Origin of the sequence: Parafrigoribacterium soli (assembly GCF_040227235.1) — a bacterium.
Classification (GTDB): Bacteria; Actinomycetota; Actinomycetes; order Actinomycetales; family Microbacteriaceae; genus Parafrigoribacterium_A; species Parafrigoribacterium_A soli.
Genome location: NZ_JBELNZ010000002.1, coordinates 171,978 through 229,648, shown reverse-complemented (window position 1 = coordinate 229,648; position 57,671 = coordinate 171,978). Strand labels below are relative to the sequence as shown.

The window sequence follows — 57,671 nt, the reverse complement described above, 5'->3', positions numbered from 1 at the left end:
GCGATCGTCAACGGCATCGTGCTGCACGGCAAGACGCGTGCGTTTGGCGGTACGTTCCTGATCTTCAGCGACTACATGCGCCCGGCGGTCCGACTGGCCGCGCTCATGCGTGCGCCATCCATTTACGTCTGGACCCACGACTCGGTCGCCCTCGGCGAAGACGGACCGACCCACCAGCCGATCGAGCAGCTCGCGGCGCTTCGCGCCATCCCGCAGCTCGACGTGGTGCGTCCCGGTGACGCAAACGAGGTCGCCTGGGCCTGGAAGACCATGCTCGAGCGCCGCAACGGCCCGGCGGGCATCGCGCTGACGCGACAGAACATCCCCGTGTTCGAGCGTGGTGATGACCTCGCCAGCGGCGACACGCTCGCTTCCGCGAAGCACGTGGCACGTGGTGCATACGTGCTCGCCGAGGCGGCCAACGGCACGCCGGACGTGATCTTCATGGCTACCGGCTCCGAGGTGCAGATCGCACTCGATGCACGTGAGCAGCTCAAGGCCGATGGCGTGGGCGCCCGCGTGGTCTCGGTTCCGTGCCTCGAGTGGTTCGAGGAACAGGATGCCGACTACCGCGAGTCGGTGCTCCCGGCCTCGGTGAAGGCGCGCGTCTCGATCGAGGCGGGCACCGACCTCACCTGGCGCGGCTATCTCGGCGACGCCGGACGTAGCGTCTCGATCGAGCACTTCGGCGCATCCGCCGACTACAAGACGCTGTTCAAGGAGTTCGGAATGACGACGGAACACGCAGTCGCCGCAGCCAAGGACTCGCTGGCCGCCCTCTAGGCGCCGGCTACTTAGAGGAAAGAGACACCATGACAGGCACCACTTCATCCCTCGACGCTCTCACCGCAACCGGCGTGAGCATCTGGCTCGACGACCTTTCCCGTGATCGCATTGTCTCCGGAGGGCTGCAGAAGCTCATCGATGAGCGGCACGTCGTCGGCGTGACGACCAACCCGACGATCTTCGCCACCGCCCTCGCCAAGGGTGAGAGCTACGACGCGCAGGTCGCCGAGCTCGCCGCAGCGGGCACTTCGGTGACGGATGCTGTCTTCGAGATCACCACGCACGACGTGGCCACCGCGAGCGACATCTTCCGTCCGACCTGGGAGGCGAGCGGTCACGTCGACGGCCGTGTCTCGATCGAGGTCGAGCCGAGCCTCGCCTACGACACCGAGGGCACCGTTGCGCAGGCGAAGCAGCTCTGGGCCAAGGTCGATCGCCCGAACGCGATGATCAAGATCCCGGCCACTCAGGCGGGTCTCGAGGCCATCACGGAGGCGACTGCGGCGGGTATCAGCGTCAATGTGACGCTGATCTTCAGCCTCGAACGTCACCGCGAGGTGATCAACGCCTACCTCAGCGGTCTGGAGAAGGCGAAGGCCGCGGGCATCGACCTCTCGACCATCGAGTCCGTCGCATCCTTCTTCGTCTCCCGCGTCGACACAGAGGTCAACAAGCGCCTCGACGCGATCGGCACCGAGGAGGCCACCGCGCTCAAGAGCAAGGCGGGCATCGCGAACGCTCGACTCGCCTACCAGGTGTATGAGCAGGCGTTCTCGAGCGAGCGGGCGAAGCTGCTGCTCGAGGCCGGCGCCAATAAGCAGCGGCCGCTGTGGGCATCCACCGGCGTCAAGGATGCCTCGCTGCCGGACACGCTCTACGTGACCGAGCTCGCCGTGGCGGACGTCGTGAACACCATGCCGGAGAAGACGCTCGAGGCGACCTTCGATCACGGTGTGATCCAGGGTGACCGCGTCACCGGGTTCTACGACGACGCGAACGCGGTGCTCGACCAGCTCGCTGCCCAGGGCATCTCCTACGACGAGGTCACTCAACTGCTCGAGAAGGAGGGCGTCGACAAGTTCATCGTCTCCTGGAACGAGTTGCTCGATACGGTCACGGCCGCACTCGAGGCGGCGGGAGCTCAGAAATGAGCTTCGACATCACGGTCAGCGGCGCGGCGGCCGAGGCCGTAGAGCGGGTCGTGCCGCAGCTCGTGAGCGACCTCGTCGCCTCCCGTATCATCGGGCAGGACGCGACCCTGTGGGGTGCGGATGCCGAGGAAGAGTCGGCCAAGCGGCTCGGCTGGACCGAGGCCGTCGTGGTTTCGGAACCGCTCGTGGACGACATCATCGCCCTGCGTGACAAGCTGCACGCCGCCGGCGTCAACCACGTCGTGCTCGCGGGAATGGGCGGCTCATCGCTCGCGCCCGAGGTCATCACGCGCACCGCCGGCGTCGAACTGACCGTGCTCGACTCGACCGCCCCCGGCCAGGTTCTCGCGGCCCTCGGCGACCGGCTCGCCACGAGCGTGCTCGTCGTCTCCTCGAAGTCGGGGTCCACGGTCGAGACCGACAGCCAGCGCAGAGTATTCGAGGCGGCGTTCCGTGACGCGGGCGTAGATCCGCTCGAGCGCATCGTCATCGTGACTGATCCGGGCTCGCCACTCGACGTCTCGGCCCGCGAGGGCGGGTTCCGCGTGTTCAACGCGGATCCGAACGTCGGTGGTCGCTACTCCGCGCTCACCGCATTCGGACTCGTTCCGTCCGGGCTCGCCGGCGTCGACATCGCCGCGCTCCTCGACGAGGCCTCGGTCGTGTCCGGTCGCCTCGCGATCGACCGCGCAGACAACCCCGGACTCATTCTCGGCGCCGCCATCGCGGGCACTCGCCCGCTCAAGGACAAGCTCGGCATCGTCTCCGACGGAACGTACATCGTCGGATTCGCCGACTGGGCTGAGCAGCTCATCGCGGAGTCGACGGGCAAGCTCGGCAAGGGTATCCTGCCGGTCGTTCTCGACACCCACTCCCCCGAGCTTTCCGAGAATCTTCCAGACCTGCAGATCGTGCGCCTGGTCGAGAGCGCCAGGGCGACGGAAGACGTCGCGGACGGGGAGATCGAGATCAGCGGCACCCTCGGAGCCCAGATCCTGGTCTGGGAGTTCGCCATCGCGGTCGCAGGACGACTGCTCGGCATCAACCCCTTCGACCAGCCGGACGTGGAGTCGGCCAAGACGGCCACTCGCGGCCTGCTCGACTCCCGCCCGGAACCGGCAGCACCGGCCTTCGTCGAGAACGGCATCGAGGTGCGCGGCACCGCGGATGTCGTCGACGGCGTTGACAGCCTCGCTGCCGCGGTCGAGTCACTGCTCTCGAAGCTCGGAGACGACGGCTACGTGTCGATCCAGGCCTACGTTGATCGCGTCGCACATCCGCAACTCGCGCGCCTGCGCGACCTCGTGGCCGCGCGCTGTGGCCGGCCGGTCACCTTCGGCTGGGGTCCGCGATTCCTGCACTCGACCGGCCAGTTCCACAAGGGTGGACCCGCGGTCGGCGTGTTCCTGCAGATCACGGAGACCTCGGACGTCGATCTGACGATCCCGGATCGCCCCTTCAGCTTCGGTCAGCTCATCGAGGCCCAGGCGAACGGTGACGCGAGCGTGCTCGCTGATCACGGTCGGCCTGTGCTCACGCTGACCCTCACCGAGGCGTCGGGCAACATCGCCGCGCTGCAGGCACTCTTCAGCTGAGCACCCGCTCTCGCTGACAGCACTCCCCCTAACAGAATCCAAGGAGTCGAATGTCGCCGGTGGAAATCACCCCGGAATTCAACCCGCTGCGGTTGCCCTCCGATCGTCGACTCAACCGCATCGCTGGGCCGAGCAGTCTCATCATCTTCGGCGTCACGGGAGACCTGTCGCGCAAGAAGCTGATGCCGGCCGTGTACGACCTGGCGAACCGCGGGCTACTGCCCCCGGGCTTCGCGCTCGTCGGTTTCGCCAGGCGCGACTGGGAAGATCAGGACTTCGCGCAGGTCGTACACGACGCGGTCAAGCAGTACGCGCGCACGCCGTTCGATGAGGATGTCTGGGCCCAGCTGTCCCAGGGCATCCGCTTCGTGCAGGGCGAGTTCGACGACGATGCGGCGTTCGAGAACCTGAAGCGCACGCTCGACGAGCTGGACCACACCCGTGGAACGATGGGCAACCACGCGTTCTACCTCTCGATTCCGCCGAAGTCGTTCCCCCAGGTCACGGAGCAGCTGCGCCGCTCCGGCCTCGCCGAGCAGGTGGATGGTCAATGGCGCCGCGTCGTGATCGAGAAGCCGTTCGGCAGCGACCTGAAGACCGCTCGTGAGTTGAACGCGGTCGTCGAGTCGGTGTTCCCGCCGGATTCGGTGTTCCGCATCGACCACTACCTCGGCAAGGAGACGGTGCAGAACATCCTGGCTCTGCGCTTCGCGAACCAGCTGTACGAACCCATCTGGAATGCCAACTACGTCGACCACGTGCAGATCACCATGGCCGAGGACATCGGCGTCGGCGGTCGAGCGGGGTACTACGACGGCATCGGCGCGGCTCGGGACGTCATCCAGAACCACCTGCTGCAGTTGCTCGCCCTCACGGCGATGGAGGAGCCGGTCTCGTTCAACGCGGCGGACCTGCGAGCGGAGAAGGAGAAGGTGCTCTCGGCGGTGCGTCTTCCGAACGACCTCTCCACCGCCACGGCGAGGGGCCAGTACTCGAGCGGGTGGCAGGGCGGCGAACGCGTTGTGGGCTTCCTCGACGAAGACGGCATGAACCCCGAGTCGCTCACCGAGACCTTCGCGGCCATTCGCCTCGACATCGGTACGCGCCGCTGGGCCGGCGTTCCGTTCTACCTCCGCGCGGGCAAGCGACTCGGCCGCAGGGTGACCGAGATCGCCGTCGTGTTCAAGCGCGCGCCGCAGTACCTCTTCGCAGACAGCCAGACCTCGGCACTCGGCCAGAACGCGCTCGTGATCCGGGTGCAGCCCGACGAGGGCGTGACCATCCGCTTTGGTTCCAAGGTGCCGGGCACGAGCATGCAGGTACGCGACGTGACGATGGATTTCGGCTACGGTCACGCGTTCACCGAGGCGAGTCCTGAGGCGTATGAACGGCTCATTCTCGACGTGCTCCTCGGCGATCCGCCGCTCTTCCCGCGTCACCAGGAGGTCGAGCTCAGTTGGAAGATCCTCGATCCGATCGAGGAATACTGGGCGACGCTCGGACAACCGGAGCAGTACCGTCCCGGAACGTGGGGGCCGAGTTCCGCAGACGAACTCCTCGCTCGCGACGGCCGAAATTGGAGGCGCCCATGATCGTCGATCTGCCTGATACCACGAGCAGCCACATCTCCAAGGCTCTCGTCAAGATTCGCGAGGAGGGCGGCGCTGTCGCTCTGGGCCGCGTGCTCACGCTCGTCATCTCGACCGAGCTCGGCCACGAGGAAGAGGCCATCGAGGCGGCGAACGACGCGTCTCGCGAGCATCCGATGCGCGTCATCGTGATCTCGACCGCCCCGGAATCGCAGCGAGACCGTGACGCTGCCCGACTCGACGCCCAGATTCGCGTGGGCGGCGACGCCGGCGCGAGCGAGGTCATCGTGCTCAAGGCCTACGGAGACACCGCCTCGGACGAGGAGGGCCTCGTCACCGGCCTGCTGCTGCCGGATGCCCCCGTTGTGGCCTGGTGGCCCGGCGAGGCGCCGCCCGTGGCCTCCGAATCCCCGCTCGGTCGCATCTCCCAGCGCAGAATCACGGATGCCGCGGCTCAGAGCAATCCGCGCGAGTTCCTCGATCACCTGGCCTCGACCTATCGGCCCGGCGACACCGACTTCTCCTGGACCAGGCTGACACTGTGGCGCGCACAGCTCGCCGCGGTGCTGGACCAGCCGCCGTACGAGGCGATCACGCAGGCGGAGGTGCACGGCGCATCCGATTCGCCGTCGACCTCGCTTCTCGCGGCCTGGCTGCAACTGCAACTGCAGGTGCCGGTGCGCCACGAGTTGCTCACACCGTCTGCGGGATCGAGCGGCATCCAGGGTGTGAAGCTGCACCGCGCCTCCGGCGTGATCGAGCTCGAGCGCACCCACGTCAGCATTGTCACGCTGGTTCAACCGAACCAGCCCGTGCATGACATCTCTTTGCCGCGACGCAATTTGCGTGACTGCCTCGCCGAGGAACTGCGCCGCCTCGACCCCGATGACCTCTTCGGCGAGGTCATCCAGCGAGGACTCAATCAGCTCGACCAGCCCTCGACGATCTCACCCGACGAAATCACAGTCGGAGACGTTACGGTGACGCATACATGAGTAACGAACGCAGAGTCATTGTGCATCACGACCGTCAGGCGCTCACGGGCGCCGTGGCGGCACGGTTCATCACCAAGGTGGTCGACCTGCTCGACGAGAAGCCCGAGGTGAACATCGTGCTGACCGGCGGCACCGTCGGCATTGGTGTGCTCGAGGCGATCAACGCCTCGCCGGCGCGGGACACCATCGACTGGTCTCGCGTACACCTCTGGTGGGGCGACGAGCGCTGGCTTCCGAGCGGCGATGCCGAGCGCAATGATGAGCAGGCGCGCGGGGCGCTGCTTGAGCACGTCGCCCTGCGCGAGGAGAACATCCATCGCTTCGCCGCCGCCGATGGGGCTCTCGACCTTGACGCCGCTGCCGCAGCCTACGAGAGCGAACTCGCCTCGGCCGGCGGTGAGAACGGACTGCCGCTCTTCGACATCCTGTTTCTTGGCGTCGGGCCCGATGGCCACATCGCTTCGCTGTTTCCCGGCCTGGAGGGCATGCGGGTCACCGATCGTCCCGTGGTCAGCGTGCGCAACTCCCCCAAACCGCCTCCCGAGCGACTGAGCCTGACGATCGGCACCATCAATAGCGCCGATCGCATCTGGCTCGTGATGGCGGGCACGGACAAGGCATCCGCACTCGGCCTCGCGCTCGCCGGCGTCAGCGTATTCGAGGTGCCCGCGGCGGCGGCCGAGGGTCGCAAGCGCACGGTCTTCTTTGTCGATCAGGATGCTGCCGCGGAGGTTCCCGAAGACCTCATCGCCACGGACTACTGAGCCCGCACAGCACGCGCTGCCGCGCACTGAAGGTGTTGGCCCACCCGAAGGTGGAGTCCGCGCCCGCGTCGCCGCGGGGAACCGCTACTGGGCGGTCAGTTTGCCGCGCCGAGCGCGCAGCTGGTTGAGGGCTTCGTCGAGGAGCGTGACCGCTTCTTCCTCGGTGCGGCGCTCCTTCACGTAGGCCAGGTGCGTCTTGTAGGGCTCGAGCTTGGCGACGGACGGAGGATTCTCCTTGTCGCGACCGGCGGGAGTGCCGCAGTTCGGGCAGTCGATCTGCTCGGGGATCTCTTCGGCCTCGATGCTCGCCAGGAAGTAGGGGCTCAACTCGTGGCCATTGGCGCACCAGTAGAACACCTGCACGCGCTCAGCGTGAAACCCACGATCCTGCTCACCCATGGGGCCCGCACCTACGCGTGACCCACGGATAGCGCTACCACCCGATGCCATTGTTTCTCCTATCCGGCTGTGTCGAACTTAGTGATGAGTCCGAGCACAATAATGCACGCAATCCAGATGACGCCGAGCAGCACCGTGATGCGATTGAGGTTGCGCTCGGCCACACCCGACGCGCCCAGGTTGGAGGTGACTCCACCGCCGAACATGTCGGAGAGGCCGCCACCGTGACCACGGTGCAGCAGGATCAGGAGGGTCAGCAGGAGGCTCGTGATTCCGAGCACGACCTGCAGGATGACCTGGAGAATTTCCACAACGTGCCTTTCTGGGATGCGTCATCGCGATTCGGACGCACCAAGCGGCTCTGTGACAAGCCGCTGTTCAGTATAACCGGGATGTGATCAGGTTCCGACGTGCTTCTGGAAGCGCGCGATGCTGGAGAACTCCGCCTGATCGAGACTGGCTCCTCCGACGAGAGCGCCGTCGACGTTCGGCTGCCGCATGAATCCGGCGATGTTGCCCGACTTCACGGATCCGCCGTAGAGAATGCGAGTTGCCGCAGCGGCATCGGCACCGAGTGATTCGTCGACGACGGTACGCAGCTGGGCCGCGACCTGTTCGGCCTGCTCCGGCGTCGCGGGCTGGCCCGAGCCGATCGCCCACACCGGCTCGTATGCAACGACGATGTTCGAGCCCGCCTTCACACCGGCCAGTGCTGCGCGCAGTTGCGCGACGGGCACGGCGCTGGGTCCATGCGTCTCGAGGTCTTCTGCGGTTTCGCCGACACAGATGACGGGGACAAGCGAGTGAGACAGCGCCGCAGCGACCTTGGCAGCGACGACCTCGTCGGACTCACCGTGCAGGGTGCGTCGTTCCGAGTGGCCAATGATGACGTACTCGCACTCGAGCGCCTTGAGGAACGCCGCCGAGATCTCTCCCGTGTATGCGCCAGACTCGTGCGCCGAGACATCCTGTGCACCGAACTTGAGCGGCAACCGGTCGGCCGAGACCAGGGTCTGCACCGAGCGAAGATCGGTGAACGGCGGAAATACGGCTACCTCCACCGAAGCGAAGTCGTGGTGTGCGTCCTTCAGGCTCCAGGCGAGCTTCTGCACGAAGGCGATCGACTGCAGGTGATCGAGGTTCATCTTCCAGTTGCCGGCGATGAGGGGAACGCGCCCCTGCGCCGAGGAATTCACTGCCATCCAAGTACCTCCAGGCCTGGCAAGTGCTTGCCCTCGAGGAACTCGAGGCTTGCACCGCCACCGGTTGAAATGTGTCCGAACTGGTCATCCTCGAAGCCGAGTGCTCGCACTGCGGCGGCGGAATCGCCTCCGCCGACGACCGAGAGTCCCTTTACCTCGGTGAGCGCCTGCGCAACCGCGCGGGTGCCTGCCGCAAACGGGGCAAGTTCGAAGACGCCCATCGGGCCGTTCCAGAACACGGTGTGTGATCCGCGAACGACCTCCGCGAAAGCGGCAGCCGTGTCGGGGCCGATGTCCAGCCCGATCCCGGATTCTCCCCATGGGCTGCCCTCGATGGAGTCGGCCGGGCGGACCTGGTGCTCTGCGTCGGCGCCGAACTTCGAGGCGACCACGACATCCGTGGGCAAGACGATGTCGACGCCGAGCTTGCGAGCTTCGTCGAGGTAGCCTCGCACGGTCTCGATCTGATCCTGTTCGAGGAGGCTCGCGCCGACCTTATAACCGAGCGCGGCGAGGAAGGTGAAGAGCATGCCTCCGCCGATGAGCAGCGAGTCGACGCGCGGCAGCAGGTGCCCGATCACGCCGAGCTTGTCGGAGACCTTCGAGCCGCCGAGCACCACAGCATAGGGCTTCGCAGGATTTTCGGTCAGCTTATGGAGCACATCGAGCTCGGCGGCGATGAGCAGGCCCGCGGCACTCGGAAGCGCCTGGGCCAACTCGTACACGCTCGCCTGCTTACGGTGGACGACACCGAATCCGTCCGACACGAAGGCGTCTCCGAACGCGGCGAGGCGGCCAGCGAACGCCGCGCGCTCCTCGTCGTTCTTCGACGTCTCCCCCGCATTGAAGCGGAGGTTTTCGAGCAGTGCAACGTCGCCGTCGCCGAGGGCCTCGACGGCCTCCTTCGCCGCGGTACCCACGGTATCCGCGGCGAAGGTGACCGGCTTGCCGAGCAGTTCGCACAGCCGCTGCGCCACGGGGGCGAGGCTGTACTTCGCGTCGGGCGCGCCGTCTGGTCTTCCGAGGTGGGAGATCACGACGACTCGAGCGCCCGCATGGATCAACTCATTGAGGGTCGCAAGCGAGGCGCGAATCCGGCCGTCATCCGTGATCTCGCCGTCCTTCAAGGGGACGTTGAGGTCGCAACGGACGATGACCCTTTTGCCCTCGAGCGAGCCGAGGCTTTCGATGGTCCGAAGTGGCATAGCTGTGTCGTTCCGCCGAGGCAGTCCGGCTTAGGAGAGGCGCTCGGCGACGTATTCGGTGAAGTCCACGAGGCGGTTGGAGTATCCCCACTCGTTGTCGTACCAGCCCGCGACCTTGACCTGGTTGCCGATGACCTTGGTGAGGCCGGCATCGAAGATGCAGGAGTGCGGGTCGCCCTGGATGTCGCTCGAGACGATCGGGTCTTCGGTGTAGCTGAGGAAGCCGGCGAGCTGTCCGCTCTCGGCAGCCTTCTTGTACGCGGCATTGACCTCGGCGACGGTGACGTTGCGGCTGGCCTCGATCGTGAGGTCGGTGATCGAACCGGTGGGAACCGGAACGCGCAGCGCGTAACCGTCGAGCTTGCCGAGAACCTCGGGAACGACGAGGCCGAGGGCCTTCGCCGCGCCGGTGCTCGTCGGGATGATGTTGATCGCGGCGGCGCGGGCACGGCGGAGGTCGCTGTGCGGGCCATCCTGCAGGTTCTGGTCTGCGGTATAGGCGTGGACCGTGGTCATGAGACCGCGCTCGATACCGAACTCCTCAAGGAAGACCTTGACGAGCGGTGCGAGACAGTTCGTGGTGCAGGACGCGTTCGAGACGATGTTCTGGGTGGCGGGGTCGTAGTCGTGCTCGTTGACGCCCATAACGAATGTGCCGTCCTCGCCGGTGGCGGGCGCGGAGATGATGACCTTCTTCGCGCCGGCGTCGATGTGCTTCTGCGCATCCTTGGCGTTGGTGAAGCGGCCAGTGGACTCGATGACGATGTCGACGCCGAGGTCGCCCCAGCCGAGTGCCGCGGGGTCGCGCTCCGCGAGAACCTTGATGCGCTTGCTACCGACGACGATGTAGTCACCGTCGACCGAGACATCCTCCGACAGGCGTCCGGCTACGGAGTCGTACTTGAGCAGGTGTGCGAGCGACTTCGGGTCGGTGAGGTCGTTGACGGCGACGACCTCGAGGTCTGCGCCCTGTGCGAGTGCGGCGCGAAGGTAATTACGGCCGATGCGGCCGAAGCCGTTGATCCCGATCTTGACGGTCAAGAGAACTCCTGATGCTGAGGCGCAGTGAAGCGCGACTTGGGTTGGGGATGGTTGTGGGTCAACGCTGGCCCTGGTGCGGCGCCCGGAACGATCGGCTCCGGGCACGCCGCCGCTATGACAGTACCAGCAGGCCGTTCGTCTTTTCGCGCGCGGCTTCGAAGCGCTGCTGGACGTTGGCCCAGTTGGCGATGTTCCAGAAGGCCTTGATGTAGTCGGCCTTGACGTTCACGTAGTCGAGGTAGAACGCGTGCTCCCACATGTCGAGCAACAGCAGCGGCACCGTGCCGGTGGCAAAGTTGCCCTGGTGGTCGTAGTACTGCTGGATGAGGAGCTTCTGTCCGAGGGAGTCCCAGACGAGAGCGCCCCAACCGGAACCCTGGATGCCGGCCGCGGCCGCGCCGAAGTGCGCGACGAACTTGTCGAAGGAACCGAAGTTGTCGTCGATCGCAGCGGCGAGCTCACCGGTGGGCTTGTCTCCCCCGTCTGGCGACAGGTTGGTCCAGAAGATCGTGTGGTTGACGTGACCGGCGAGGTTGAAGGCCAGGTCTTTCTCGAGCTTGTTGACGTTCGTGAAGTCGCCGTTGTCGCGGGCGGCCGCAAGCTGCGTGAGTGCGGTATTGGCACCGGTGACGTACGCCTGGTGGTGCTTGTCGTGGTGCAACTGCATGATCTTGCCGCTGATGTGCGGCTCGAGTGCTGCGTAGTCGTAGCCCAGCTCTGGAAGAGTGTATTCAGCCATTGATGTTCTCCTTGCCTGATGTCCCGGCGCGCGAAACAGCGCGGATGGCGGGTATTTCCAGTCTAGTGGCGTCTCCGCGTGGGCCACCGAGAGGATGCGTAACGGAGGGTAAAGGCTCAGGCCTCGTCGTAGTCCGGCGGGAGATTCGCGTCGGTACCAGGAATCCCGAGGTCGCCCGCCCGCTTATCAGCCATCGCGAGAAGCCGGCGGATGCGGCCGGCGACGGCATCCTTGGTCATGGGCGGGTCGGCGTGGTGGCCGAGTTCGTCGAGGCTCGAGTCACGGAACCTCAGGCGCAACTCCCCCGCGTACTTCAGGTGGTCCGGCAGCTTGCCGTCGAGGATCTCGAGAGCTCGTTCCACGCGGGCGCAGGCTGCAACAGCTGCCTGCGCGGAGCGACGGAGATTCGCGTCATCGAAATTGACGAGGCGATTCGCGGTGGCGCGCACCTCGCGGCGCTGGCGAAGCTCCTCCCAGTTGAGCAGGGTGGCGTGGGCGCCCATGTGCACGAGCATGGCGCCGATGGCCTCGCCGTCGCGGATGACGACGCGGTGGACGCCGCGGACCTCGCGCGCCTTCGCCGAGATTTTGAGTCGGCCCGCCGCGCCGACGAGGGCCATGGCCGACTCGTTGCCTGGGCAGGTGATCTCGAGCGCGGCGGAGCGGCCAGGGTCGGTCAGGGAACCGTGGGCCAGGAAGGCCCCGCGCCAGACGGCGGCCAGTTCCTCGCGCGAACCGGTGGTGAGCTTATTGGGGAGGCCGCGGATGGGCCGGCGCCGGGCATCCAGAAGCCCGGTCTGGCGTGCCAGTGTCTCGCCACCGTCGAGAACGCGCACCAGGTAGTGACTGGTCCTGCGCAGGCCGGACGCCGAAATCACGGCGATCTCGCTTCGAACGCCGTAGAGCTCGGTCAGGTCCTTGCGCACGCGGCGAGCGAGTTGTGCGGTGTCGAGTTCGGACTCGACCGCGATGCGACCCGAGATCAGGTGCAGACCACCGGAAAACCGCAGGATTGTCGCGAGTTCGGCCGCGCGAACCGTGGTCTTGCTCACCTCGACTCGAGCGAGTTCGTCTTTGACATCGGCGGTGAGAGCCAATCGAATCTTCCTTCTGTTTGTGGGGTCGCGACGCTATTCGCGACCGAGGTCGCGGTGTTTGACACTGACGGCGACGCCGTCCTGCGCGCGAAGGATGCCAGCGAGTTGCTCCGCAACCGCCACTGAACGGTGCTTCCCCCCGGTGCATCCAATGGCGATCGTAGCGTGTCTCTTGTTCTCCCGCTGATAGCCGGCGAGAACCGGCTTGAGCGCCTGCGCATAGTCGTTGATGAAGTCCGTCGCGCCCTCCTGGGCGAGGACGAAATCGCGCACTTCGCGGTCGAGGCCGTTGAGCATCCGCAGTTCCGGAATCCAGAACGGGTTCGGCAGGAACCTCATGTCTGCAACGAGATCCGCGTCGGCGGGCAGGCCGTACTTGAAGCCGAAACTGAGCACGGTCAGCTGCAGACCCGGCGTCTCGTCGGAGGCGAAGATCTCGATGGTCTTCGTGGCCAGCTGGTGGATGTTCAGGTCGCTCGTGTCTATGACGATGTCGCTGTCTTCACGAATCGAGAGCATGGCCGCACGTTCCGCAGCGATTCCATCGAGGAGGGTCCCGTCGCCCTGCAGGGGGTGTGGACGCCGCACCTGCTCGAAGCGCCTGACCAGTTCCGCATCCGTCGCCTCGAGAAAGATCACCCGCACGGCTGTGGTGCCGCGGAGCGTGTGAACAGTCTCCTGCAGGTCGGCGAACAGGCGCCCCCCGCGCACATCGACGATCGCCGCGATCTTCGGCAGGGTGTCGCCGGCGCGACCGGCGAGTTCGACGAGCGGCCTCAGCATCTGCGGGGGAAGGTTATCGACGACGTACCAGCCGAGATCCTCGAGCGCATTCCCGACCGTCGACCGCCCCGCACCCGACATGCCGGTGACGATCAGCACTTCCTGCCTGTGACTATCGTCGATCATCCGAATGTCTGCCTTCGTTGGGTGCTGTCGGGCCTCAACCCAAGCCTAGCCAACGCGGGCGCCCGACTCACTCGCGAAGCTGCCGCGCGATCACCGCAGCGATCGTCGGGCCGATTCCGCTGACCTCGGCGATGGCCGACGGTTCCGCGGCACGCAGCCGCGTGACGGAACCGAAGTGGCGCAACAGTTCGCGCACTCTCGCCGGGCCGAGCCCGGGAACTTCGAGGAGCACGGAGGTGACGTCCTTCTTGCGACGTTGCCGCTGGTAGGTGATGGCGAAGCGGTGAGCCTCGTCCCTGATCCTTTGGAACAGGAACAGCGCATCGCTGTTGCGGGGAAGGATCACCGGGTAGTCGGCGTCGGGAAGCCAGATCTCCTCGAGGCGCTTGGCGATGCCGCAGAGCTGGATGCCCGTGACCCCGGCGTCGTCGAGCGCACGCTGTGCCGCCGCCACCTGGGGCTGTCCGCCGTCGACGATGAGCAGGTTCGGGCGATACGCGAATTTCTTCGAGCGGGCATCGTCCTCTTCGTCCGGCCGATCATCGTCGATGCGCGAGAGCCGACGGCTGAGCGTCTGATAGATCGACTCCGTGTCATCGGTGGACTCCGGAATGCTGAACCTGCGGTACTGGTCTTTGCGGGGCAGGCCGTCTTCGAACACGACCATGGATGCGACGATGTTGGTGCCGCTCAGGTGGGAGACGTCGTAGCACTCCATGCGCAGCGGCGCCTCGTCCATCCCGAGCGCCTCCTGGATGTCAGCAAGCGCCTGCGACCTGGCCACGAAGTCACCGCTGCGCCGCGTCTTGTACAGGATGAGCGCGTTCTTGGCGTTCGTGCTCACTGTCTGCACCAGCGCGGCGAGATCGCCACGGTGAGCGACACGCAGGGTCACCCTGCCCGCGCGCGCATTCTCGGCCGTTCTGAGTTCGCTGAGCCACTGCTCGAGCTGGCTGCCGTCGGCCGGGAGCTCGGGAACCACGATCTGTCGCGGCGGTACGGCATCCGCATACGCGTTCTGCAGCACGGTCTCGACCAGTTCGGCGAGCTCAAGGTCGAGTTCCTTGTCGACGACCCACGCGCGCACACCCCTGATGCGCCCGCCGCGCACGATGAACTGCTGTACCGCCGCCGCGAGCTCGTCGTGGGCGATGCCGAAGATGTCCGCATCCACGTCCTCCGCGAGTACCACTGTGCTCTTCGAGAGCGCGGTCTCGAGTGCGACGATGCGGTCGCGCACCTTGGCGGCATGCTCATAGTCCTGCGACTCGGCAGCGGCCTTCATCTCGCGTGAGAGTTCGCCGAGATACTTCGAATCGTTCCCGGCCATGAACGAGGCGAAGTCGAGGGCGATCGACTTGTGCTCCTCTTTGGTCACCCTTCCCACGCACGGTGCCGCACACTTTCCGATGTCGCCGAGCAGGCAGGGTCGCCCCGTCTGTTCCGCGCGCTTATAGGTCGCGTCGGAACAGCTGCGCATCGGGAATGCCTTCAGCATGAGGTCGACGGTCTCTCGGATGGCCCAGACCTTCGTATACGGACCGAAATACCGGGCGCCCGGAATCTTGCGGTTGCGGGTCACGAGCACCCGTGGCACGGAGTCACCGAGCGTGATGGCGAGGTAGGGGTAGGACTTGTCGTCCTTGAACTGCACGTTGAATGGCGGATTGAACTCCTTGATCCAGGTGAACTCCAGCTGGAGCGCCTCGAATTCGGTGCCGACGACGGTCCATTCGACGGAACTCGCGCTGAGCACCATCCGTCTCGTGCGCTCGTGCAGGCTCGCGAGGGGTGCGAAGTAGTTGCTGAGACGCGCGCGCAGGTTCTTCGCCTTGCCCACGTAGAGCACGCGTCGATTCTCGTCGCGGAACCGATAGACGCCCGGCTGGGTGGGGATCTCCCCCGCCTTGGGGCGATAACTGACGGTATCGACCATGGATTAGCCGGTTGCGCGCAGTTCGGCGTCGAGAATCTCGGCGAGGAAATGCCCCGTGTGGCTCTTCTTCACGCGCGCGAGTTGCTCGGGCGTGCCTGTCGCGAGCACCTGGCCTCCCCCGGCGCCGCCCTCGGGTCCCAGGTCGATGAGCCAGTCGGCCGACTTGATGACGTCGAGGTTGTGCTCGATCACGACGACGGTATTACCCTTGTCGACCAGACCGTTCAAGACGAGCAATAGTTTGCGCACGTCCTCGAAGTGCAGCCCGGTGGTCGGCTCGTCGAGCACGTAAATGCTGCGGCCCATGGATCGCTTCTGCAGCTCGGTGGCGAGCTTCACTCGCTGTGCTTCGCCGCCGGACAGGGTGGTCGCGCTCTGGCCGAGCCTCACGTAGCCGAGGCCGACGTCGACGAGGGTGTGCAGGTAGCGGCTGATGGAGCCGATCGCCTCGAAGAATTCCGCCGCCTCGCTGATCGGCATGTCGAGTACTTCGGCGATGTTCTTGCCCTTGTAGCGCACCGCGAGCGTGTCGCGGTTGTACCGGGCGCCGCCGCAGACCTCGCAGGCCACGTACACATCCGGCAGGAAGTTCATCTCGATCTTGATCGTGCCGTCGCCGGAGCAGTTCTCGCAGCGCCCGCCCTTGACGTTGAAGCTGAACCGGCCGGGAAGGTAACCGCGGACCTTGGCATCCGCGGTTTCGGCGAAGAGATTGCGGATCTTGTCGAACACGCCGGTGTAGGTCGCGGGGTTCGACCTCGGCGTGCGGCCGATCGGGTTCTGGTCGACGTGGATGACCTTGTCGAGGTTGTCGAGACCGGTGACCCGGGTGTGCTTGGCGGGAATCTGCCGCGCACCGTTGAGTTCGTTCGCGAGCACCCGGTACAGGATGTCGTTGACGAGCGACGACTTGCCCGACCCGCTCACGCCCGTGACACCGATGAACGTACCCAGCGGAAAGTCCACCGTGACGTTCTTGAGATTGTTTGCGCGCGCTCCCTCGACCGTCACCATGCGCTTCTTGTCGACGGGGCGGCGGCTCGCGGGAACCGGGATCGACTTTCGGCCGGAGAGATAGTCCCCGGTGATCGATGCCGTGTTCGCGATGAGGGCCTCGTAAGACCCCGAGTGCACGACGGTGCCGCCGTGCTCCCCGGCGCCAGGACCGATGTCGACGATCCAGTCCGCGGTGCGGATGGTGTCTTCGTCGTGTTCGACCACGATGAGGGTGTTGCCGAGGTCCTTGAGCTTCACGAGGGTCTCGATGAGCCTGCGGTTGTCCCGCTGATGCAGGCCGATGCTCGGTTCGTCGAGCACGTAGAGCACGCCGGTGAGGCCTGAGCCGATCTGGGTGGCCAGGCGGATGCGCTGGGCCTCGCCGCCCGAGAGCGAGCCGGCGGCACGCGCGAGGTTGAGGTAGCTCAGACCGACCTCGATGAGGAACTCCAGCCGCAGGCGGATCTCCCGCAGCACCTGCGCGGCGATCTTGGCCTCGCGCTCCGAGAGCTCGAGCAGCTGCATGAACTCGTAGGCGTCAACGAGGCTCAGCTCGGTGACATCCGCGATGTTGTGCTCGTGCACGGTGACCGCGAGCACCTCGGGCTTCAACCGTTTGCCGTCGCAGACCGGGCAGTTGACCTCGCGCAGGTAACTTGCATAGCGCTGGCGGGCCGAATCGCTCTCGGCTTCGAGGTACTTGCGCTCGATGTACGGGATCACGCCCTCGAACCCGGTCGAGTACTTCATCTCGCGACCGAATCGGTTCTTCCACTTCACCGTCACCTTGAAGTCGTTGCCGCGAAGCACGGCCTCGCGCACCTCGTCGGGAAGTTCACCCCAGGGGGTTTTGAGCGAGAAGTCCAGGTCGCTAGCGAGCCCCTCGAGCAGTCGCTGGAAGTAGTTGAACAGTCCCTTGCCCGACTGCGTCCACGGCAGGATCACGCCGTCGGCGAGGCTGAGGGCCGGGTCGCCGAGGAGCAGCTCTGCATCGACGGACATGCGAGTGCCGAGGCCGGAGCACTCCGGGCACGCGCCGAAGGGAGCGTTGAACGAGAACGTCCTCGGCTCGATTTCGGTGAGCTGCACGGGGTGCCCGTTCGGGCAGGAGAGCTTCTCGGAGAAATTGCGCCAGGCGGCGTCTCCGGTCTCGTCGACGAAGTTGATGGCGACCACGCCATCCGTCAGTCGCAGCGCGGTCTCGAGCGAGTCGGTGAGCCTGGTGAGGATGTCGTCGCCGGCGACGAGGCGGTCGACGACCACCGAGATGTCGTGCTTGTACTGCTTCTTGAGGGTCGGCGGAGAGCTGAGCTGGATCGCCTCGCCATCGACCAGAGCCCGCGAGTAGCCGCTGGCCGCGAGGTCGCGGAACAGGTCGACGAACTCACCCTTCTTCTGCGAGACGACGGGGCTGACGACCTGGTAGCGCGTGCCCTCCTCGAGAGTCATCAGCTGATCGGCAATCTGCTGCACGGACTGGCGGGAAATGCGCTCCCCACACATGGCGCAGTGTGGGACGCCGATTCTCGCCCACAGGAGGCGCATGTAGTCGTAGATCTCGGTGATCGTGCCGACGGTCGAACGCGGGTTGCGGTTCGTTGACTTCTGGTCGATGGAGACGGCGGGGCTCAGCCCGTCGATGAAGTCGACATCCGGGCGATCGACCTGCCCGAGAAACTGTCGAGCGTAGGCGGAGAGCGATTCGACGTAGCGGCGCTGGCCCTCGGCGAAGATCGTGTCGAAGGCGAGGGAAGACTTGCCGGAGCCCGAAAGACCGGTGAAGACAACGAGGGAATCGCGCGGGATGTCGAGGTCTACGTTGCGGAGGTTGTGGACGCGCGCGCCATGAACACTGAGTTTCGAAGGGGATTCCACACGCGAGATAGACACTCTATAGATTCTATCCAAGCCACTGACATTGGCTCCGGCCCGTTCGCTGATCGCGCACTCCGTCAGCGGCCGACCGTTCCGCGACCGAGCACGGCGAAGGTCGTCTGCCGAAGTGGCCGCCCCTTTTCTCCGGTGAGCGCACGACGCAGTGCGCTCAACACGTCATTGCGGCGCCCAGGTTCGAGTGACTCGACGATCGGCCAGTACGGGGTGCCGCCGATACCCGCCGCCGCTTCCTCACCGGAGGGCCACTCAAGCTCGAGCTCCTGCACCGCGACGTCGACATCGATGAATCCAGCGGCCGACAGTACCTCGCGCATCTCAGCTTCGGACATCGACATTGCGCCACTGGCCGAACCGCGGATGAACGGAGTGTCGAAACCTGCGGCGACAAGGACTTCGCCGTAACTGTCGAAGGGCTCGAGGCGTCGTCCAGCCGCCCACACTGCGACGCCGATCGTTCCGCCCGGACGAAGCACCCGACGCATCTCGCGGGCCGCGGCAACCCGATCCGGGATGAAGGGGAAGCCCTGTTGGCAGAGTGCGACGTCGACGGTGTCATCCGGTAGGGCGATTGCTGTGGCCGGCGATTCCAGCACTTCGATGGCGGCGCCATCCGGGTCGGCACCGAGTTGAACGTGCGAGAGCATTCCCGTGCTGATGTCGCTCGCGATAACCCGGCCGCTCGACCCGACTGCACCGGCGGCCGCTCGAGCGACGGCACCCGTTCCCGAAGCGACATCCAGAACGGTCTGTCCCGCTTCGAGTCCGACGAAGGCAACCAGCCGTGCGGCCCACGGCTCGAAGATCACCGGTTGCAGATGCGTGCGATACGAATCGGGTATCGACCTCGACTCGAAAGGGCCGCCCGTGTCTGATTGCATGTGAACATGCTCACACTCGGCAGGTTCGGCCGATAGCTTCGCAGGAAGTTACATCAGCTGATGTGTCCGGCCGCAGCCATCTGCCTGAGCTCCTTCTTCAGGTCGGACACCTCGTCGCGGAGGCGTGCGGCGAGTTCGAACTTCAACTCACCAGCGGCGGCGAGCATCTGGTCGTTGAGATCACGGATGATCGACTCCAGATCGTTGGCGCCCGCAGCAGCGAGACCCTCGCGCCGCAGTCCGGGCGTTGGCGACCTCTTGCGCCCGTCACGACCGGCGAGTAGCTGGGCCGTGTCGGCATCCTCGCGAGTGAGTGCGTCGGTGATGTCGGCGATCTTCTTGCGCAGGGGCTGCGGATCGACGCCGCGCTCCTTGTTGTAGGCGATCTGCTTGTCTCGCCGACGATTGGTCTCGTCGATGGCGATCTTCATCGAATCGGTGAGCACGTCGGCGTACATGTGAACGGCGCCCGAGACGTTTCTGGCTGCACGCCCGATGGTCTGGATGAGGGACGTCGATGAGCGCAGGAATCCCTCCTTATCGGCATCGAGGATGGCAACGAGGGAGACCTCTGGCAGGTCGAGACCCTCTCGCAGCAGGTTGATGCCGACCAGCACGTCGTAGACGCCCTGCCGCAGTTCGGTGAGCAACTCGACGCGACGCAGGGTGTCGACATCCGAGTGCAGGTAGCGAACTCGAACGCCTGCCTCGCCGAGGAACTCGGTGAGCTCCTCCGCCATCTTCTTGGTGAGGGTGGTGACGAGCACCCTCTCGTCTTTCTCGGTGCGCTGGCGGATCTCTTCGAGCAGGTCGTCGATCTGGCCCTTCGTGGGCTTCACGACGATCTGCGGGTCGACGAGCCCGGTGGGTCGGATGATCTGCTCGACGACGCTATCGGTGATGCCGAGCTCGTATTTGCCCGGCGTGGCCGAGAGATAGACCTTCTGACCTACCCGGTCGAGGAACTCGGAGAACTTGAGCGGCCGATTGTCGAGGGCGCTCGGCAGCCGGAATCCGTGCTCGACGAGCGTGCGCTTGCGGGAGGCGTCACCCTCGTACATGGCCCCGATCTGCGGCACGGTCACGTGTGACTCGTCGATGACGACGAGAAAGTCCTCGGGGAAGTAGTCGATGAGGCAGTGCGGGGCCTCCCCCGGTTGGCGCTGGTCGATGTGCCGCGAATAGTTCTCGATGCCGCTGCAGAAGCCGATCTGCTCCATCATCTCGAGGTCGAAGGTGGTGCGCATGCGCAGCCGCTGGGCCTCGAGCAGCTTTCCCTCGCGCTCGAGCTCTTCGAGTCGCTCGGCGAGCTCGACCTTGATCGTCTTGATGGCGGCGTGCATGCGGTCGGTGCCTGCGACGTAGTGCGACCCGGGGAAGACGGAGACAGCATCCAGGGTCTTCACCACGTCTCCCGTGAGCGGGTGCAGGCTGTACAGCGCCTCGATCTCGTCACCGAACATCTCGATGCGGATCGCGAGCTCCTCGTACATCGGGATGATCTCGATCGTGTCGCCGCGCACCCTGAAGTTTCCGCGCGAGAAGTCCACGTCGTTGCGCTGGTACTGCATGGAGACGAACTTGCGGATGAGCGCCTCGCGATTGATCTTCATGCCCACCTGCAGCGCGATCATGGCGTCCAGATATTCCTCGGAACTGCCGAGGCCGTAGATGCAGGACACCGTGGAGACGACGACGACATCCCTGCGGCTCAGGAGCGAGTTGGTTGTGGAGTGCCGAAGCCGCTCCACCTCGGCGTTGATCGAGGAGTCCTTCTCGATGAAGGTGTCGGTCTGCGGAACGTAGGCCTCGGGCTGGTAGTAGTCGTAATAGGAGACGAAGTACTCGACCGCGTTGTTCGGCATGAGTTCCCGGAACTCGTTGGCGAGCTGGGCCGCGAGGGTCTTGTTGTGCGCGAGCACAAGGGTGGGGCGCTGCACCTGTTCGATGAGCCAGGCCGTGGTCGCTGACTTGCCGGTTCCCGTCGCGCCGAGGAGCACGACATCCGTCTCCCCCGCGTTGATGCGCCCGGCGAGCTCCGCGATCGCGGCAGGCTGATCGCCGCTTGGCGTGTACTCGCTGATGACCTCGAAGGGGCGAACGGAACGGGTGGGTTGCATGTTTCGATTCTAGATTCGGCCCCTGACACGCGGCCGGAGCATCGCTCTCAGCGTATGCGGTGCCAGAGCGCGTCCACCTGCGCCAGGGTCTCTTCGATCGTTCCGTTGTTGTCGATGACGACGTCGGCAATCGCGAGGCGCTCGGTGTCGGTGGCTTGTGAGTGCAGCCGGTGCTGTGCCTCCTCACGGTTGAGTCCACGAAGCTCGACCAGGCGCCTGAGTCGTGTCTCCGTCTCCGCGTGCACGACCACGGTGAGGTCGAAATCGGCTGCCCTGGAGTTGCCGGACTCGGCCAGAAGCGGAACATCGTAGACGACGATCGCATCCGGGTCGGCGCGCCCGGCCTCGGCGATCAGTTCGCGGGTGCGCTTCCAGATGGCCGGGTGCGTGATCGCGTTGAGTTTCTCCCGGGCCCCGGAGTCCTGAAAGATGATGGAGCCGAGTACCGGTCGATCAAGCGACCCGTCGTCCTGGATCACCCGGGCACCGAACGTCTCGGCGATCTCTGCCAGCGCCGGCGAGCCAGGTTCGACCACCTGCCTGGCCAGCACATCCGCATCGATGATCACGGCCCCGAGCTGCGCGAGCCGTTCACTGACCAGAGACTTGCCGGATGCGATCCCCCCGGTGAGCGCTATGAGGTACACGGGCGTTCGATCTGCTGCACGCGCACCATGCTACCGGCGGCGGCCGGGCCCGCGAAAACGGCTGGGCACGCGAAAACGGCCGGGCCCGCGAGGACCCGGCCGTTATCGACAGGTGATCAGGAGTTGCTGGACAGCTTCTCGCGAAGGGCTGCAAGCGACTCGTCGTCTGCGAGCGTTCCGGTCGAGCCGGAGTCGCTCGAGAACGAGGACCCGGCGGACGGTACGTCCGACAGGGTCTCGTTGGCTGCGGCGGCAACCTGCTTCTTGTGCGCCTCCCAGCGAGCCTGGGCTGCAGCGTAGTCCTGCTCCCACTTCTCGCGCTGGGTCTCGAAGCCTTCGCGCCACTCGTTAGTCTCGGGGTCGAAGCCCTCGGGGTACTTGTAGTTGCCCTGCTCGTCGTACTCGGTGAGCATTCCGTAGAGTGCCGGGTCGAACTCGGTACCCTCGGGGTCAACGCCCTCGTTGGCCTGCTTGAGGCTCAGCGAGATGCGGCGACGCTCGAGGTCGATGTCGATGACCTTGACGAAGACCTCGTCACCCACGGACACGACCTGCTCCGCGAGCTCGACGTGCTTGCCCGAGAGCTCGGAGATGTGGACGAGGCCCTCGATGCCGTCTGCGACGCGAACGAACGCACCGAACGGAACGAGCTTGGTGACCTTGCCGGGCGCAACCTGCCCGATCGCGTGGGTGCGGGCGAATACCTGCCACGGGTCTTCCTGCGTCGCCTTGAGCGACAGGGAGACGCGCTCGCGCTCGAGGTCGACCTCGAGGATCTCGACGGTGACCTCCTGGCCAACCTCGACGACCTCCGAAGCGTGCTCGATGTGCTTCCAGGACAGCTCGGAGACGTGCACGAGGCCGTCAACACCGCCGAGGTCGACGAACGCACCGAAGTTGACGATCGACGAGACGACACCCTTGCGAACCTGGCCCTTGGCGAGGTTGTTGAGGAAGGTCGTACGGCTCTCGGACTGGGTCTGCTCGAGGAGTGCACGGCGCGAGAGCACCACGTTGTTGCGGTTCTTGTCGAGCTCGAGGATCTTGGCCTCGATCTCCTGGCCGAGGTACGGCGTGAGGTCGCGGACGCGGCGAAGCTCGATGAGCGATGCGGGAAGGAAGCCTCGGAGTCCGATGTCGACGATCAGGCCGCCCTTGACGACCTCGATGACCGAACCGGTCACGACGCCATCGGCATCCTTGATCTTCTCGACGTCGCCCCATGCGCGCTCGTACTGTGCGCGCTTCTTGGACAGGATGAGACGGCCTTCTTTGTCTTCCTTCTGGAGGACGAGGGCCTCGACGCTGTCGCCGACCTGGACGACCTCTGAGGGGTCGACGTCGTGCTTGATGGAGAGCTCGCGCGAGGGGATGACACCCTCGGTCTTGTAACCGACGTCGAGGAGAACCTCGTCACGGTCGATCTTGACGACGACACCCTCGATGAGGTCTCCGTCGTTGAAAAACTTCAGTGTCTTTTCGACCGCGGCGAGAAAGTCTTCAGCAGATCCGATGTCGTTGATGGCGACCTGCTTGGGTGCCCTGTCGGTCGTTACGATTGTCATGTAGTAGTTGCTCCAGGATGTGGACATGCCCCTGCGGGCACAATTCAGGCCACTGTCGAGATGGTGCTGTTGATGGTTTCGCCAGTGGCAGACGGATAGAACATCGCAGACTGCGACTCTCTAGCTTATCGTGTCGGGCAGGACGCTGCCAAGCCGGTGAAGTGGCACGGCTGGCGGCATCCTTCGAGGCCCGATCCCGGTACTACTCGAGCAAGGCCACCCGCAGGGTGTCGAGGCCGACGCCGCCGATGTCGAGCGCCTTCTTGTGGAACGCGCGAATATCGAAGGCCGCGCCCTCGCGACGGCGGTACTCGTCGCGCAGCTGCTCCCAGATGCGCTGACCGACCTTGTACGACGGAGCCTGGCCGGGCCATCCGAGGTAGCGGTTCACCTCGAAGCGCACGAACGGCGCGTTCATATTCACGTTCCGGGCGAGGAACTCGAACGCGAACTCGCCCGTCCACGGGCCAGAGCCGTCGGGCAGCGTCTTCTCGAGGTGTACGCCGATGTCGAGCACGACGCGCGCCGCCCGCATGCGCTGGCCGTCGAGCATCCCGAGTCGGTCTGCGGGGTCGTCGAGGTAGCCGAGCTGCTCCATGAGTCGCTCCGCGTAGAGCGCCCATCCCTCCGCGTGCCCCGACGTTCCGGCATTGCGGCGCCAGCTGTTGAGCATGGCCTTGTTGTAGGTGGCCTGCCCGATCTGGAGATGGTGCCCTGGGACGCCCTCGTGGTACACGGTCGTGAGTTCGCGCCAGGTGTCGAACTCCGTGACGCCCTCCGGCACGCTCCACCACATGCGACCCGCCCTGGAGAAGTCATCGCTCGGGCCGGTGTAGTAGATGCCACCCTCCTGCGTCGGTGCGATCATGCACTCGAGCCGACGCACCTCGGCGGGGATGTCGAAGTGGCTTTTGCCGAGTTCCTCAACCGCGCGGTCGCTCGTCTCCTGCATCCAGCGCTGGAGCGCGTCTGTACCGTGCAGTTTGCGGCTCGGATCGCCGTCGAGAAACTCGATCGCTTCGTGTACCGAGGCGCCGGTCTTGATCTCGCGGGCGATGTGCTCCTGCTCTGCGGTCATGCGAGCCAGCTCGCCGATGCCCCACTCGTAGGTCTCGTCCAGGTCGATCGTGGCGCCGAGGAAGTCGCGCGACGCCAATTCGTAGATCTCGCGGCCAACGGCATCCTTCTCGGGAGCGTGCGGAGCAAGCTCCGACCCGAGGAAGTCTGCGAGTGCGCCGTAGGCCGCGGCCGCCTCGGCCGCTCCGGCCGAGAGATCGCGCGCGAGCGAATCCGGCAACTCGCCCGTCTCCGGACGCGCGTTGCCTGCGAGCTGATAGAAGAATCCGGAGTCCTGCACCTGCTTGTGAGCCTGGGTAATGATTTCTCTCAGCTGGCGGATGGCGGGCACGTTGCCGGAACTGATGCCCGAGCGCAGCGTCTCGATGTAGCCGTTCATGGCGGTCGGGAGGTTGTGCAGGCGCAGGGCGATGCTGCGCCAGTCTTCCTCGGTCGCTGTGGGAACGAGATCGAAGATGTCGCGCAGTTCCTGCGCGGGCGACGCGATGACGTTGAGGTCCCGCTGGTCGAACCCTGCCTCGTGCTTGTCGATCGCCAGCTGCAATTCGCGGGACAGGTCCATGACCGTGATGCGGTCAACATCGTCCTGCGGAACGGCCTCGGTGATGCGCCTCAGCGTCTTCCGGGCTTCGGCGATGGCGCGCTCGGCGCCAGCGGGTGAGTAGTCGGAGTACTCACCTTCGCGCCCCGGCCTGCCCAGGTACACGTGCATTTCCGGATGCAGTTCGAGTTCGGTGTCCACCCACTCCTCGGCGATGGCGTCTACCGGGGTGGGAGCCCTGTGCTCCGTCGCGCCGCTCATGCCTTGTCCAGATCGGTCGAGAGGAGAGCGGCGAGCGAATCGAGCGCCTCGTCGGCGCCATCACCTTCGGCGGTGAGAACGACCTCGTCACCGTGGGCGATCCCGAGGCCGAGCACGCCAAGAATGCTTGCCGCGTTCACCGGCTGCGCATCCGGTCTGCTCAGTGTCACCGTGACACCCGCCTGGGCCGCGGCCTGACTGAACAGCGCGGCCGGACGTGCGTGCAATCCGACAGCCGAAGCCACCACCACTCTTCGTTCAGCCATGATCTTCTCCCCTGTGCTTTCGGTTTCGTCGTGCAGCGTCAATGCGCGGCCGCATCCCAGTTTCGGCCCGTTCCAACCTGAACGTCCAGTGGCACCCGCAATTCCTTGGCGTCGGCGGCGTGACCCATGCGGTTCCGCACGATCTTCGTCATCGTCTCCAGCTCGCCATCCGCGATCTCAAAGACGAGTTCGTCGTGCACCTGAAGCAGCATTCTCGAGTCGAGGTGCTGCTCGCGCAGGTCATCGGCGATGCCAAGCATGGCGATCTTGAGGATGTCGGCCGCAGAGCCCTGGATCGGTGCGTTCAGAGCCGCGCGCTCCGCATTGTCGCGCAGCACGCGGTTGGAGGACTTGAGATCACCGAAGGGCCGTCGCCGACCGAAGATCGTCTCGGTGTAGCCGTCTTCCCGCGCCTGTTCGACGACGCCGCGCAGGTAATCCCGCACCGCGCCGAAGCGTTCGAAGTAGTCGGCCATGAGTTGCTTCGCCTCCGCGGTGTCGATGCGCAGCTGCTTCGAAAGACCGAAGGCGCTGAGGCCGTAGGCGAGGCCATACGACATGGCCTTGACCTTGGTGCGCATCTGCGCCGTGACATCGCCCGGCTCAACCCCGAAGATGCGGGAGCCGACGAAGCGGTGGAGGTCTTCCCCGGAGTTGAACGCTTCGATGAGTCCGGCGTCACCGGAGAGATGCGCCATAATCCGCATCTCGATCTGGGAATAGTCGGCGGTGAGCAGGGTGCTGAATTCCGGTCCACACTCGAACGCCGAACGAATCTGCCTGCCCACCTCGGTCTTGATCGGGATGTTCTGCAGGTTGGGGTCGGTCGAGGAGATCCGTCCCGTGCTCGTACCCGTCTGGTCGTAGCGGGTGTGCACCCGGTTATCGGCGGCGATCGACTTGGCGAGCGTGTCGACGATCTGGCCGAGCTTGGTGGCGTCGCGGTGCTGAAGCAGCAGGTCCAGGAAGGGATGTGGGTTCTGTTCCTGCAGATCGGCGAGGGAGGCGGCGTCGGTGGAGAACCCCGTCTTGTTCGCCCGGGTCTTCGGCATGCCGAGATCTTCGAACAGCACCTGCTGAAGCTGTTTCGGCGAGCCGAGATTGACCTCGCGCCCGAGTTCCGCATACGCACGCTGGGCGAGATCGGATGCCCGCTCCCCCAGTTCACCGGCGAGCCTGCCGAGGATGTCGCCGCTCACCGTGATGCCCGTGAGCTCCATCGTTGCGAGCACCGGCAGGAGCGGAAGTTCGATCTCGTCGAGCACCGCGCGGGAGCCGGGATCGAGTCGTTCGGCCAGGTAATCCGCGAGCTGGAGGATGTACCACGCCTCTGTCGCAGCGCTGACGGCCTCGACATCCGGCACGAGCTGATTCGGGTCGGCCTGGGGAATGCGGACGCCGAGAAGGTCGTAGGCCTGGGTGGCGAGGTCCTGCGCGCGACCGCCCGGCTTGATCAACCATGCGGCCAGGGTGACATCGAATGCGATTCCCCTGAGCTCCATGCCCGCCGCTCGCAGCGCCTTGAGCTGTGGCTTGGAGTCGAACAGGAACTTCGGAGCGTCGCTTGCGAGCCATTCTTCGAGGGCACGGTAGTCGGGGCGCCCAGGAGCCCACGGCACATAGGCAGAGTCGTTCTCGCTCGCGAGACCGAATCCGGCGATTCCGTCCGGGCCGAAATCCAGCTGCACCGCGAGCGGCACGACGCCGCTGTCCGTGGCCTTCGTGAGCCAGAATCCGAGCTCCTCGTCGACGAGCGTGCGCACGGGCGGGATCTCGGCTGTGGGGGTGCCGGGCTCACCATCGATTTCGGCGACGGCGGTCGAGACCTCATCGCCGGCGGCGGCCGCGATTTTGAGCACGCGGTCGAGCAGTGTGCGGAACTGAAGCTTGTCGAACACCTCGCGCACCGCCGCCTCGTTGATCGACCGTCGCTCGAGATCGGCTGGACCGATGGGAAGCGGAATGTCGGTGAGCAGGTGGTTGAGCTTGCGATTGCGAATCGCATTCTCCTTCTGCTCGCGAAGCTTCTCGCCGACGACGCCCTTGATCTCGTGCGCGTGCGCCAGGATCTCATCGAGGCTGCCGTACTGGTTGATCCACTTCACGGCGGTCTTTTCACCGACCTTGTCGATGCCGATGAGGTTGTCGCTTGTCTCGCCGACGAGGGCGGCGACGTCCGGATACTGGGCCGGTTCGATGCCGTAGCGCTCGAACACCGCGTCGCGGTCGTATCGCTTCAGCTCGGAGACGCCGCGCGCGTTCGGGTAGAGAAGCGTCACGTCGTCGTTGACCATCTGGATGGCATCGCGGTCGCCCGAGACCACGAGCACCCGGTATCCCTGCTCTGCACCCTGGGTCGCGAGGGTGGCGAGGATGTCGTCCGCCTCGTAGTCCTCCTTCGTGACGGTGATGATGTTCATCGCCTTCAGTGCCTCTTCGAGAAGCGGAATCTGCCCGATGAATTCCGGCGGCGTCTCGCCTCTCGTGCCCTTGTACTCGGGGTATTCACGCGTGCGGAACGAGTACCTCGAGATGTCGAATGCGACGGCGAGGTGGCTCGGCTTCTCCTTCTGCAGGAGGTTGATGAGCATGGCGATGAAGCCATGGATGGCGTTCGTGTGCTGGCCCTCGCGGTTCTGAAAACTGTCGACCGGAAGGGCGTAAAAGGCACGAAACGCGAGCGAATGGCCGTCGATTATGAGAAGGGTAGGCTTTTCGTTGTCCGACACGCAGCAAGCCTAGCCGCGGCTGCCGACAGGCCAGCGTGCCGCCCGAAGGAACCCCATGACGATCTTCCACGACGACCTCGACCCGACCCTCGTGAAGCGATTGGTCGAGTCGGGCGGCGGCACCCTCACGAGGAAGCTCGGCATCGAGTTCCTCGAACTCTCAGCGGATCATTCCGTGGCGACCATGCCGGTCGACGGAAACACGCAGGTGATCGGGATTCTGCACGGCGGTGCTCACGTCGTGCTCGGTGAGTCGCTCGGGTCGATCTCCGCCGCGATCCATGCCGGTCCGGGACGAGTCGCCATGGGCATCGAGATCAACGCGACGCACAGTCGTTCCGTCGCATCCGGAATCGTCACGGGAACGTGCACGGCGCTGAGCCTCGGGCGCACGCTCACGACGCACGAGATCGTCGTTCGCGACGAGGAGGGTCGCAGGCTCTCGACCGTGCGGATCACGAACTTTCTCCGGGACAAGTAATCCGGAGTCGCCGCGGCGCTGAGCTACTTCTTGGCGCTACTTCTTGGCGGAGAGCTGCTCGATGATCGCCTGCGCGACATCGTGCATGGTGAGTCGTCGATCCATGGATGCCTTCTGGATCCAGCGGAACGCCTCGGGTTCCGACAGTCCCATCTTCTCGTTCAGCAGACCCTTGGCGCGGTCGACCAGTTTGCGGGTCTCAAAGCGCTCGACCAGGTCGGACACCTCAGCCTCAAGCGTGATGATCTGCGCGTATCGCGCGAGAGCTATCTCGATGGCGGGAAGGAGGTCATTCGGCGTGAAGGGCTTCACCACGTAGGCGAGCGCGCCGGCCTCCGTCGCGCGCTCGACCAGTTCTTTCTGGCTGAACGCGGTCAGCAGGACTACCGGCGCGATGTGGTTCTTGGTGAGCCGCTCGGCGGCGGAGATGCCGTCGAGAAGGGGCATCTTGACGTCCATGATCACAAGATCGGGACGCAGCTCGGTTGCGAGAGCCACTGCGGCCTCACCGTCGCCGGCTTCGCCGACGACCTCGAAGCCGTTGTCACGCAGCGTCTCGACGATGTCGAGACGGATGAGCGACTCGTCTTCTGCCACGACAACGCGGCGTGGAGCTTGAGCAGTGGTTTCCTCGTCAGTCACGCGCTAAAGCCTACGGTATTCTTGCAGCGGTTACTGTGCGCCGGTGTGGCGGAATGGCAGACGCGGAGCACTCAAAATGCTTTGCTCGAAAGGGCGTGTGGGTTCGAGTCCCACCACCGGCACAGCGAAAGGACGCGGGAAGCAACGTCACCCAGCTCTTCGACTCGGCCAACCTGAACGACAACCAGACTCGCTGTGGCGCGTTCTCGCCGACGGGCTGCTGGCCGCTGTGCTGTTGGGAGATCTGGAACTTCACCGGCAGCGCGAATACGATCGGTGTCGCTACAGGCACGCGAGCGGGTGACGGCGGGGCACGACGGAAGCGGGAGCCCAAGGGACGCCATACTCGTGGATCGAGATTTTCGAGCACACGTTCGCGATCACAACAAGCGGCATGACGGTGGCTATTGGAGAGCGCCTGCGGCGATCTCCTGGCGGTAGGGCATGAGTGCGGCCTGCATTCCGAGCCCGACGACGCCGATCATCCGGCCCGCTCTGTAGTAGCCCACGACGCAGTCGCCCGAGAGCTCGCCTTGGAGCACGCGCACCTCGTCAGCCAGGGCCGGGAGTCCGTAGGCGCGCAGGTCGATCTCGAACTGCACTGACCAGAACGTGGGCATCGGCGTGAACGGTTTGGACACCGTCTCGGCGAAGGAACCGTCGTCGGCGAGCCACGACGCAAGAACCGCGCCGACGCGCTTGCCCGTGTCCGTGGGAATGTTCCAGTGCTCGATGCGTCGGGGTACGTCGTCGAAGCCGAGGTGCGGAAAGCGCGCTATGTCGCCCACGACGTAGACGTCATCGTGAATGGTGCCGTCGATGGAAATGGCACGCATCGCGGTGTCGGCGAGCACGCCGTCCGAGACGTCGAGCCCCGTCTCCCCCAGCCACTCGTCATTGCACTCCGATCCGATTGCCTCAACGAGCACGTCTGCGTCGAGCCGTTCGCCGTCGCTCAGGACGACGCCGGTCAAGCGCGAATCGCCGACAAGCGCCGTGACGGTTGTTCGCATGCGGAAGTGCACGCCGTGTGCCACGTGGCGCCTCTGGATTTCTGCCGCGAGCTCGCGCCCGAGCGGTCGGATGATCGGCAGTTCGCTGGGCGAGACCACTGTGACCTCGCAGCCGAGCTTCCGCGCCGTGGCGGCCACCTCGCAGCCGAGGAATCCGGAGCCGAGGACGACGAGGCGGCATCCCTCGGTCAGGGTCTCGCGCAGCGCGATTGCGTCGTCGAGCGTCCGGATGGCGTGCCGACCCGGTAACTGTGGCAGATCCAGGCGCCGCGCACGCAGTCCCGTCGCGATGACGAGTGCGCGCCAGGGGTGCACCACGCCGTCCTCCGTGGTCAGCGTGTGAGCCTCCAGGTCCGCGGACGCGACGGAGACGCCCCGAACCCACGCCACGTCTTCCGTTGCGGCGCGCTGCGGGAAAGCCACGGCCTCGTGGGTGACGACGCTGGACAGCACCTCCTTGGACAGCGGTGGCCGGTTATAGGGCGCGTGCACCTCGGCGCCGATGACCTTGAGCGGCCCCGCATAGCCGGACTTGCGCAGGGCCTCTGCCGCGCGCAGACCGCCCATCGCACCGCCGACGACGATGACGGGCGTGGCGGTATCCGGCAGTACGGGCACTACTCGACGATTCGGATGGCCTGCATCGGGCAGACGTCGACCGCGGCCTCGACCTGGTCGCGTTCGTCATCATTCGCCTCGGCGAGGTATTCGAGTTTGTCGTCCTCGTTGAGATGGAAGATCCTGGGCGCCTCGAAGACACACTGCCCGTAGTGCTGGCAGAGGTTCATGTCGACTTCGACCTTGATCATGGTGCTTCCTTTGCTGCTGTTTCCTGCACCGTGGATGGATACAGGTCTCGAGATGGGGTGCGGATGCCGCGGAACTCCCAGTCGCCGCCGAGAGCCGTGGAGATGACCTCTTCGCTCTCGCTCGGCTGCGCGCCGACATCCGAGCGGATCGCGGTCGGCCCGCTGACGATGTGGTTGCGCAGGGTGCCGAGTCCCTCGACCTCAACCTCAACGACATCGCCCGGCTCGACCGGTCGCGAGAAGGCGGGGGTGCCGGTGAACAGCAGGTCGCCCGGGCTCAGGGTGATGGTTCTCGCGATGTCGGCCACGAGGTAGTTCATATCCCACTCCATGTTCGCGGTGCTGTCGTCCTGACGCACGACTCCGTTCACGATGGTGCGGATGCGCTTGTCGTGGAAGTCCCAGTCGGTCACGAGCCCTGGGCCGACCGGGGCGAGCGTGTCGCTGCCCTTCACCCGGAGCATCGAGCCGGCATCCGTGTCTCTGAAGTCGTGCAGCCCGTAGTCGTTGCCGACGGTGTACCCCGCGATGTAGTCGCCGGCCTCCGCGGGTGAGACGTTGCGGCAGGTGCGGCCGATGACGATGACGATCTCGCCCTCGAAGTTCAGGTATTTGCAGCCCTCCGGCCGCACCACGGCGCCGTCGTGGCTGTTCAGCGCCGTCACCGGTTTGTGGAAGTACGTCGGTGCCGACGGGAGCTTCGTCATGAACTCCTGCGTGCGGCTCGCATAGTTGAGGTGCACGGCAACGATCTTGCTCGGGACGCTCGGGGGCAGATGAATGGCCTCGTCGACGGCGACCTCGCGCCCGTCGCCTGCCACCAGGGTCTCTCCCCGGCGCACGACCTCCGTGGCGAAACCATCGAGCAGGATCCGTCTGTACTCAGTCACGCGAGAGAACCAGGTCTTTCGGTGCAGGGAAGCCACCCTCTGGCCGGGGGAACCACACGTGCACCTGGCCGGTGCCCACCGAGTTCTCGTAATCGCTGTACTGGATGCCCCGCGCCGTGCAGGCCTCCTCGCCGATGGCTCCGGCCGTGAGCAGCCAGTGACCGAACATCGCTTCGGGGCGCACCCGGTGGAACGCCGGCATGGTTTCGAGCACCTTGGCGTGGTCGCCGGCCTTGAACCAGTCGAGCCGCTCGTAGTCGGCGGCAAGCGCCTCCTTCGAGAAGATGTGGCTCGGGTCGGCCATTTCGTGCTTGCGCAGGTCGCGGAGCTTGTAGAAGGTGTGCGACAGTGCGCCCGAGGCAAGGATGATGACTTTGCGGTCGCTCGCGGCGATCGCCTCACCGATGGCGCGGCCCGCCCGAAGGAAGTCCTCGTCGGTCGCGGTCTGGCACACGCTGACGCTCACCCACTTCTTGTCGGGCAGTCCCTCGCCGAGGTATTTCCAGAGGTTGATCGTCGCGTACATCACGGGCAGGTCCGGGTCGTCGATGGGCGTGATCCAGGTGCCGTTCTTCTCGGCTGCAGCCTCCATCGCCTGTGCGAGCTCCGGGTCTCCCTGATAGTCGTAGGGCACTCCGTGCATGCCGCGCGGCAACTCCTCCGAGGTGAAGAGGCCGTGACGCCGAGCCTGGGATGCCACGACGAACTCGACCGTGGTGGCCCAGTGGCTGTCCATGACGATGACGGTGTCGTAGTCCTCGGTGTCGAAGACGTCTTTGCGCAGCTTCTCGAGCGCGGCGACGAGGGTTGAATCTTTGCCCTCGTTGAGCTCCATGCGCTCCTCTTTCGGCAGCATGATCGTGGGAACGTGGGCGATGAGCCCGACCCCTACAACTTCACCCATTGCTTGTTCCTTTCATCGATGCAGGCTTCCATCCGTGTGGCGCGACGACCGTATTCTTCACGTCCGCGTAGAAGTCGAATGACCAGTTGCCACCCTCTCGCCCAATGCCCGATTTCTTCGAGCCGCCGAACGGTGCGCGCAGGTCTCGCACGAAAAAGCAGTTCACCCAGATGGTGCCCGCCACGAGACGGGTGGTGATCGAGTCGGCGTGAGCCCGGTCCCCCGCGACGACCACCGCCGCGAGGCCGAATTCCGTGCCGTTTGCAACCTCGACGACCTCGTCATCCGTGGAGAACGTCTGCATGGTCAGCACCGGGCCGAAGACTTCCTGGCTGACGATCTCGCTGCCCGGCCTCGGCTGGTTCACGAGGGTCGGCCGAAAATAGAGGCCGCCCAGTTCGGTGTTCGGCGTGCCACCCCAGACGATGTCAGCCCCCTCGGCGGTGGCGCGGTCGACGAAACCCTTGACCCGATCGAAGTGCTTCTGGTGCACCTGGGGTCCGATGTCGGTCGTCAGCTCCCTCGGGTCGCCCTGGGTGAGTGCGGCCGCCTTCGCTCGGAAGGCCGCCGAAAATGCATCCGCAATGCTCTCGTGCACAAGGATGCGGGTGCCGGAGAGGCAGACCTGACCGGCATTGTCGTATTGTTCGACGGCGAGTTCAGCAGCGAGTTCGAGGTCCGCGTCGGCGAGCACGATGAAGGGACTCTTGCCGCCCAGTTCGAAGCTGCAGGGGGTCAGATTGTCTGCCGCGGACCTGGCAATGGTCTTCGCCGTGGGCACGGAGCCCGTGAACGAGATGCGCCGGACTCCCGGATGCGCGACGAGAGCGGCGCCGGCCTCGGCGCCGTAGCCCTGCACCACGTTGAATGCGCCATCGGGCAGCCCGGCCTGCTGGGCGAGGTCGGCGAAGAGCGACGCCGTCAGTGGCGTCCATTCCGCGGGCTTCAGCACCACGGTGTCACCGGCGGCGAGGGCGGGCGCGATCTTCCAGGTGGCAAGCATGAGCGGCGCGTTCCAGGGAGTGATGAGACCGGCAACGCCCGAGGGGTCCCAGGACACGTGATTCGTGTGACCACGCGTCTCGAAGTCCGGATGGCCGAGGTGGTTCACGAGCCAGTCCGCGAAGAAGCGGAAGTTGTGTGCGACCCGCGGCATGACGCCGCGGAGATGACTGCGCAGGAGCGCGCCGTTGTCCATGGTCTCAACGATGGAGAGCTGCTCGAGGTTCTCTTCGACGAGGTCTGCGATGCGATTCATGACCGCGGCACGCTCGAGCGGCGGCATCGACCCCCAGACCGGGAACGCGCGGTTGGCGGCGGCGACGGCGAGATCGACCTCGCGGCTGGTGCCACGGGCGATGTCACCCAGAAAGCTGCCGTCGATCGGAGATGTGTTGCGGAAGGTGGCATCCGATTCGACACGCGCGCCACCGATGAAGTGTCGGGTGTCGACGCTCACGCCGGCGACATCGATACTGGTCATGGACACCGCTTCCCGTCTCGAATGGCTCGTCATTAAATCATTCGGATGCTAATGAGTTACCCTAACCGATAGGCAGTTGCACTACAACTTTGCGCCGGAGTTTCGCGGCACACAGACACCCGTTCCGGAGCCAGGATGAACCAGCCCTACCGCCCGAAGATCGCCATCGTGGGACGCTGCGCCGCGACGACGTCTGCACTGCGCTATCGGGCCGTCGTCACCGCGCGGGCCCTGCTCGAAGCGGTGTGGGATGCGGGCGGCGATCCGGTCACCCTGCTGCCGGTCGCGAACGCCGACTGGGAGGAGCGACTGCGCCGTGTCGACGGGCTACTGCTCCCCGGCGGTGGCGACATCGATCCTCGCCGCTATGGGCAGGATGAGCGCGCGGAGGGCATCTACGACGTCGACGAACTGCAGGATGCGGCCGACCTGCAGTCCGCCGAGTACGCGCTGGAGAGCGGGATGCCCGTGCTGGCGATCTGCCGCGGCCTGCACGTCGTCAATGTGCTGCGCGGCGGCACCCTCGTGCAAGACCTCCCGCAGCGGCACCGGGACCTCAGACATGACGTGACGATCGAGCGAGACGGCGCCCGATTCGGGTTCTCCTCGGATCGGCTCTCCGTCTCGTGCTACCACCACCAGGCGCTGGATCGGCTGGGTAAGGGAATCGATGTCGTCGCGCGATCTGCGGATGGCGTGGCCGAGGCCGCGACGATCGAGGCGTCCGGGTGGGCGGTCGGGGTGCAATGGCATCCGGAGGACACGGCGACCGATGATGCGCAGCAGGCCGCGCTGTTCGCCGAGTTGGTGGCCCAGGCCCGCAGAGGACGCTAACCTGCCTACTTCTCGACGTTGGCCGTGACGAGCCGCAGCAGTTCCGCGAACTCTCCGCGTTTGCCGCTCGGCACGGGACTCGCGACGTGGCGTTCCTGCTCGTTAAAGGCGGGAAAGAGCTTGGTCATGAGCTCGCGGCCGGCGGCGGTCATACGCACGAGCACGAGCCGCCCGTCGGTTTCGCTCTTCTCCCTGACGACCCAGCCGCGGTTCTCGAGCGTCGAGAGCACGCCCGTGAGCGTTGCCTTCGAGAAGCCGCCCTCGAGGGCGATCTGCCTGGTCTCGATCGGCTCCCAGATCCAGGTGACCCAGAGCACAACGAATGCGGTCCAGGAAAGATCGTTCTCCGACAGCACCGTGCGCTCAAGGTGGTTGCGAACGGCGTTCGCGGCGCGAAAGAGGTTCGATGCGACCGCCATCGAGGTGTAGTCGATCGGCAGCTTGCCGAGGCGCTTCTCGACCTCGCGCTCCGTCTCAGCGAGGGTGTGGGGTCCTGGCATGAGGTCTCCTTGATGTAGCCCGGTCGCAACTCTAGTTCAGAAGTTCAGTGGCACACGGTGGGGCACTCTCGCGGGTCGAAAGAAGTCGACTAGGGGTGTAGATTGTTCGCACCCAAACAATATCCCCGGAGGATGAGTTGAGTTCAATGACGAACGTGACCCTTGCTGATCTGGATCTGTTCGAGAGTGGCCAGCCCTGGGCCGTCTTCGACGCGTTGCGCGCGAACGCCCCCGTGCACTGGGACGAGGAGGAAGCGCCCAACTCCGGCTTCTGGTCGCTGACGCGGTACCACGACATCGTCGGCGTCCTGCGCGACACCGAGACCTTCTCAAGCGAGCGCGGCGGAGTGAGCACCGAGGAACTCGACGCCGATCAGATCGAAGCGCGCAAGTCCATGCTCGAGACCGATGGCGTGCGTCATCGGGCGCTCCGCCGCCTCATGCAGGGCGAGTTCACGCCCAAGGCGGTCGCCGGCTACGAGACCTTCCTGCGCGGGCTAACAGCGAGCACGCTCGACGCCGCCTTCGCGAAGAAGGAATTCGACTTCGTGGCCGAGGTCGCAGCCGACTTCCCCATCCGGGTTCTGGCCCGAATGCTCGACGTGCCCGACGCCGACATCTACAAGCTCATCGACTGGGGCAATCGGATGATCGGCAACACCGACCCCGAGCACGCCGACGTGCTCGCGTCCTCGGAGGAGAGCGAGAAGTATCGGCTGCTGCCGTTCCGCTCCCCCGCCGCGCAGGAGGTGTTCTACTACGGACACGAGCTCGAGCGCCAGCGACTCGGCGGCGACGGCACTGACCTGGTTTCGAGGCTCATCAACCAGGAGCCGATGGATGGCGTCCCGCTCTCGGAGCGGGACTTCAACAGCTACTTCCTGCTGCTCGTGGTCGCGGGCAATGAGACCACGCGTCACACGATCACCCACTCGATGAACCACCTCATGCAGAATCCCGACCAGCTCGCGCTCCTGCAGGAGCGCCCGGAGCTCATCCCCTGGGCGGTGGAGGAGCTGCTTCGCCTCGCCAGCCCCGTGTACCACTTCAGGCGCACCGCCACGAAGGACACCGAGATCAACGGGCAGGCGATCAAGGAGGGCGACAAGGTCGTGACCTGGTTCGCGGCGGGCAATCGCGACCCAGAGGTCTTCGTCGATCCCTACCGAATGGACGTCACCCGCAATCCCAACGAGCACATGGCCTTCGGTCGCGGTGGCCCGCACATGTGCATGGGCAACGCGCTCGCGCGGCTCGAGATCCGCATCATGTTCGAAACACTCCTGCCGAGAATTGCGGGCATGGAGCAGATCGGCACCCTCGACCACCTGCGCAGCAACTTCGTCAATGGAATCAAGAGGTTTCCCGTGCGGGTGGAGCTTGCGGGCTAGAGGCGCGCAATCCGTTCGAGATACGCGTCGAGCAGCGCCACGGTGCGCGCCGCGGCCGCGCCCTCCTCTGCACGGGTGTGCTCGAGCAGCGCATCCGGATCCTGGCCGTCGTCGCGCACCTGCTGTCGGCCGCTCTCGTTCAACCAGCCCTCGAGGCCGCTCGGCGTGAGTTCGGGGTGGAACTGCAGGGCCAAGCTGCGGCCGTACACGAAGGCCTGGGATGCCGTGGAATTGCGAGCGAGTTCGCTGGCGCCCGCCGGCACCGTCCAGCTGTCGTAGTGGAACTGGAACCACGGACCGGAGGGGACGATCGAGGTGTCGTCGCTGTGGATCGCCGTCCATCCGATCTCGGGCCTGCGAGCTCGCGCGACCGTGCCACCGAGCGCCCTGGCCATGAGCTGGCCTCCGAAGCAGATGCCCAGCACCGGGATGTCCCCGATGACGGCGTCCCGGACCCACGCGATCTCGGGCAGCAGCCAGTGGCCGATGCGGTCGTCGTCCCACGCGCCCCAGGGTGCCCCCATCGGCACGATGAGGTCGTACTCAGCCGCATCAGGGAACGCGAAGGGTACGTTCGGTGTGTGGAAGTTTGCCTCGTCGACCACGAGGATCTCGTCGACGGCGAAGCCGCGACCGCGAAGGTGTTCGGAGACGGGGCCGGTGGGGCTGAGGTGGTCGTGCATCACGAACAGGGCTCTCACGCTGCCCCTTTCACTGGTGGTCGATCGCGCGCCGGATGACCCGCACTCTCGGCGATGTGGCTTAGTATCTCACTAATCGTTTCTATCCGAACGATCTACCGGCAAAGGAGCTGGATATACAGATGAGCATCGACGTAGCTGCTCTGCAGGACGAGTTGGAGGCCAGGGGCATTGATGTGCTCCGGCTGATCTTCCCCGACGTGCTGGGAATCACGAGGTCGAAGGACCTGCTTGTCAGCCAGTTCTCGCACTCGGTTGCGAAGGGCGCAACCTTCTGCCAGGGAGTGTGGATCACCACGACGCGAGGCGGCGTGCTCGACGGCGACGACATCATGTCAAGCGGTCTGCCGGACCTCGTCGCGGCCGTTGATCCGTCCACGCTCACGGCGATGCCGTGGGAACCCGGCGTCGCGCTGATCCTTGCCGACGCGTACAACCCCGACGGTTCCGAAAGCCAGGTCGCACCGCGGGCCGTGCTCAAGCGGGTGATCGCCCGCTACGCGGAACTCGGACTCACTCCGATCGTGGGTCCGGAGCTCGAGTTCTACATCGCGGAGCGGGGTGAGACTGGATGGCGCAGGGCCATCGAGCACACGGGACGTGTCTACACCACCGGCGCCTGGGTCGACCCGGAGGGACTCTTCCTGAACCTCATGCGCCAGCTCGACAAGATGGACATCGGCGTGTTCGCGGGCAACCACGAGTTCAGCCCATCGCAATACGAGATCAACCTCTGGCACAGCGAGGCACTGCTTGCCGCCGATCGCACGTTCCTGTTCAAGACCGCGGTGAAGGACATCATCGCCCGCTCGGGCAAGCTCGCGACCTTCGTCGGGCGCCCCTGGACCGACGAGGGCGGGAGCGGATTCCACCTGCATTTCTCGGTCGTCGACAGCGCGGGAAAGAACCTGATGTGCACGGCGGACGGAGAGCTCTCCGAAACGGCGAACCAGCTCATTGCCGGAATACTGGAGAACGCGCCGGCGCTCGTCTCCCTCACCAACCCGACGATCAACGCCTATAAGCGACTCGGTCCCGACACGCTCGCTCCCTATCGGGCGAACTGGGGCCACGACAACCGCAGCACGATGCTGAGGGTGCCTCCCGAGCGCGGCGAGGGAACGCGGCTGGAGATCCGGGTGGGCGATGGAACGGCTAACCCGTACCTGATCATCGCCTCCATCCTCGCGGCAGGCCTCGACGGGCTCATCAGAAAGCTGCAGGTTCCGCCGGCGGCAGACGGCTGGGCGTACCAGAACGAGGCCGCCGCGGTGCTCCCGGAATCGCTCTCGGCTGCACTCGATGCGCTCGATGCGAACACCGTGCTGCGCGAGGCACTCGGCGAGGCCTTCATCGACGTGTTCACGGTGCTCAAGCGCGACGAAGTTCAGCGCTACGAGTCGGAGGTCGAGGACCCCACGACCCGAGTTGTCACGCCGTGGGAACTCGACGAGTATCTCGAGGACTACTAGGCCCGCACCTCACACCGCTCGCGAGCGATCGAGCATCAGCACTCCCCCGTCGAAGGTCGTGCCGACCTCGCGGTAGTAGCCGCCGATGACCTCGGCGACGGGCAGGATGGAGTGCAGCTCGTCCCAGGGCGAGTCGGCCAGCGACAGTTCCGCGTCGCCGCTCCACGCCTGTCCGAGGTCAAGGTCGACGCCACCCATGGAAACGAGCTGGTCGAGCGAGAGGCCCTGGTCCTTGGCGATGGAGGGCATGAAGCGGCTGTGCAGCATCCGATGCCCATTGACGAAGCCATTCGTCTCCGATGGCTCTCGAAGCGTGACGACGGCGGATGCGAGGCGGTGGTCGTAGGCGGCCAGCGACGCGCCGAGCTGTGCCCCGGGTTCGAGCCGCGGCGTAGCCTTGCCGCGATTGAAGATGCGGGTGACCTGGATCGAGCCCATCTTCTTCGGGTAGCCCTGGAACCATCCCCGGCCGATCGCGAAGTCCTTGGTCACCCAGATCGCGACGCAGCGGCTGTAGATCGTGCCCTGGTAGGAGCACCGCACGACCACGAACGCCTCCAGATACTGCGAACGGATGGGGTCGAGCAGTTCGAGGCCGCCCTCACTGCAGGACTGCCAGTCGGCCCAGATGAGAGCGACGGCTCCGGCGTCATCCGGAGCCAGTTCGAGATCGGCCGGCAGGATGGCGCGGATGTTGGCCGGATCGGTCCTGTATTCGACGGTCAACAGGGTGCCCGAGTAGTGCCACGGCGGCGGGGGAACGAGCGAGCTCGTGCCGCGCGGGGTCAATGGCGGCAGAAATCCTGTGAGTTCAGTCATAGCGCCAGAGTGTAGCCCAGTCAGCCGGATGGTTCGTATCCAAATGAATCCCGAGGAATGTCGGCGCGCCCCTTGACGGCCGTTCCGTCGTTCGCCAAGGTATAGCTAACTCGTTCGGATACGGACGATCTGTGCACCGATGAACTCAATGAGGAGTATCTCCATGGCGCTTACCGAAAAAATAGCCGATGAGTCCCGAACCTCCCTGCAGAAGGGTCGCCTCGGCACCATCGGCATCGTCTTCTTCGTCGTAGCAGCAGCCGCACCGCTCGTCGGCATGACCGGAGCCGTGCCCGTGGCGGTTGTGGCGGGCAACGGTGCCGCGGCCCCCGGTGCCTACCTTGTCGTCGGAATCACCCTGCTCCTGTTCAGCGTCGGCTACGCAGCGATGAGCCAGCGGGTGACCAATGCCGGGGCGTTCTTCGCCTACATCGGCCGCGGTCTCGGCCGGAACGCGGGAATCGCCTCGGCCTTTGTGTCGATCCTGGCGTACCTCGCCGTGCAGCTGGCGATCTTCGGCTTCTTCGGCGGGGTCATCTCCGGGCAGTTGGGCATCATGCCCTGGTGGGCCTGGTCGCTCGTCGCCTGGATCGTCGTCACGGTGCTGTCGCTGTTGCGCGTCGACGTCGGTGCGAAGGTGCTCGGCGTACTGATGCTGTGCGAACTCGCCGCGCTCGTCGTTACGGCGGTCATCATCCTTGCCAGCGGCGGCCCCGACGGAATCGACGTGTGGGCCTCGTTCAACCCGGCCGCGATTCTGGCCGGCGGCCTGGCCGGTTCCGCCGGTATCGCCTTCGCCTTTGCCTTCGCCTCTTTCATCGGCTTCGAGGCCACCGCGATCTACGGCGAGGAGTCGAAGAACCCGAAGAAGGTCGTGCCCCGCGCCACCTACCTCGCGGTCGCCGCAATCACGGTGCTGTTCGCCCTGACCGCCTTTGCGATGGTCACGGGCATGGGCGCGTCCCATGTGGTCGAGGAGACGGCGAAGCGCTCGAGCGACCTCGCCGATCCCGCATCGGTGCTCTTCTCGCTCGCGACGCAGTACGTCGGACAGTGGATGGCGACGATCATGAGCATCCTCGTGCTGTCCAGCCTGTTCGCGGGACTGCTCGCGTTCCAGAACGCGGCCAGCCGCTACCTCTTCGCGATGGGTCGCGGCGGCGTGCTGCCGGCGAGGCTCGGCAGGGTCAACGGTCGCGGTGCGCCGAGCAATGCATCGATGGTCACCTCGATCATCAGTGGCCTCGTGATCGTGATCTTCGCGATCTTCCAGCTCGATCCCGTACTCAACCTGTTCTATTGGTTCAGTGGCCTCGCGGTGGTCGCGATCGTCCTCATCGAGATCATGGTCTGCATCGCGGTGATCGCGTACTTCCGCAAGAACCGGGCCGAGGAGAACGTCTTCCAGACGATGATCGCGCCGGTGGTGGCCATCATCGGCCTCGCGCTCGGCGAGTACCTGCTGATGTCGCGATTCGGCCTGCTTGCAGGCACGGTCGCCGAGGGGGTCGATCCGTCCGTCACGCCCTGGGGACTCAGCCCCATGGGCTGGGTGCTGATCCTGCTGCCCTTCGCACTGCTCCTCGTCGGGTTCCTGATCTCGCGCGCACGTCGTGCCGTGAATCCCGAATTCCTGCGCGACGTGCTCTCCTAGTACCAAACGGCAGTGGGCGCCTCCCTCGATGAGGGAGGCGCCCACGAGCGCGTTCAGCTTCGACTACTCGGTCTTCCAGACCGGCGCCTCGGCATTGACCGCGTCGCCCACGCGGTGCACGCGCAGGTCGTTGGTCGAGCCGGAGATTCCGGGAGGGGATCCGGAGATGACGACGACCTTATCGCCCACCTCGGCGAGGTTGCTGCCCAGGAGGATTTCGTCGACCTGGTGGAACATCGCGTCGGTGTGGGTGACGCGGTCGACCAGGAAGGACTCGATGCCCCAGGTCAGCGCCATCCGACGTCGGATCGCCTGGTCGGGCGTGAACGCCTTCATCGGGATCTTCACACGCAAGCGTGACATCCGTCGTGCGGAATCGCCGCTCTCGGTGAACACGCAGACGTACTTGGCATCGACAAAGTCCGCGACCTCGGCCGCCGCAAGCGTGAGCGCGCCGCCCTGGGTGCGCGGCTTCGTGCCGAGGTCGGCGATGCGTTCGAGCCCGTGGTCCTCGGTCGACTCGATGATCTTGGCCATCGTCTGCACGGTGATCACCGGATACTCGCCGACGCTGGTCTCGCCGCTCAGCATCACAGCATCGGCGCCATCGAGCACGGCGTTCGCGACGTCGGAGGTCTCCGCGCGCGTCGGAACCGGGCTTGAGATCATCGATTCGAGCATCTGCGTCGCGACGATGACGGGCTTCGCCATCCTTCGAGCGAGCTCCACCGCGCGCTTCTGCACGATCGGCACTGCCTCGAGCGGCAACTCGACGCCCAGGTCGCCGCGGGCGACCATGATCGCGTCGAACGCGTCGATGATCTCCTCGAGGTGATCGACCGCCTGGGGCTTTTCGATCTTGGCGATGACGGGAAGTCTGCGGCCCTCCTCGGCCATGATTTCGTGGACGCGGGTGACGTCATCCGCGTTGCGCACGAAGGAGAGGGCGATCAGATCGGCACCGAGGCGCAGGCCCCAGCGCAGGTCGGCCTCGTCCTTCTCGGAGAGGGCGGGCACGTTGACGGCAACGCCGGGCAGGTTGATGCCCTTGTTGTTCGAGACCGGTCCACCGACGATGACCTTGGTCGTCACGACCGTGCCGTCGGTCTCGACGACCTGAACCTTCACCTTGCCGTCGTCAATCAGCAGGAAGTCGCCAGGCGACACATCCTGCGGCAGTCCCTTGAAGGTCGTGCCAGACAGCTCCCTGGTGCCGACGACCTCCTCGGTGGTGATCTTGAAGACGTCTCCCACCGCGAGTTCGTAAGGGCCGGCCTCGAACTTGCCGAGACGAATCTTGGGTCCCTGGAGGTCGACGAGCACGGCGACCGGCTTGTCGGCATCCTCGGCGGCCTTGCGCACGTTCGCGTAGACCTCCTCGTGCACGTCATAGCTTCCGTGACTGAGGTTCATGCGCGCGACGTCAACGCCCGCGTCGATGATCGCCCTGATGTTTTCGTAACTCGACGTGGCCGGGCCAAGCGTCGCGACGATTTTGGCTCGTCTCATAACTTCCTTCTGTGTGGGACCTGCAATGGTGGTGATTGCGCGCTTGGCGCACAAAATCTAAAGCGCGATGGCCTTATCGGTCGGCTTGACCGGGAAGGGCAGGAGCGTTTCCCCCTCAAGATACCGATCAACCATAGACGCAGCTGCACGTCCTTCGGCAATCGCCCAGACGATGAGAGACTGACCGCGACCGGCATCACCCGCCACGAAGACGCCCGATTGGCTCGTCTGGTAGTCGGCGCCGCGCTCGATGTTCCCGGATACGAGGGGAACATTGAGCTGCCCCTCGACCTCGGTGCTGTCCGTTCCGCTGAAGCCCAGTGCTAGCAGCACGAGGTCGGCCGGGATCTCGCGCTCGGTGCCCGCCTTGGGAACCCGACGACCGTCGAGGTACTCGGTCTCGGCCACCCGGATGGCGCGCACTTCACCCACCTCGTTGGCGAGGAATTCCACCGTTGAGGCGAGGTAGACGCGCTCACCACCCTCTTCGTGGGCGGACGACACCTCGAAGAGCGTTGGCGACATCGGCCATGGCTGGTGCTCGGGGCGCTCGCTCGGCGGGCGGACGCCGATGGCCAGGTTGGTGACGGAGAGCGCGTTCTGCCTGTGCGCCGTACCGATGCAGTCCGAGCCGGTGTCGCCACCGCCGAGGACGACGACGTGCTTCCCCTCCGCGGTGATCTGGTCGAGCACGGTGTCGCCAGCGCCCACCCGATTCTGTTCGGTCAGGTACTCCATGGCGAAGTGCACGCCGGGAAGGTCTCGCCCGGGGATGGGGAGGTCTCTCGGCTGCAGGGCACCGGTCGCGATCACGACGGCGTCGTAGCGGGCCCGAAGGTCGCTCCAGGAGATGTCGACACCGATGTTGACGCCCGCGCGGAAACGGGTGCCCTCAGCCTGCATCTGGCGCAGCCGGTTCTCGATCGACTTCTTCTCGAGCTTGAAGTCCGGGATGCCGTAGCGCAGCAGTCCGCCGATCCGATCGTCACGCTCGAAGACCGCCACGGTGTGACCGGCGCGTGTGAGCTGCTGCGCGGCGGCGAGGCCGGCTGGTCCCGAGCCGACGACGGCCACGGTCTTTCCGGTGAGGCGCTCGGGCGGATGCGGCTGCACCCAGTCGTTCGCCCAGGCCTCATCCACGATCGACTGCTCGACGAGCTTGATCGTGACGGGCTCCTGGTTGATTCCGAGCACGCAGGCCGTCTCACAGGGCGCGGGGCACAGCCTGCCGGTGAACTCGGGGAAGTTGTTCGTGGCGTGCAGGCGCTCGCTCGCCTCTCGCATCTCACCGCGACGCACGAGGTCGTTCCACTCGGGAATCAGGTTGCCGAGCGGACATCCCTGGTGACAGAACGGAACACCGCAGTCCATGCAGCGGCTCGCCTGACGCCTCAGCGTCGCGGCGTCGCCCTCTTCATAGACCTCTTTCCAGTCCATGAGGCGGATGGCGACGGGTCGCCTCGGGGGCAGCTCGCGCTTTCGGGTCTTGAGAAATCCCTTGGGGTCAGCCACCGGTCACCTCCATGATGCGCTCCCAGACGACTTCGCCGTCGGGGTCGAGCCCCTGGTCGATGGCCGTCGCCCTGGTCTCCAGAACCGCGGCGTAATCGCGCGGCAATACCTTGACGAATTTGGCCACCGTGGCGTCAAGGTCGTCCAGCATCCGCGAGGCGACGGCCGATCCCGTCTCCGCCTGATGCTTCGTCAACAGGTCGACGATGATCTCCCGGTCGGCACTGCCGAGCGGGAGCAGCTCGAGCTCGCCAGCGGCAAGCGCGTCGGCGTTCACCCGCTCTGGCCGAAGGTCATAGACGTACGCCGTGCCGCCGGACATGCCGGCTCCGAGGTTTCGTCCGGTGGCGCCGAGGATGAGGGCGAGACCGCCCGTCATGTACTCGAGAGCGTGGTCTCCCACTCCCTCGACCACCGCGGTCGCTCCGGAGTTACGAACCAGGAACCGCTCGCCGACGATGCCGCGGATGAACATGCTCCCTCGCGTGGCACCGTAGCCGATGACGTTGCCGGCAATCACGTTGCGTTCGGCCGCGAAGACGCTGCGACGATCCGGGCGCAGGATGATCTGCCCTCCGGAGAGTCCCTTGCCCACGTAGTCGTTGCTGTCGCCCTCGAGCCGCAGGGTGATGCCCGCGGGCATGAAGGCGCCGAGCGACTGCCCGGCCGAACCGGTGAGGTTGATCTCGATGGTGTCGTTCGGCAGCCCGTTCTCGCCGTAGCGGAGGGTCACCTCGTGACCGAGCATCGTTGCCACGGCGCGTTCCGTGTTACGGATCGGCAGCGAGATCGACACGTGCTCGCCGCTTTGCAGTGCAGCGTCGCTGAGTGCGATGAGCTCGACGTCGAAGTGGCGCTCGAGTTCGTGGTCCTGCTGCCTGCGGTGAGCGCGCGGGGCGTCATCTGCAAACGTCGGCCCCTGCAGAATCGGAGAGAGGTCGAGACCGTCCGCCTTCCAGTGCTCGATGGCACCGTTGACGTCGAGCAGCTCGCTGCGGCCGATCGCCTCCTCGAGAGTGTGGAAGCCCAGCTCTGCCAGGTATTCGCGCACCTCCTGCGCGAGGAACTCGAAGAAGTTCACGACGAACTCGGGCTTGCCGTTGAAGCGACCGCGCAACTCGGGGTTCTGGGTCGCGACGCCGACCGGGCAGGTGTCGAGGTGACACTTTCGCATCATGATGCAGCCAGAGACGATGAGCGGCGCCGTCGCGAATCCGAATTCCTCCGCGCCCAGAAGGGCGGCGACGATCACGTCTCGGCCCGTCTTGAGCTGGCCGTCGGCCTGCACGACGACACGATCGCGCATGCCGTTGAGCATGAGCGTCTGCTGCGTCTCAGCGAGGCCGAGCTCCCACGGCGTGCCGGCGTGCTTGAGCGAATTGAGCGGGCTTGCACCCGTGCCGCCGTCGTGACCAGAGACGAGCACGACATCCGCGAGCGCCTTCGTGACGCCGGCAGCAACCGCGCCGATGCCCGACTGGCTGACGAGCTTGACGTGCACCCGCGCGTCGGGGTTCGCGCGCTTGAGATCGAAGATGAGCTGCTTGAGATCTTCGATCGAGTAGATGTCGTGATGCGGCGGCGGGCTGATGAGTCCGACACCCGCCGTGGCGTGCCTCGTGCGCGCGATCCACGGGTAGACCTTGGCGGGGGGCAGCTGTCCGCCCTCCCCCGGCTTGGCGCCCTGCGCCATCTTGATCTGGATGTCGCTCGCGTGGGTGAGGTACATGCTCGTGACGCCGAACCGGCCCGAGGCAACCTGCTTGATGGCGCTGCGGCGCTCCGGGTCGAGCAGACGCTCGACGTCTTCCCCGCCCTCTCCCGTGTTGCTCTTGGCGCCCAGGCTGTTCATGGCGATCGCCAGGGTCTGGTGCGCTTCGGCGCTGATCGAGCCGTAGCTCATCGCGCCGGTGGAGAATCGCTTGACGATGGACGACACGGGCTCTACCGAGTCGATCGGCACCGGTGGGCGTACGCCATCGCGCAGCTTGAACAGGCCTCGAAGCGTCATCAGGTTGCTCGCCTGTTCGTCCACGAGTTTCGTGTAGTCGCGGAAGATGTCGTAACGGCGGGTGCGCGTGGAGTGCTGCAGGCGGAAGACCGTGTCCGGGTTGAACAGGTGCGGCGGTCCGCCCCTGCGCCACTGGTACTCGCCGCCGGTGGCAAGGCGCTCGTGCGCGGTCGTCGAGGCGTCATCCGGATACGCGCTGCGATGCCGGGCGAGGTTCTCGACCGCGATGACGTCGATACCGACGCCGCCGAGCTTGCTCGTGGTGCCGGTGAAGTACCGATCGACGAATGACTGGTTGAGCCCGACCGCCTCGAAGGCCTGGGCGCCAGAGTACGAGGAGACGACGGAGATGCCCATCTTGGACATGATCTTGAGTACGCCCTTGCCGAGCGCCTTGATCACATTCGCGACGGCCTTCTCGGGGCTGATGCCGGTCACGGTGCCGTTGCGCACAAGCTCCTCGGCGCTCTCCATGGCGAGATACGGGTTGATGGCGGATGCGCCATAGCCGACGAGCAGCGCGACGTGGTGCACCTCGCGCACGTCCCCGGCCTCGACGATGAGTCCGACCTTCAGGCGGTTCTCGTTGCGGATGAGGTGGTGGTGAATCGCGGACACCATGAGCAGCGACGGCACCGGCGCGAGGTCCTTATTGGAGTCGCGGTCGGAGAGCACGATGTACTTCGCGCCCTGCTCGATGGCCTCATCAACCTCGACGCACATCGCATCGATGCGGTTCTGCATGGCCTGCGGGCCCTCATCGAAGCGATAGAGGCCGCGGATGGTGGTTGTCGTCCTGCTACCGGGAGAGGCATCGATGTGCTGGATCTTCGCGAGCTCGTCGTTGTTGATGACGGGGAAGTCGAGGATGATCTGGTAGGCGTGCTCCGGGGTCGCCGTGAGGAGGTTGCGCTCCGGACCGAGGCCGAGCTGCATCGAGGTGACAACCGACTCACGGATGCTGTCGAGCGGCGGGTTGGTGACCTGGGCGAACTGCTGGGTGAAGTAATCGAACAGCAGCCGCGGCCGGTCGGCGAGCACGGCGATGGGAGTGTCCGACCCCATGGCGCCGATCGGCTCCGCGCCGTTCTGGGCCATCGGAGCCAGGAGGACCTGAAGCTCCTCCTCGGTGTAGCCGAAGGTGCGCTGGCGTCGCGTGACGGACGCCGGCGTGTGCATGATGTGCTCGCGCTCGGGCAGGTCGTGCAGATTGATGCGGCCGGCCTTCAGCCACTCCCCCCACGGTTCTGCTGCCGCGAGCTCGCCCTTGATCTCCTCGTCTTCGATGAGGCGTCCCGCCTCGGTGTCGACAAGGAACATCTTGCCCGGGCGCAGGCGACCTTTGCGCACGACGAGGCTCGGATCGATGTCGAGCACGCCAATCTCGCTCGCGAGCACGACGAGCCCGTCGCTCGTGACGATGTAGCGACCCGGCCGCAGGCCGTTGCGGTCGAGGGTCGCGCCGACGAGCGTTCCGTCGGTGAACACCAGGGCCGCCGGACCGTCCCATGGCTCCATGAGCATCGAGTGGTACTCGTAGAAGGCGCGGCGGTCGGGGTCGATGTCGGTCTGGTTCTCGTACGCCTCCGGGATGGTCATCATCATCGCGTGCGGCAAAGAGCGACCACCGAGGGTGAGCAGCTCGACCGTCTCGTCGAGGGAGGCCGAGTCACTGGCCCCCGGCGTGAGGATCGGGAAGATCGGAGAAAGGTCACCGAGCACGTCCGAGGCGAGCTGCGACTGGCGCGCGCGCATCCAGTTGCGGTTGCCCTGAACGGTGTTGATCTCGCCGTTGTGCGCGAGCATGCGGAACGGCTGGGCGAGCGGCCAGGACGGGAAGGTGTTGGTGGAGTAGCGCGAGTGCACGAGCGCGAGCCTGGACGCGAATCGTTCGTCGGACAGGTCGGGATAGAACGGCTCGAGCTGGAGGGTGGTGACCATACCCTTGTACACCAGCGTGCGGCAGCTCAGCGAGGGGAAGTACACCTCGATCTCGCGCTCGGCGCGCTTGCGCAGGCGGAAGGTCTGCCGATCGAGCTCGATTCCCGATAGTGAGGAGCCCGTCTCATTCGAGCGGGCACTGGCGAGGAAGAGCTGCTCGAAGTGGGGCATCGCCTCTCGAGCGAGCGTGCCGAGTCCGTCGGGGCGCACGGGAACGTCGCGCCAGCCGAGAACGGTGAGGTGTTCCTGAGTGGCGAGTGCTTCGATGCCGCTCTTGGCCTTCGCCCGTTCGCTGGCATCCGTCGGAAGGAACGCCATGCCGACCGCGTACCGGCCCTGCTGGGGAAGCTCGAAGTCGACGACCGCGCGCAGGAAGGCATCCGGAATCTGGGTGATGATGCCGGCACCGTCGCCGGTGCCCGCGTCGGAGCCGATCGCCCCGCGGTGTTCCAGGTTGCGGAGAGCGCCGAGTGCGGCATCGATGATGTCGTGACCTGCGGTGCCGCGCAGTGTCGCGACCATGGCGAGTCCGCAGGCGTCGCGCTCTTCGCGGGGGTCGTACAGTCCGACCGCTGAAGGCAGGGTACTGAAGCGTGAAAATGTGGGCGTGACAGCCATTGAAGTTCCGTCCTCACGAGATGAACAGGATGGGTGCGGGACTTCGGCGGCCCTGGAAGGAATGCGCGGGCGGGTCTGAGATTCGACCCTGGCTGCCCCGGCGGTGTTGGACCACGGGGCGTGCTGCCCAAAGACTCGCTAACGGCCTCGCTTGTGACGGGCTTGCTGCCTCGACCGATCCGGATGCTGCTGTGGTTTCGAGTGCGGCGTCATTGCCATCGGAGTCCGAATAGGTGTTCTCAGAGTGTAGCGCAGCCCGGGACTATCGCTTACGCGACGCGACCCGAGCCTCGAGAAGTGCCGGCGGCGAGTGCAGCCGCGGTACGCCCCGCGGCCTCTGGGCCACCATCGGCCAGTGCCTTAACCAGCGCGGATCCGACGATCGCGCCGTCCGCGTAGTCGAGAACCTCGCTGACCTGCTGTGCCGTGGAAATGCCGAGCCCGACGCAGGTGCTTGTCGAACCCGCGTCGCGGAGTCGCGCAACCAGTGTGCGTGCCGCCGCATCGACGCCCGAGCGAGCACCGGTGACGCCCATGGTCGACACCGCGTAGACAAAACCGCGGCTGAGCGAGATGGCCTGATCGAGTCGAGCATCCGTGGATGACGGGGCAGCGAGGAAGACACGGTCGAGTCCCGTGCGGTCCGACACCCGCAGCCACTCCTCCGCCTCATCCGGAATGAGGTCCGGGGTGATGAGCCCGGCCCCGCCCGCAGCGAGAAGTTCGTCTGCGAAGCGATCGACGCCGAATTGCACGACGGGGTTCCAGTAGGTCATGAGCAGTACCGGCGCGTCCACGCGCGAACGGATGGCGGACACCGCCTCGAAGGCATGGCGGAGCTTGAAGCCCCCGGCCAGAGCCGCCTGCGTCGCCTTCTGGATGACGGCGCCGTCCATGACCGGGTCGGAGTACGGGAGCCCGAGCTCGAGCACGTCGACGCCGTTCTCGACGAGCGCGACCGCGGCCTCGATGCTCGTGGCCAGGTCGGGGAAGCCGACCGGCAGGTATCCGATGAGAGCGCCGCTACCCGCGGCGGTGCGTGCGGCGATGGCCGCTTCGACCTGGCTCACTTCGCGGTGTCCAGAAGATCGAAGTACGCTCCCGCGGTCTCCATGTCTTTGTCACCGCGACCGCTGAGGTTCACCAGGATGACCGCGTCGGGGCCCAGCTCGCGACCGAGTCGCAACGCGCCCGCGAGGGCGTGCGATGACTCGATGGCGGGAATGATCCCTTCGGTGCGGCTCAGCAGCCGGAGTGCCTCCATCGCTTCGCTGTCGGAGGCGGGAAGGTAGGTGGCCCGGCCGATGTCGGAGAGCCATGCGTGTTCCGGTCCGACACCCGGATAGTCGAGGCCGGCGGAGATCGAGTGCGACTCGATGGTCTGGCCGTCGTCGTCCTGCAGGAGATAGGTTCTCGCACCGTGCAGGATGCCGGGGCGTCCGCGCTCAATGGATGCCGCGTGTCGCTCGGTGTCGATGCCGTCGCCTGCCGCCTCGAAGCCGTAGAGGCGCACATCCGGGTCGTCGAGGAAGGCGTGGAAGATCCCGATCGCGTTCGATCCGCCGCCGACGCAGGCCGCCACGGCATCCGGAAGCCGCCCGACGAGCTCGAGCACCTGCTGCCTGGCCTCTTCACCGATGATCTTCTGGAAGTTGCGCACCATCTCGGGGAAAGGGTGCGGGCCAGCCGCCGTTCCGAAGATGTAGTTGGTGGTCTCGACCGACGTCACCCACTCGCGATAGGCCTCGTTGATTGCGTCCTTGAGCGTGCGTGCGCCGGTCGTGACGGGAACGACCTCGGCGCCGAGGAGGCGCATGCGGGCAACGTTGAGAGCCTGGCGCTCCGTGTCCACCTCGCCCATGAAGATGGTGCACTCGAATCCGAAGAGCGCGGCGGCGGTGGCGGTGGCCACGCCGTGCTGCCCAGCACCCGTCTCGGCGATCACCCGGGTCTTGCCGAGCTTTCTGGTGAGCAGCGCCTGGCCGAGCACGTTGTTGATCTTGTGTGAGCCGGTGTGGTTGAGGTCTTCGCGCTTGAGGATGATGCGCGCGCCGCCGGCGTGTTCGGCGAAGCGCGGCACCTCGGTGATGATCGACGGGCGCCCGGTGTAGCTGCGGTGGAGTTCTGCGAGCTCGGCCTGGAACGCGGGGTCGGTCTTCGATGCCTCGTAGGCCGCGGTGATCTCGTCGATGGCCGCGACGAGCGGCTCGGGCATGTGTCTGCCGCCGTATTCGCCGAAGTACGGACCGAGTTCGTCTCTCAGCGCCATCAGGCGGCCAGGAACTGCTGAAGGGTGGTCACGGGGTCTCCCTGGGTTACGAGGGCTTCACCCACCAGTACGACGTCGGCGCCGCCCTGGCGGTAGTGGGCGACATCCGCGGGCGAGGTCACTGCTGACTCCGCCACCCGGATGACGCCGGAGGGAATGCTGTCGGCGAGACTGCCGAAGAGATTCTGGTCGAGTTCGAAGGTGCTCAGGTTGCGAGCGTTGACGCCGACGAGGCTCGCGCCGATGTCGAGGGCACGGGATATTTCGTCGCCGCTGTGGGTTTCGACGAGAGCCGCCATGCCGAGCGACGTGACGAGGTCGTGGAGCTCGGCGAGCCTCGACTGCTCGAGGGCCGCGACGATGAGCAGCACGATGTCTGCACCGGCCGCCCTCGCCTCGAACACCTGATAGGGCTCGGCGATGAAGTCCTTGCGCAGCACCGGCAGCTCAACGGCCGCCCTGACCGCTTCGAGGTCGGCAAGCGAGCCGCCGAATCGCCTGCCTTCGGTGAGCACGCTGATGGCACTCGCGCCCCCGGTCTCGTACGACACCGCAAGGGCCGCCGGATCGGGAATGTCTGCCAGTGGCCCGCGTGACGGACTCGCGCGCTTGACCTCGGCGATGATCTTGACGCGATCCGCGGGGGCGAGCCAACTCAGAGCATCGCGCGGCGCCTCACGGGCGAGCGCTTCGGCCTCGACTGTCTCGAGCGTGCGCAGCGAGCGACGGGCCGAAGCATCTTCGACGGCGCCGGCTACCAGTTCGGCGAGCACTCTGCTAGTGCTCTTTGGGGACGTAGCGGGACCCGCCCACTCCGTAACCGAGCCTCGCGAGGATCCAGCCGACGATGAGGCCGACGATCAACAGGCCCGCGCACACCCACACGAGAACGGGGAGATCGAGGAAGAACGCGACCGTACCGGCCGCGAAGGCTGCCAACATGATGATCACAGCGGTCCACGCAGCCGGCGAGTTGCCGTGGCCGGGATCTGATGTGTCGTCGCTCACTGTGCTCCTTCAGGGATGTTGAATCCAAAGTCTAGCGTGAGGTCGGGTCCTCGCCGCCGCTCAAGCTGTCCCAGTCGGAAACTGGGCCGGAGGAACGCATCGAACGAGCATCCGGTGAAGCCTCATAGCGTCGGGCGGAACCTGGCCAGCGCCGCCAGGTGATGATCGTGAACAGCCCGACGAGCGCCGTGAGGCAGCCCAGGACGACGGCGATCACCGGCCAGACCGAGGGTTCGGTCGATGCGACCAGGCGGGCGACGGATGCCGTGCCAGACACGCCCGTCGCCTTGGTCACGGCCGCCGTTGATGCCGCCACCGGTGACGCCATGGCGGCAATGCTCGACACGGCGACACCCGCACCGATCGCTATTTCTATGGCTCCGAACACGATCCGCAGCGCGGGCCCGGAGATCGCGAGCGCGGCGACGAGTGCGAGTCCCGCAAGGCTCAGCGCGGACAGGTCGGGCGCGGCGACGCTGCCCGCGACCGAGATGCGTGCGCGCGCGGCATCGGTCGTCGACACGTCGAGCGTGAACCACGACTGCGTCCACGCCAGCAGCGTGAGCCCGCTCGTCAGGATGCCCCCGATGAGCGCGATGGACTTCAGGCGCCTGGCGGACAAGTTCAACTCAACCTTCGCATCGAGTTGGCGACCGCGACCGCCCGCAGGGGTGCGGCGGCCTTGTTCTGGGCCTCGCGGTGCTCGGTCTCAGGGTCGGAATCGGCCACGAGTCCCGCACCGGCCTGCACGCGAGCCATGCCTCCGGCGATCGTCGTTGTGCGGATGGCGATCGCGAGATCGAGGTCGCCGGAGAACCCGAAGTAGCCTACGACGCCGCCGTAGAGGCCGCGCTGCGAGACCTCGAGTTCGTCGATGATTTCGAGCGCTCGGGGCTTCGGCGCGCCCGAAAGCGTGCCGGCCGGGAAGGTGGCGGTGAAGACATCGAGCGAGTGGGCATTCGGTCGCAGGTCACCCTCGACGGAGGAGACCAGGTGCATGATGTGGCTGAAGCGCTCGACCTGCATGAACTCGCTCACCTCGACGGTGCCCGGAACGCAGACCTTGAGAAGGTCGTTTCGGGCCAGGTCGACGAGCATGAGGTGCTCCGCGCGCTCCTTGGGGTCGGCCAAGAGCTCCTCCGCCAGCGCGAGGTCCTCCTCGGGGCCACCGCCGCGCGGTCGCGAGCCGGCGATCGGATGCATGTAGACGCGACGGCGGTCCACCTTGACGAGGGCCTCGGGCGAGGAGCCCACGATCCAGTACGGCTCCCCCGAGTCGTCGAGGAGCGACATCAGGTACATGTACGGACTCGGATTGAGGGTGCGCAGCACGCGATACACGTCGATCGGATGCGCGGTGATCTCGTGGTCGAAGCGCTGCGAGATCACGACCTGAAAGACGTCGCCGTCCCGGATATGCTGCTTCGCACGTTCGACGAGTCCGTGGAACTCGCTCGCCTGCATCCGAGGCACGGGTGTCGCCTGCACCGAGAGATCGACCTCGGCCAGCCACGCCTCCGAGGGCATCGAGAGCCGCTCCTGCATCGAGTCGAGCCTGCTCTGCGCCTCGGCCCACAGGGCTTCGCAGTCGGCCTCACCGTCGTTGAGCGCGGTTGCGATCAGCAGAACGTTGCCGGTGGCATGGTCGACGACCACGAGTTCCGCTACGAAGCTGAAGGCCTGTCCCGGAATCGAGAAGTCAGACTGCGGGGGGTTAGGCAGTCGCTCGATCTGTCGGATGGCCTCCCAGCCGACAAAGCCGACGAGTCCGCCCGTGAGTGGCGGATGCCCGGGCACCGGAGGCGTTGTCCACCGCTCGTAGAGATGCGCGAGCGCCTCGAGCGGCGCGGACGGGCACTCGGAACCGAGCGCGCGCTCGGCGGACAGTCCGTAGTCGAGCCAGACCGCGGCATCCGCGCGCTGGGTCAGCACGCCGAAGGAGGACACACCGATGAACGAGTAACGGGACCAGATTCCGCCCTGCTCCGCTGATTCGAGCAGGAAGGTGCCGGGTGCTCCGCCGGCGAGCTTGCGATAGATGCCCACCGGCGTCTCGCCGTCGGCGAAGAGCTCGCGGATGACCGGGACGACCCGGTGATCGCCCAGCAGCGCGGCGAACTGATCGAAGCTCGTGGTCTCACTCATCGGGACCTCGCTCGGTCATCGGGTCGAGCGGGTCGACGTCGAAGCAGCGCCTCGCGCCCGTGTGGCAGGCGGCACCGATCTGGTCCACGGAGACAAGGAGTGTGTCGGCATCGCAGTCAAACGCTGCGCCCCGAACGTACTGCACGTGACCCGAGGTGTCGCCCTTGCGCCAGTACTCCTTGCGTGAGCGACTCCAGAAGGTGACCCTGCCCTCGGTGAGGGTGCGGCGCAGTGCCTCGGCATCCATCCAGCCGAGCATCAGCACCTCGAGGCTGTCGTGCTGTTGGATGATGGCGGGCAGCAGCCCGTCGGAGTTGAATACCGCGCGATCGACGACGGCCTCTAGCGTTGCGTTGTCCATGTCTCTACCTCACCAGCATTCCCGCGGCCGCGAGCCCGCGCTTGACGTCACCCACGGTCATGTCTCCGTCGTGGAATACGGATGCGGCGAGCACGGCGTCCGCGCCAGACGCGATGGCGGGCGCGAAGTGCTCCACGGCGCCCGCTCCCCCGCTGGCGATCACGGGCACCGAACTGAGCTCCCGCATGGCCGAGATGAGTTCCAGGTCGAAGCCGGCGCGCGTGCCGTCGGCGTCGATCGAGTTCACGAGCAACTCGCCCACGCCGCGGTCGATCGCCTCCGCGGCCCAGTCGAGCGCGTTCAGCGCCGTCTCGGTGCGCCCACCGTGGGTCGTCACGATGAACGACCCATGGGACCGCTTGACGTCGAGGGAGAGCACGAGAACCTGCGAGCCGAATCGGTCGGCGATCTCGCCGATGAGCTCCGGCCGGGCGATTGCCGCGCTGTTGACCCCGACCTTATCCGCGCCGCTCGCCAGGAGTCTCGCCACATCCTCGGCAGAACGGATGCCTCCGCCGACAGTGAGAGGTATGAAGACCTGTTCAGCGGTCGCGCGGACGACATCGTAGGTCGTCGATCGCTCATCCACCGTCGCCGTGACATCGAGGAAGGTGAGCTCGTCGGCGCCCTGCTCGTAATAGCGGGCGGCCAACTCGACGGGATCACCCGCGTCGCGCAGGTTCTGGAAATTGACACCCTTGACCACACGCCCGGCAGCGACGTCCAGGCACGGGATGACGCGCACCGCGACGGTCATCGTCAGATCCGCGCCGCGTGGATCGGGCTCACCAGGATGGCCCTAGCTCCGAGGTCGTAGAGCGCGTCCATGATCGAGTTGGTTTCGGCGCGCGGAACCATCACTCGCACTGCCACCCAATCGCGATCGCGCAGCGGCGACACCGTCGGCGATTCGAGGCCGGGCGTGATGGCCGAGGCGCGCTCGATCAGGTCGGCGGGAAGGTCGTAGTCCATGAGCACGTACTGCCGCGCCACGAGCACGCCCTGCAGGCGGCGCTGGAACGTCGAGAGTCCCGCGAGATCTTCGCGTGCGCTGATCAACACCGCGGTGGATTCGAGGATGACGGGGCCGAAGATCTCGAGGCCCTGCTGCCGGAGCGTCGTGCCGGTGGAGACGACGTCGGCAACGGCATCCGCCACACCGAGGCGCACCGCCGACTCGACGGCGCCGTCGAGTCGAACGAGTTCGGCCGAGATGCCGTTCGCCGCGAGGAAACCTCCGACGAGCCCGGGATAGCTCGTGGCCACGCGGATGCCGTCGAGTTCGGACAGCTCAGCGAAGCGACCTGCGGGGCCGGCGAAGCGGAATGTCGACCCGCCGAAGTCGAGGTGGGCGATCTCCACGGCGGCGCTGCCAGAGTCGAGCAGCAGGTCGCGACCGGTGATGCCCACGTCGAGGGCGCCGGAACCGACGTAGGTCGCGATGTCACGCGGCCTCAGGTAGAAGAACTCGACCTCGTTGCGAGGGTCGGAGACGATGAGTTCCTTCGGATCGCGACGGATGACGTACCCCGCCTCGAACAACATCTGGATGGCGGTGTCGGACAGCGAACCCTTATTGGGAACTGCAATGCGCAGCATGGTGGCTTCTCTTTACGTGTCGGGTGAATGATGCGGGTCGGTGGAGACTGGCGCATCACAGATGTCGGTAGACATCCGCCGTCGTCAAGCCCTTCGCGAGCATCAGTACCTGCAGGTGATACAGCAGCTGGGAGATCTCCATCGCCGTCTCATCGTCACTCTGGAACTCCGCGGCCATCCAGACCTCTGCGGCCTCTTCCACGATCTTCTTGCCGATCGCGTGCACTCCGGCATCCAGCTCGGCAACCGTACCGGAACCGGCTGGGCGGGTGGCGGCGCGCTCGCCCAGCTCCTGAAAGAGGTCGTCGAACGTTTTCACAGGGTCAACGTTACCGGTCGCGAGGGTCAGCTGACGCCCAGCAGATCGATGACGAAGATCAGGGTGCGCCCGGAGAGCTGGTGTCCGCCGCCGGCGGGACCATAGGCGAGCTGCGGCGGAACGACGAGCTGGCGCCTGCCGCCGACGCGCATTCCGGGGATTCCCTCCTGCCAGCCCGCAATGAGGCTCCTCAGTGGGAAGTTCACCGACTGGCCGCGGCTCCACGACGAGTCGAACTCCTCGCCCGTCTCGAGGTCGACGCCGAGATAGTGCACATCCACGGTCGCTCCGGGCGTCGCCTCCGCGCCGTCACCCACCTCGATATCGATGCTCACCAGTTCATCGGGCGCTTCGCCCTCGTAGAACTCGATCTCCGGCTTGGTCTTATTGAACTCGCTCATA

At 65.8% G+C, this 57,671-nt stretch carries 51 protein-coding genes and 1 tRNA gene (1 of these 52 only partly in view); 12 read left to right on the top strand and 40 right to left on the bottom strand.

Annotated features, from left to right (window positions below; translation table 11 throughout):
* The 6 genes in view from tkt to pgl are tightly spaced (at most 50 nt apart) and all read left to right on the top strand, a layout consistent with a single transcriptional unit that may run on beyond the window.
* Positions 1-783: the 3' end of a transketolase gene (tkt, locus tag ABUA37_RS05285; protein WP_349898084.1), read on the top strand. Its footprint begins 1,311 nt before the window's first position; only the last 783 of its 2,094 coding nucleotides appear in the window; its start codon lies beyond the left edge, outside the window; the stop codon is at positions 781-783.
* 29 nt (positions 784-812) lie between these two features.
* The gene (tal, locus tag ABUA37_RS05280) at positions 813-1,937 is read left to right on the top strand and encodes a transaldolase (RefSeq protein ID WP_349898083.1); all 1,125 of its coding nucleotides are present in this window, start codon (positions 813-815) and stop codon (positions 1,935-1,937) included.
* Positions 1,934-3,532 carry a glucose-6-phosphate isomerase gene (locus ABUA37_RS05275; RefSeq protein ID WP_349898082.1) on the top strand — a complete coding sequence of 533 codons (1,599 nt, stop codon included), beginning with the start codon at positions 1,934-1,936 and terminating at the stop codon, positions 3,530-3,532. Before tal ends, ABUA37_RS05275 begins: the two co-directional genes overlap by 4 nt.
* Before the next feature lie 50 nt (positions 3,533-3,582).
* Complete coding sequence (gene zwf, locus ABUA37_RS05270; protein ID WP_349898081.1) at positions 3,583-5,124, top strand: glucose-6-phosphate dehydrogenase; 1,542 nt, start codon at positions 3,583-3,585, stop codon at positions 5,122-5,124.
* Positions 5,121-6,116, top strand: a complete 996-nt coding sequence (locus tag ABUA37_RS05265; RefSeq protein WP_349898080.1) for a glucose-6-phosphate dehydrogenase assembly protein OpcA — start codon at positions 5,121-5,123, stop codon at positions 6,114-6,116. Before zwf ends, ABUA37_RS05265 begins: the two co-directional genes overlap by 4 nt.
* Positions 6,113-6,880, top strand: coding sequence for a 6-phosphogluconolactonase (pgl, locus tag ABUA37_RS05260; RefSeq protein ID WP_349898079.1), 768 nt, complete (start codon positions 6,113-6,115; stop codon positions 6,878-6,880). Before ABUA37_RS05265 ends, pgl begins: the two co-directional genes overlap by 4 nt.
* A gap of 84 nt (positions 6,881-6,964) precedes the next feature.
* On the opposite strand, the gene ABUA37_RS05255 is transcribed toward pgl, so the two are convergent.
* From ABUA37_RS05255 to polA, 17 genes are all read right to left on the bottom strand, one after another.
* Positions 6,965-7,330, bottom strand: a complete 366-nt coding sequence (locus tag ABUA37_RS05255) for an RNA polymerase-binding protein RbpA (RefSeq protein WP_349898078.1) — start codon at positions 7,328-7,330, stop codon at positions 6,965-6,967.
* Between the two features lie 8 nt (positions 7,331-7,338).
* A complete protein-coding gene (gene secG, locus ABUA37_RS05250; RefSeq protein WP_349898077.1) occupies positions 7,339-7,590 on the bottom strand; it encodes a preprotein translocase subunit SecG in 252 nt (83 codons plus the stop codon).
* Between the two features lie 87 nt (positions 7,591-7,677).
* Positions 7,678-8,481, bottom strand: coding sequence for a triose-phosphate isomerase (gene tpiA, locus ABUA37_RS05245; protein ID WP_349898076.1), 804 nt, complete (start codon positions 8,479-8,481; stop codon positions 7,678-7,680).
* A complete protein-coding gene (locus ABUA37_RS05240) occupies positions 8,472-9,686 on the bottom strand; it encodes a phosphoglycerate kinase (RefSeq protein WP_349898075.1) in 1,215 nt (404 codons plus the stop codon). Before ABUA37_RS05240 ends, tpiA begins: the two co-directional genes overlap by 10 nt.
* Before the next feature lie 30 nt (positions 9,687-9,716).
* Complete coding sequence (gene gap, locus ABUA37_RS05235; RefSeq protein WP_349898074.1) at positions 9,717-10,727, bottom strand: type I glyceraldehyde-3-phosphate dehydrogenase; 1,011 nt, start codon at positions 10,725-10,727, stop codon at positions 9,717-9,719.
* A 112-nt stretch (positions 10,728-10,839) separates the two neighbouring features.
* A complete protein-coding gene (locus tag ABUA37_RS05230; RefSeq protein ID WP_349898073.1) occupies positions 10,840-11,466 on the bottom strand; it encodes a superoxide dismutase in 627 nt (208 codons plus the stop codon).
* 116 nt (positions 11,467-11,582) lie between these two features.
* Entirely contained in the window at positions 11,583-12,563 is a 981-nt protein-coding gene (gene whiA / locus ABUA37_RS05225) for a DNA-binding protein WhiA (RefSeq protein ID WP_349898072.1), read from the bottom strand.
* 33 nt (positions 12,564-12,596) lie between these two features.
* Entirely contained in the window at positions 12,597-13,472 is an 876-nt protein-coding gene (rapZ, locus tag ABUA37_RS05220; protein WP_349898071.1) for an RNase adapter RapZ, read from the bottom strand.
* Between the two features lie 67 nt (positions 13,473-13,539).
* Complete coding sequence (gene uvrC, locus ABUA37_RS05215; protein WP_349898070.1) at positions 13,540-15,408, bottom strand: excinuclease ABC subunit UvrC; 1,869 nt, start codon at positions 15,406-15,408, stop codon at positions 13,540-13,542.
* 3 nt (positions 15,409-15,411) lie between these two features.
* Complete coding sequence (uvrA, locus tag ABUA37_RS05210) at positions 15,412-18,294, bottom strand: excinuclease ABC subunit UvrA (protein ID WP_349898069.1); 2,883 nt, start codon at positions 18,292-18,294, stop codon at positions 15,412-15,414.
* Positions 18,295-18,356: 62 nt separating this feature from the next.
* Complete coding sequence (locus tag ABUA37_RS05205) at positions 18,357-19,178, bottom strand: class I SAM-dependent methyltransferase (RefSeq protein WP_349898068.1); 822 nt, start codon at positions 19,176-19,178, stop codon at positions 18,357-18,359.
* 53 nt (positions 19,179-19,231) lie between these two features.
* Complete coding sequence (gene uvrB, locus ABUA37_RS05200) at positions 19,232-21,298, bottom strand: excinuclease ABC subunit UvrB (protein WP_349898067.1); 2,067 nt, start codon at positions 21,296-21,298, stop codon at positions 19,232-19,234.
* 47 nt (positions 21,299-21,345) lie between these two features.
* Complete coding sequence (coaE, locus tag ABUA37_RS05195) at positions 21,346-21,945, bottom strand: dephospho-CoA kinase (protein WP_349898065.1); 600 nt, start codon at positions 21,943-21,945, stop codon at positions 21,346-21,348.
* Between the two features lie 116 nt (positions 21,946-22,061).
* On the bottom strand, positions 22,062-23,510 hold the full coding sequence (gene rpsA, locus ABUA37_RS05190; RefSeq protein WP_349898064.1) for a 30S ribosomal protein S1: 1,449 nt from the start codon (positions 23,508-23,510) through the stop codon (positions 22,062-22,064).
* Between the two features lie 202 nt (positions 23,511-23,712).
* A complete protein-coding gene (locus ABUA37_RS05185; protein ID WP_349898063.1) occupies positions 23,713-25,389 on the bottom strand; it encodes a DUF885 domain-containing protein in 1,677 nt (558 codons plus the stop codon).
* Positions 25,386-25,655 carry an HPr family phosphocarrier protein gene (locus tag ABUA37_RS05180; RefSeq protein ID WP_349898062.1) on the bottom strand — a complete coding sequence of 90 codons (270 nt, stop codon included), beginning with the start codon at positions 25,653-25,655 and terminating at the stop codon, positions 25,386-25,388. Before ABUA37_RS05180 ends, ABUA37_RS05185 begins: the two co-directional genes overlap by 4 nt.
* Positions 25,656-25,693: 38 nt before the next feature.
* Positions 25,694-28,384, bottom strand: coding sequence for a DNA polymerase I (gene polA, locus ABUA37_RS05175; protein WP_349898061.1), 2,691 nt, complete (start codon positions 28,382-28,384; stop codon positions 25,694-25,696).
* Between the two features lie 55 nt (positions 28,385-28,439).
* Here polA and ABUA37_RS05170 point away from each other — a divergent pair, with 55 nt between their 5' ends.
* Complete coding sequence (locus ABUA37_RS05170; protein ID WP_349898060.1) at positions 28,440-28,865, top strand: hotdog fold thioesterase; 426 nt, start codon at positions 28,440-28,442, stop codon at positions 28,863-28,865.
* Positions 28,866-28,901: 36 nt separating this feature from the next.
* On the opposite strand, the gene ABUA37_RS05165 is transcribed toward ABUA37_RS05170, so the two are convergent.
* Positions 28,902-29,507: an ANTAR domain-containing response regulator gene (locus ABUA37_RS05165; protein ID WP_325520725.1), complete on the bottom strand. Its 606-nt coding sequence runs from the start codon at positions 29,505-29,507 to the stop codon at positions 28,902-28,904.
* 39 nt (positions 29,508-29,546) lie between these two features.
* On the opposite strand from ABUA37_RS05165, the gene ABUA37_RS05160 reads away from it, so the two are divergent.
* Positions 29,547-29,629, top strand: a tRNA-Leu gene (locus ABUA37_RS05160).
* A 282-nt stretch (positions 29,630-29,911) separates the two neighbouring features.
* On the opposite strand, the gene ABUA37_RS05155 is transcribed toward ABUA37_RS05160, so the two are convergent.
* From ABUA37_RS05155 to ABUA37_RS05135, 5 genes are read right to left on the bottom strand one after another with little or no spacing between them, the layout of a single operon-like run.
* Positions 29,912-31,138: an NAD(P)/FAD-dependent oxidoreductase gene (locus ABUA37_RS05155; RefSeq protein WP_349898059.1), complete on the bottom strand. Its 1,227-nt coding sequence runs from the start codon at positions 31,136-31,138 to the stop codon at positions 29,912-29,914.
* On the bottom strand, positions 31,138-31,329 hold the full coding sequence (locus tag ABUA37_RS05150) for a ferredoxin (protein WP_325520733.1): 192 nt from the start codon (positions 31,327-31,329) through the stop codon (positions 31,138-31,140). Before ABUA37_RS05150 ends, ABUA37_RS05155 begins: the two co-directional genes overlap by 1 nt.
* Entirely contained in the window at positions 31,326-32,219 is an 894-nt protein-coding gene (locus tag ABUA37_RS05145; protein WP_349898058.1) for a fumarylacetoacetate hydrolase family protein, read from the bottom strand. Before ABUA37_RS05145 ends, ABUA37_RS05150 begins: the two co-directional genes overlap by 4 nt.
* Positions 32,212-33,123 carry a DODA-type extradiol aromatic ring-opening family dioxygenase gene (locus ABUA37_RS05140; RefSeq protein WP_349898057.1) on the bottom strand — a complete coding sequence of 304 codons (912 nt, stop codon included), beginning with the start codon at positions 33,121-33,123 and terminating at the stop codon, positions 32,212-32,214. Before ABUA37_RS05140 ends, ABUA37_RS05145 begins: the two co-directional genes overlap by 8 nt.
* Positions 33,116-34,606 carry an aldehyde dehydrogenase gene (locus tag ABUA37_RS05135; RefSeq protein ID WP_349898056.1) on the bottom strand — a complete coding sequence of 497 codons (1,491 nt, stop codon included), beginning with the start codon at positions 34,604-34,606 and terminating at the stop codon, positions 33,116-33,118. The genes ABUA37_RS05140 and ABUA37_RS05135 overlap by 8 nt, the downstream gene beginning before the upstream one ends.
* Before the next feature lie 135 nt (positions 34,607-34,741).
* Here ABUA37_RS05135 and ABUA37_RS05130 point away from each other — a divergent pair, with 135 nt between their 5' ends.
* Positions 34,742-35,440 (top strand): gamma-glutamyl-gamma-aminobutyrate hydrolase family protein, encoded by a 699-nt coding sequence (locus ABUA37_RS05130; RefSeq protein WP_349898055.1) that lies wholly within the window; start codon positions 34,742-34,744, stop codon positions 35,438-35,440.
* Between the two features lie 5 nt (positions 35,441-35,445).
* Here the strand turns inward: ABUA37_RS05130 and ABUA37_RS05125 are convergent, their stop codons facing one another.
* Entirely contained in the window at positions 35,446-35,940 is a 495-nt protein-coding gene (locus tag ABUA37_RS05125; RefSeq protein WP_349898054.1) for a MarR family winged helix-turn-helix transcriptional regulator, read from the bottom strand.
* 146 nt (positions 35,941-36,086) lie between these two features.
* Between ABUA37_RS05125 and ABUA37_RS05120 the strand changes: the two genes are divergently transcribed.
* Positions 36,087-37,331, top strand: coding sequence for a cytochrome P450 (locus tag ABUA37_RS05120; protein ID WP_349898053.1), 1,245 nt, complete (start codon positions 36,087-36,089; stop codon positions 37,329-37,331).
* Here the strand turns inward: ABUA37_RS05120 and ABUA37_RS05115 are convergent.
* Positions 37,328-38,032, bottom strand: a complete 705-nt coding sequence (locus tag ABUA37_RS05115; RefSeq protein WP_349898052.1) for a type 1 glutamine amidotransferase — start codon at positions 38,030-38,032, stop codon at positions 37,328-37,330. The genes ABUA37_RS05120 and ABUA37_RS05115 overlap by 4 nt on opposite strands.
* Positions 38,033-38,154: 122 nt before the next feature.
* Between ABUA37_RS05115 and ABUA37_RS05110 the strand changes: the two genes are divergently transcribed.
* On the top strand, positions 38,155-39,504 hold the full coding sequence (locus ABUA37_RS05110; protein WP_349898051.1) for a glutamine synthetase family protein: 1,350 nt from the start codon (positions 38,155-38,157) through the stop codon (positions 39,502-39,504).
* Positions 39,505-39,513: 9 nt separating this feature from the next.
* On the opposite strand, the gene ABUA37_RS05105 is transcribed toward ABUA37_RS05110, so the two are convergent.
* A complete protein-coding gene (locus ABUA37_RS05105; protein ID WP_349898050.1) occupies positions 39,514-40,323 on the bottom strand; it encodes an acetoacetate decarboxylase family protein in 810 nt (269 codons plus the stop codon).
* 163 nt (positions 40,324-40,486) lie between these two features.
* Here ABUA37_RS05105 and ABUA37_RS05100 point away from each other — a divergent pair, with 163 nt between their 5' ends.
* Entirely contained in the window at positions 40,487-41,977 is a 1,491-nt protein-coding gene (locus tag ABUA37_RS05100) for an APC family permease (protein ID WP_349898049.1), read from the top strand.
* Between the two features lie 63 nt (positions 41,978-42,040).
* Here ABUA37_RS05100 and pyk read toward each other — a convergent pair whose 3' ends face one another.
* The 14 genes from pyk to ABUA37_RS05030 all read right to left on the bottom strand — a co-directional run bounded on the left by pyk (position 42,041) and on the right by ABUA37_RS05030 (position 57,670).
* The gene (gene pyk / locus ABUA37_RS05095) at positions 42,041-43,486 is read right to left on the bottom strand and encodes a pyruvate kinase (protein ID WP_349898048.1); all 1,446 of its coding nucleotides are present in this window, start codon (positions 43,484-43,486) and stop codon (positions 42,041-42,043) included.
* 57 nt (positions 43,487-43,543) lie between these two features.
* Positions 43,544-44,998, bottom strand: coding sequence for a glutamate synthase subunit beta (locus ABUA37_RS05090; protein ID WP_349898047.1), 1,455 nt, complete (start codon positions 44,996-44,998; stop codon positions 43,544-43,546).
* On the bottom strand, positions 44,991-49,568 hold the full coding sequence (gltB, locus tag ABUA37_RS05085) for a glutamate synthase large subunit (protein WP_349898046.1): 4,578 nt from the start codon (positions 49,566-49,568) through the stop codon (positions 44,991-44,993). Before gltB ends, ABUA37_RS05090 begins: the two co-directional genes overlap by 8 nt.
* A 269-nt stretch (positions 49,569-49,837) precedes the next feature.
* The gene (gene trpA, locus ABUA37_RS05080; protein ID WP_349898045.1) at positions 49,838-50,638 is read right to left on the bottom strand and encodes a tryptophan synthase subunit alpha; all 801 of its coding nucleotides are present in this window, start codon (positions 50,636-50,638) and stop codon (positions 49,838-49,840) included.
* Entirely contained in the window at positions 50,635-51,837 is a 1,203-nt protein-coding gene (gene trpB / locus ABUA37_RS05075) for a tryptophan synthase subunit beta (RefSeq protein ID WP_349898044.1), read from the bottom strand. Before trpB ends, trpA begins: the two co-directional genes overlap by 4 nt.
* Positions 51,837-52,610, bottom strand: a complete 774-nt coding sequence (gene trpC, locus ABUA37_RS05070) for an indole-3-glycerol phosphate synthase TrpC (protein WP_349898043.1) — start codon at positions 52,608-52,610, stop codon at positions 51,837-51,839. Before trpC ends, trpB begins: the two co-directional genes overlap by 1 nt.
* Before the next feature lie 4 nt (positions 52,611-52,614).
* A complete protein-coding gene (locus ABUA37_RS05065) occupies positions 52,615-52,845 on the bottom strand; it encodes a DUF6704 family protein (protein ID WP_349898042.1) in 231 nt (76 codons plus the stop codon).
* A 31-nt stretch (positions 52,846-52,876) separates the two neighbouring features.
* A complete protein-coding gene (locus ABUA37_RS05060) occupies positions 52,877-53,467 on the bottom strand; it encodes a Trp biosynthesis-associated membrane protein (RefSeq protein WP_349898041.1) in 591 nt (196 codons plus the stop codon).
* 2 nt (positions 53,468-53,469) lie between these two features.
* A complete protein-coding gene (locus tag ABUA37_RS05055) occupies positions 53,470-54,990 on the bottom strand; it encodes an anthranilate synthase component I (RefSeq protein ID WP_349898040.1) in 1,521 nt (506 codons plus the stop codon).
* On the bottom strand, positions 54,983-55,351 hold the full coding sequence (hisI, locus tag ABUA37_RS05050) for a phosphoribosyl-AMP cyclohydrolase (RefSeq protein WP_349898039.1): 369 nt from the start codon (positions 55,349-55,351) through the stop codon (positions 54,983-54,985). Before hisI ends, ABUA37_RS05055 begins: the two co-directional genes overlap by 8 nt.
* Positions 55,352-55,355: 4 nt before the next feature.
* Positions 55,356-56,108 (bottom strand): imidazole glycerol phosphate synthase subunit HisF, encoded by a 753-nt coding sequence (gene hisF / locus ABUA37_RS05045; RefSeq protein WP_349898038.1) that lies wholly within the window; start codon positions 56,106-56,108, stop codon positions 55,356-55,358.
* A gap of 2 nt (positions 56,109-56,110) precedes the next feature.
* Positions 56,111-56,950 (bottom strand): ATP phosphoribosyltransferase, encoded by an 840-nt coding sequence (hisG, locus tag ABUA37_RS05040; protein ID WP_349898037.1) that lies wholly within the window; start codon positions 56,948-56,950, stop codon positions 56,111-56,113.
* Positions 56,951-57,005: 55 nt separating this feature from the next.
* On the bottom strand, positions 57,006-57,269 hold the full coding sequence (locus tag ABUA37_RS05035) for a phosphoribosyl-ATP diphosphatase (protein WP_349898036.1): 264 nt from the start codon (positions 57,267-57,269) through the stop codon (positions 57,006-57,008).
* Positions 57,270-57,295: 26 nt separating this feature from the next.
* The gene (locus ABUA37_RS05030; protein WP_349898035.1) at positions 57,296-57,670 is read right to left on the bottom strand and encodes an FKBP-type peptidyl-prolyl cis-trans isomerase; all 375 of its coding nucleotides are present in this window, start codon (positions 57,668-57,670) and stop codon (positions 57,296-57,298) included.
* Position 57,671: the final 1 nt, after the last annotated feature.

Excerpts from the sequence above, each read along its gene's own strand:
- pgl (WP_349898079.1), top strand. The coding sequence starts at position 6,113 with ATGAGTAACGAACGCAGAGTCATTGTGCATCACGACCGTCAGGCGCTC.
- ABUA37_RS05185 (WP_349898063.1), bottom strand. The coding sequence starts at position 25,389 with ATGAGCGGCGCGACGGAGCACAGGGCTCCCACCCCGGTAGACGCCATC.
- pyk (WP_349898048.1), bottom strand. The coding sequence starts at position 43,486 with ATGAGACGAGCCAAAATCGTCGCGACGCTTGGCCCGGCCACGTCGAGT.
- hisG (WP_349898037.1), bottom strand. The coding sequence starts at position 56,950 with ATGCTGCGCATTGCAGTTCCCAATAAGGGTTCGCTGTCCGACACCGCC.
- ABUA37_RS05140 (WP_349898057.1), bottom strand. The coding sequence starts at position 33,123 with ATGGGTGAAGTTGTAGGGGTCGGGCTCATCGCCCACGTTCCCACGATC.
- ABUA37_RS05265 (WP_349898080.1), top strand. The coding sequence starts at position 5,121 with ATGATCGTCGATCTGCCTGATACCACGAGCAGCCACATCTCCAAGGCT.
- ABUA37_RS05105 (WP_349898050.1), bottom strand. The coding sequence starts at position 40,323 with ATGACTGAACTCACAGGATTTCTGCCGCCATTGACCCCGCGCGGCACG.
- rpsA (WP_349898064.1), bottom strand. The coding sequence starts at position 23,510 with ATGACAATCGTAACGACCGACAGGGCACCCAAGCAGGTCGCCATCAAC.
- ABUA37_RS05135 (WP_349898056.1), bottom strand. The coding sequence starts at position 34,606 with ATGACCAGTATCGATGTCGCCGGCGTGAGCGTCGACACCCGACACTTC.
- ABUA37_RS05255 (WP_349898078.1), bottom strand. The coding sequence starts at position 7,330 with ATGGCATCGGGTGGTAGCGCTATCCGTGGGTCACGCGTAGGTGCGGGC.
- ABUA37_RS05120 (WP_349898053.1), top strand. The coding sequence starts at position 36,087 with ATGACGAACGTGACCCTTGCTGATCTGGATCTGTTCGAGAGTGGCCAG.
- hisF (WP_349898038.1), bottom strand. The coding sequence starts at position 56,108 with ATGACCGTCGCGGTGCGCGTCATCCCGTGCCTGGACGTCGCTGCCGGG.
- zwf (WP_349898081.1), top strand. The coding sequence starts at position 3,583 with ATGTCGCCGGTGGAAATCACCCCGGAATTCAACCCGCTGCGGTTGCCC.
- trpB (WP_349898044.1), bottom strand. The coding sequence starts at position 51,837 with ATGGCGCTGAGAGACGAACTCGGTCCGTACTTCGGCGAATACGGCGGC.
- ABUA37_RS05130 (WP_349898055.1), top strand. The coding sequence starts at position 34,742 with ATGAACCAGCCCTACCGCCCGAAGATCGCCATCGTGGGACGCTGCGCC.
- ABUA37_RS05100 (WP_349898049.1), top strand. The coding sequence starts at position 40,487 with ATGGCGCTTACCGAAAAAATAGCCGATGAGTCCCGAACCTCCCTGCAG.
- tal (WP_349898083.1), top strand. The coding sequence starts at position 813 with ATGACAGGCACCACTTCATCCCTCGACGCTCTCACCGCAACCGGCGTG.
- hisI (WP_349898039.1), bottom strand. The coding sequence starts at position 55,351 with ATGGACAACGCAACGCTAGAGGCCGTCGTCGATCGCGCGGTATTCAAC.
- gltB (WP_349898046.1), bottom strand. The coding sequence starts at position 49,568 with ATGGCTGTCACGCCCACATTTTCACGCTTCAGTACCCTGCCTTCAGCG.
- ABUA37_RS05205 (WP_349898068.1), bottom strand. The coding sequence starts at position 19,178 with ATGCAATCAGACACGGGCGGCCCTTTCGAGTCGAGGTCGATACCCGAT.
- ABUA37_RS05030 (WP_349898035.1), bottom strand. The coding sequence starts at position 57,670 with ATGAGCGAGTTCAATAAGACCAAGCCGGAGATCGAGTTCTACGAGGGC.
- uvrB (WP_349898067.1), bottom strand. The coding sequence starts at position 21,298 with ATGCAACCCACCCGTTCCGTTCGCCCCTTCGAGGTCATCAGCGAGTAC.
- ABUA37_RS05150 (WP_325520733.1), bottom strand. The coding sequence starts at position 31,329 with ATGATCAAGGTCGAAGTCGACATGAACCTCTGCCAGCACTACGGGCAG.
- ABUA37_RS05180 (WP_349898062.1), bottom strand. The coding sequence starts at position 25,655 with ATGGCTGAACGAAGAGTGGTGGTGGCTTCGGCTGTCGGATTGCACGCA.
- ABUA37_RS05240 (WP_349898075.1), bottom strand. The coding sequence starts at position 9,686 with ATGCCACTTCGGACCATCGAAAGCCTCGGCTCGCTCGAGGGCAAAAGG.
- ABUA37_RS05170 (WP_349898060.1), top strand. The coding sequence starts at position 28,440 with ATGACGATCTTCCACGACGACCTCGACCCGACCCTCGTGAAGCGATTG.
- rapZ (WP_349898071.1), bottom strand. The coding sequence starts at position 13,472 with ATGATCGACGATAGTCACAGGCAGGAAGTGCTGATCGTCACCGGCATG.
- ABUA37_RS05125 (WP_349898054.1), bottom strand. The coding sequence starts at position 35,940 with ATGCCAGGACCCCACACCCTCGCTGAGACGGAGCGCGAGGTCGAGAAG.
- ABUA37_RS05275 (WP_349898082.1), top strand. The coding sequence starts at position 1,934 with ATGAGCTTCGACATCACGGTCAGCGGCGCGGCGGCCGAGGCCGTAGAG.
- ABUA37_RS05055 (WP_349898040.1), bottom strand. The coding sequence starts at position 54,990 with ATGAGTGAGACCACGAGCTTCGATCAGTTCGCCGCGCTGCTGGGCGAT.
- ABUA37_RS05110 (WP_349898051.1), top strand. The coding sequence starts at position 38,155 with ATGAGCATCGACGTAGCTGCTCTGCAGGACGAGTTGGAGGCCAGGGGC.
- ABUA37_RS05230 (WP_349898073.1), bottom strand. The coding sequence starts at position 11,466 with ATGGCTGAATACACTCTTCCAGAGCTGGGCTACGACTACGCAGCACTC.
- tpiA (WP_349898076.1), bottom strand. The coding sequence starts at position 8,481 with ATGGCAGTGAATTCCTCGGCGCAGGGGCGCGTTCCCCTCATCGCCGGC.
- uvrC (WP_349898070.1), bottom strand. The coding sequence starts at position 15,408 with ATGGTCGATACCGTCAGTTATCGCCCCAAGGCGGGGGAGATCCCCACC.